Source organism: Mesorhizobium sp. M1088 (genome assembly GCF_040318575.1).
Taxonomy (GTDB): Bacteria; Pseudomonadota; Alphaproteobacteria; order Rhizobiales; family Rhizobiaceae; genus Mesorhizobium.
Genome location: NZ_JAMYMO010000033.1, coordinates 1 through 57671 on the forward strand (window position 1 = coordinate 1; position 57671 = coordinate 57671).

Annotated in this window: 50 protein-coding genes and 4 pseudogenes; 18 read left to right on the forward strand and 36 right to left on the reverse strand. The window is 60.7% G+C overall.

What is annotated here, in order from left to right; all coding sequences use genetic code 11:
* The 4 genes from NKH49_RS26445 to NKH49_RS26460 all read left to right on the forward strand — a co-directional run.
* Window positions 1–605, forward strand: a 605-nt coding sequence (locus NKH49_RS26445; protein WP_352928613.1) for a DUF2130 domain-containing protein, incomplete at its 5' end; no start/stop codon positions are given.
* 187 nt (window positions 606–792) lie between these two features.
* On the forward strand, window positions 793–1140 hold the full coding sequence (locus NKH49_RS26450; protein WP_352473191.1) for an ArsR/SmtB family transcription factor: 348 nt from the start codon (window positions 793–795) through the stop codon (window positions 1138–1140).
* Window position 1141: 1 nt separating this feature from the next.
* Window positions 1142–1648, forward strand: a complete 507-nt coding sequence (locus NKH49_RS26455) for an SRPBCC family protein (protein WP_352473189.1) — start codon at window positions 1142–1144, stop codon at window positions 1646–1648.
* Window positions 1649–1654: 6 nt separating this feature from the next.
* Entirely contained in the window at window positions 1655–2107 is a 453-nt protein-coding gene (locus NKH49_RS26460) for an MAPEG family protein (RefSeq protein ID WP_352473188.1), read from the forward strand.
* 863 nt (window positions 2108–2970) lie between these two features.
* Here the strand turns inward: NKH49_RS26460 and NKH49_RS26465 are convergent.
* The 7 genes from NKH49_RS26465 to NKH49_RS26495 form a co-directional block, all read right to left on the reverse strand.
* The gene (locus NKH49_RS26465) at window positions 2971–3849 is read right to left on the reverse strand and encodes an SMP-30/gluconolactonase/LRE family protein (RefSeq protein ID WP_352542530.1); all 879 of its coding nucleotides are present in this window, start codon (window positions 3847–3849) and stop codon (window positions 2971–2973) included.
* A 35-nt stretch (window positions 3850–3884) separates the two neighbouring features.
* Complete coding sequence (kce, locus tag NKH49_RS26470; RefSeq protein WP_352686489.1) at window positions 3885–4847, reverse strand: 3,5-dioxohexanoate:acetyl-CoA acetone transferase; 963 nt, start codon at window positions 4845–4847, stop codon at window positions 3885–3887.
* Complete coding sequence (locus NKH49_RS26475) at window positions 4844–5791, reverse strand: 3-hydroxyacyl-CoA dehydrogenase (protein ID WP_352928615.1); 948 nt, start codon at window positions 5789–5791, stop codon at window positions 4844–4846. Before NKH49_RS26475 ends, kce begins: the two co-directional genes overlap by 4 nt.
* A 10-nt stretch (window positions 5792–5801) precedes the next feature.
* Window positions 5802–6608, reverse strand: a complete 807-nt coding sequence (locus NKH49_RS26480) for an SDR family oxidoreductase (protein ID WP_352923060.1) — start codon at window positions 6606–6608, stop codon at window positions 5802–5804.
* A gap of 13 nt (window positions 6609–6621) precedes the next feature.
* The gene (locus NKH49_RS26485; protein ID WP_352928617.1) at window positions 6622–8694 is read right to left on the reverse strand and encodes an ABC transporter permease; all 2073 of its coding nucleotides are present in this window, start codon (window positions 8692–8694) and stop codon (window positions 6622–6624) included.
* Window positions 8691–10229: a sugar ABC transporter ATP-binding protein gene (locus tag NKH49_RS26490; protein ID WP_352928619.1), complete on the reverse strand. Its 1539-nt coding sequence runs from the start codon at window positions 10227–10229 to the stop codon at window positions 8691–8693. The genes NKH49_RS26485 and NKH49_RS26490 overlap by 4 nt, the downstream gene beginning before the upstream one ends.
* Window positions 10230–10300: 71 nt before the next feature.
* On the reverse strand, window positions 10301–11428 hold the full coding sequence (locus NKH49_RS26495) for a sugar ABC transporter substrate-binding protein (RefSeq protein ID WP_352473178.1): 1128 nt from the start codon (window positions 11426–11428) through the stop codon (window positions 10301–10303).
* A gap of 190 nt (window positions 11429–11618) precedes the next feature.
* Between NKH49_RS26495 and NKH49_RS26500 the strand changes: the two genes are divergently transcribed.
* Window positions 11619–12299: a GntR family transcriptional regulator gene (locus tag NKH49_RS26500; RefSeq protein WP_352473177.1), complete on the forward strand. Its 681-nt coding sequence runs from the start codon at window positions 11619–11621 to the stop codon at window positions 12297–12299.
* Window positions 12300–12340: 41 nt separating this feature from the next.
* Here the strand turns inward: NKH49_RS26500 and NKH49_RS26505 are convergent, their stop codons facing one another.
* The 4 genes and pseudogenes from NKH49_RS26505 to NKH49_RS26520 all read right to left on the reverse strand — a co-directional run.
* The gene (locus tag NKH49_RS26505; RefSeq protein ID WP_352928621.1) at window positions 12341–12757 is read right to left on the reverse strand and encodes a hypothetical protein; all 417 of its coding nucleotides are present in this window, start codon (window positions 12755–12757) and stop codon (window positions 12341–12343) included.
* On the reverse strand, window positions 12754–13416 hold the full coding sequence (locus tag NKH49_RS26510; protein ID WP_352928622.1) for a nucleotidyltransferase domain-containing protein: 663 nt from the start codon (window positions 13414–13416) through the stop codon (window positions 12754–12756). Before NKH49_RS26510 ends, NKH49_RS26505 begins: the two co-directional genes overlap by 4 nt.
* 215 nt (window positions 13417–13631) lie before the next feature.
* Window positions 13632–14212: pseudogene (locus NKH49_RS26515) on the reverse strand (transposase); the annotation flags it as partial.
* 57 nt (window positions 14213–14269) lie between these two features.
* Window positions 14270–14401: pseudogene (locus NKH49_RS26520) on the reverse strand (IS630 family transposase); the annotation flags it as partial.
* A gap of 706 nt (window positions 14402–15107) precedes the next feature.
* On the opposite strand from NKH49_RS26520, the gene NKH49_RS26525 reads away from it, so the two are divergent.
* The 3 genes from NKH49_RS26525 (at window position 15108) to NKH49_RS26535 (ending at window position 23237) form a co-directional block, all read left to right on the forward strand.
* A complete protein-coding gene (locus NKH49_RS26525) occupies window positions 15108–17261 on the forward strand; it encodes a hypothetical protein (RefSeq protein ID WP_352687083.1) in 2154 nt (717 codons plus the stop codon).
* 2344 nt (window positions 17262–19605) lie between these two features.
* Window positions 19606–21798, forward strand: coding sequence for a calcium-binding protein (locus NKH49_RS26530; protein ID WP_352928624.1), 2193 nt, complete (start codon window positions 19606–19608; stop codon window positions 21796–21798).
* A 551-nt stretch (window positions 21799–22349) separates the two neighbouring features.
* Window positions 22350–23237, forward strand: coding sequence for a LysR family transcriptional regulator (locus NKH49_RS26535; protein WP_352928626.1), 888 nt, complete (start codon window positions 22350–22352; stop codon window positions 23235–23237).
* Between the two features lie 91 nt (window positions 23238–23328).
* On the opposite strand, the gene NKH49_RS26540 is transcribed toward NKH49_RS26535, so the two are convergent.
* Together NKH49_RS26540 and NKH49_RS26545 are read right to left on the reverse strand one after the other, a co-directional pair.
* Complete coding sequence (locus tag NKH49_RS26540) at window positions 23329–23493, reverse strand: DUF2274 domain-containing protein (protein ID WP_502907944.1); 165 nt, start codon at window positions 23491–23493, stop codon at window positions 23329–23331.
* Window positions 23459–24166, reverse strand: coding sequence for a hypothetical protein (locus tag NKH49_RS26545; protein ID WP_352686934.1), 708 nt, complete (start codon window positions 24164–24166; stop codon window positions 23459–23461). Before NKH49_RS26545 ends, NKH49_RS26540 begins: the two co-directional genes overlap by 35 nt.
* Window positions 24167–24369: 203 nt before the next feature.
* Here NKH49_RS26545 and NKH49_RS26550 point away from each other — a divergent pair, with 203 nt between their 5' ends.
* Complete coding sequence (locus NKH49_RS26550; RefSeq protein ID WP_031195030.1) at window positions 24370–24618, forward strand: helix-turn-helix domain-containing protein; 249 nt, start codon at window positions 24370–24372, stop codon at window positions 24616–24618.
* Between the two features lie 317 nt (window positions 24619–24935).
* On the opposite strand, the pseudogene NKH49_RS26555 reads toward NKH49_RS26550, so the two are convergent.
* Window positions 24936–25830: pseudogene (locus NKH49_RS26555) on the reverse strand (sugar phosphate isomerase/epimerase family protein).
* 240 nt (window positions 25831–26070) lie between these two features.
* Between NKH49_RS26555 and NKH49_RS26560 the strand changes: the two are divergent.
* The 4 genes from NKH49_RS26560 (at window position 26071) to NKH49_RS26575 (ending at window position 31902) form a co-directional block, all read left to right on the forward strand.
* On the forward strand, window positions 26071–27258 hold the full coding sequence (locus tag NKH49_RS26560) for a magnesium transporter (protein ID WP_352474941.1): 1188 nt from the start codon (window positions 26071–26073) through the stop codon (window positions 27256–27258).
* 487 nt (window positions 27259–27745) lie between these two features.
* Window positions 27746–29020 (forward strand): tetratricopeptide repeat protein, encoded by a 1275-nt coding sequence (locus NKH49_RS26565; protein WP_352928629.1) that lies wholly within the window; start codon window positions 27746–27748, stop codon window positions 29018–29020.
* 11 nt (window positions 29021–29031) lie between these two features.
* Entirely contained in the window at window positions 29032–29841 is an 810-nt protein-coding gene (locus NKH49_RS26570; protein WP_352928631.1) for a FecR family protein, read from the forward strand.
* A gap of 15 nt (window positions 29842–29856) precedes the next feature.
* Window positions 29857–31902 (forward strand): CHASE2 domain-containing protein, encoded by a 2046-nt coding sequence (locus NKH49_RS26575; protein ID WP_352928633.1) that lies wholly within the window; start codon window positions 29857–29859, stop codon window positions 31900–31902.
* Window positions 31903–31994: 92 nt separating this feature from the next.
* On the opposite strand, the gene NKH49_RS26580 is transcribed toward NKH49_RS26575, so the two are convergent.
* The 3 genes from NKH49_RS26580 to NKH49_RS26590 are packed head-to-tail and all read right to left on the reverse strand — an operon-like array spanning window position 31995 to window position 34465.
* On the reverse strand, window positions 31995–32786 hold the full coding sequence (locus NKH49_RS26580) for a sugar isomerase domain-containing protein (RefSeq protein WP_352928635.1): 792 nt from the start codon (window positions 32784–32786) through the stop codon (window positions 31995–31997).
* Between the two features lie 36 nt (window positions 32787–32822).
* Window positions 32823–33593, reverse strand: coding sequence for a GntR family transcriptional regulator (locus NKH49_RS26585; RefSeq protein ID WP_352928637.1), 771 nt, complete (start codon window positions 33591–33593; stop codon window positions 32823–32825).
* Window positions 33590–34465, reverse strand: a complete 876-nt coding sequence (locus NKH49_RS26590; RefSeq protein WP_352928639.1) for an ROK family protein — start codon at window positions 34463–34465, stop codon at window positions 33590–33592. The genes NKH49_RS26585 and NKH49_RS26590 overlap by 4 nt, the downstream gene beginning before the upstream one ends.
* A gap of 484 nt (window positions 34466–34949) precedes the next feature.
* Between NKH49_RS26590 and NKH49_RS26595 the strand changes: the two genes are divergently transcribed.
* Genes NKH49_RS26595 through NKH49_RS26605 form a run of 3 tightly spaced genes read left to right on the forward strand, consistent with a single transcriptional unit; the run spans window position 34950 to window position 38045 of the window.
* Window positions 34950–36242 (forward strand): ABC transporter substrate-binding protein, encoded by a 1293-nt coding sequence (locus tag NKH49_RS26595; protein ID WP_352928640.1) that lies wholly within the window; start codon window positions 34950–34952, stop codon window positions 36240–36242.
* Window positions 36243–36285: 43 nt separating this feature from the next.
* Window positions 36286–37176, forward strand: coding sequence for a carbohydrate ABC transporter permease (locus tag NKH49_RS26600; RefSeq protein WP_352928642.1), 891 nt, complete (start codon window positions 36286–36288; stop codon window positions 37174–37176).
* Window positions 37173–38045: a carbohydrate ABC transporter permease gene (locus NKH49_RS26605; protein ID WP_352503540.1), complete on the forward strand. Its 873-nt coding sequence runs from the start codon at window positions 37173–37175 to the stop codon at window positions 38043–38045. The genes NKH49_RS26600 and NKH49_RS26605 overlap by 4 nt, the downstream gene beginning before the upstream one ends.
* A 459-nt stretch (window positions 38046–38504) precedes the next feature.
* On the opposite strand, the gene NKH49_RS26610 is transcribed toward NKH49_RS26605, so the two are convergent.
* On the reverse strand, window positions 38505–39407 hold the full coding sequence (locus tag NKH49_RS26610; RefSeq protein WP_352928660.1) for a LysR family transcriptional regulator: 903 nt from the start codon (window positions 39405–39407) through the stop codon (window positions 38505–38507).
* Between the two features lie 97 nt (window positions 39408–39504).
* Between NKH49_RS26610 and NKH49_RS26615 the strand changes: the two genes are divergently transcribed.
* Entirely contained in the window at window positions 39505–40353 is an 849-nt protein-coding gene (locus NKH49_RS26615; RefSeq protein WP_352928644.1) for an SDR family oxidoreductase, read from the forward strand.
* A gap of 59 nt (window positions 40354–40412) precedes the next feature.
* Window positions 40413–40835: a RidA family protein gene (locus NKH49_RS26620; RefSeq protein WP_352542720.1), complete on the forward strand. Its 423-nt coding sequence runs from the start codon at window positions 40413–40415 to the stop codon at window positions 40833–40835.
* Here NKH49_RS26620 and NKH49_RS34970 read toward each other — a convergent pair.
* The 18 genes and pseudogenes from NKH49_RS34970 to NKH49_RS26700 form a co-directional block, all read right to left on the reverse strand.
* The gene (locus NKH49_RS34970) at window positions 40783–41292 is read right to left on the reverse strand and encodes a 3-methyl-2-oxobutanoate hydroxymethyltransferase (RefSeq protein WP_502907945.1); all 510 of its coding nucleotides are present in this window, start codon (window positions 41290–41292) and stop codon (window positions 40783–40785) included. The genes NKH49_RS26620 and NKH49_RS34970 overlap by 53 nt on opposite strands.
* A gap of 238 nt (window positions 41293–41530) precedes the next feature.
* On the reverse strand, window positions 41531–41767 hold the full coding sequence (locus tag NKH49_RS34975) for an aspartate/glutamate racemase family protein (RefSeq protein WP_502907946.1): 237 nt from the start codon (window positions 41765–41767) through the stop codon (window positions 41531–41533).
* Window positions 41748–41873: a hypothetical protein gene (locus NKH49_RS34980; RefSeq protein ID WP_352871706.1), complete on the reverse strand. Its 126-nt coding sequence runs from the start codon at window positions 41871–41873 to the stop codon at window positions 41748–41750. Before NKH49_RS34980 ends, NKH49_RS34975 begins: the two co-directional genes overlap by 20 nt.
* Before the next feature lie 29 nt (window positions 41874–41902).
* Window positions 41903–43135 (reverse strand): MalY/PatB family protein, encoded by a 1233-nt coding sequence (locus NKH49_RS26630; protein WP_352542702.1) that lies wholly within the window; start codon window positions 43133–43135, stop codon window positions 41903–41905.
* 62 nt (window positions 43136–43197) lie between these two features.
* Window positions 43198–43926 (reverse strand): amino acid ABC transporter ATP-binding protein, encoded by a 729-nt coding sequence (locus NKH49_RS26635; protein WP_502904356.1) that lies wholly within the window; start codon window positions 43924–43926, stop codon window positions 43198–43200.
* A gap of 50 nt (window positions 43927–43976) precedes the next feature.
* The gene (locus NKH49_RS26640) at window positions 43977–45128 is read right to left on the reverse strand and encodes an amino acid ABC transporter permease (protein WP_352928647.1); all 1152 of its coding nucleotides are present in this window, start codon (window positions 45126–45128) and stop codon (window positions 43977–43979) included.
* Between the two features lie 3 nt (window positions 45129–45131).
* Window positions 45132–46319, reverse strand: coding sequence for an amino acid ABC transporter permease (locus NKH49_RS26645; RefSeq protein ID WP_352542699.1), 1188 nt, complete (start codon window positions 46317–46319; stop codon window positions 45132–45134).
* 70 nt (window positions 46320–46389) lie between these two features.
* Complete coding sequence (locus tag NKH49_RS26650) at window positions 46390–47403, reverse strand: amino acid ABC transporter substrate-binding protein (RefSeq protein ID WP_352503547.1); 1014 nt, start codon at window positions 47401–47403, stop codon at window positions 46390–46392.
* A 196-nt stretch (window positions 47404–47599) separates the two neighbouring features.
* On the reverse strand, window positions 47600–48562 hold the full coding sequence (locus tag NKH49_RS26655) for a LysR family transcriptional regulator (RefSeq protein WP_352503548.1): 963 nt from the start codon (window positions 48560–48562) through the stop codon (window positions 47600–47602).
* Between the two features lie 221 nt (window positions 48563–48783).
* The gene (gene msuE / locus NKH49_RS26660) at window positions 48784–49374 is read right to left on the reverse strand and encodes an FMN reductase (protein ID WP_352928650.1); all 591 of its coding nucleotides are present in this window, start codon (window positions 49372–49374) and stop codon (window positions 48784–48786) included.
* 61 nt (window positions 49375–49435) lie between these two features.
* Window positions 49436–50348 (reverse strand): annotated as a pseudogene (locus NKH49_RS26665) (aldo/keto reductase); the annotation flags it as partial.
* A 636-nt stretch (window positions 50349–50984) separates the two neighbouring features.
* Window positions 50985–51689: a GntR family transcriptional regulator gene (locus tag NKH49_RS26670; RefSeq protein WP_352474573.1), complete on the reverse strand. Its 705-nt coding sequence runs from the start codon at window positions 51687–51689 to the stop codon at window positions 50985–50987.
* Between the two features lie 102 nt (window positions 51690–51791).
* Window positions 51792–52532, reverse strand: coding sequence for an aspartate/glutamate racemase family protein (locus NKH49_RS26675; RefSeq protein WP_352503768.1), 741 nt, complete (start codon window positions 52530–52532; stop codon window positions 51792–51794).
* A gap of 8 nt (window positions 52533–52540) precedes the next feature.
* The gene (locus NKH49_RS26680; RefSeq protein ID WP_352503769.1) at window positions 52541–53263 is read right to left on the reverse strand and encodes an ABC transporter ATP-binding protein; all 723 of its coding nucleotides are present in this window, start codon (window positions 53261–53263) and stop codon (window positions 52541–52543) included.
* 2 nt (window positions 53264–53265) lie between these two features.
* The gene (locus tag NKH49_RS26685) at window positions 53266–54045 is read right to left on the reverse strand and encodes an ABC transporter ATP-binding protein (protein WP_352474568.1); all 780 of its coding nucleotides are present in this window, start codon (window positions 54043–54045) and stop codon (window positions 53266–53268) included.
* Window positions 54046–54049: 4 nt separating this feature from the next.
* Window positions 54050–55024, reverse strand: coding sequence for a branched-chain amino acid ABC transporter permease (locus NKH49_RS26690; RefSeq protein WP_352503770.1), 975 nt, complete (start codon window positions 55022–55024; stop codon window positions 54050–54052).
* A 5-nt stretch (window positions 55025–55029) separates the two neighbouring features.
* Window positions 55030–55896 carry a branched-chain amino acid ABC transporter permease gene (locus tag NKH49_RS26695; RefSeq protein ID WP_352452194.1) on the reverse strand — a complete coding sequence of 289 codons (867 nt, stop codon included), beginning with the start codon at window positions 55894–55896 and terminating at the stop codon, window positions 55030–55032.
* Window positions 55897–55974: 78 nt separating this feature from the next.
* Complete coding sequence (locus NKH49_RS26700; protein ID WP_352474565.1) at window positions 55975–57177, reverse strand: ABC transporter substrate-binding protein; 1203 nt, start codon at window positions 57175–57177, stop codon at window positions 55975–55977.
* Between the last annotated feature and the right edge of the window lie 494 nt (window positions 57178–57671).

Consider the following 57671-nt stretch of genomic DNA (forward strand, 5'->3'; position numbering starts at 1 on the left):
CGGTTGCCAAGGGTGAGTTCGGCGGAGATGTCCTGCACCGCGTCGTCGGACCGGCCGGCCAGCCATGCGGCGCCATTTTGTGGGAATCGAAACGCACCAAGAAATGGAGCCAGGGTTGGTTGGGGAAGCTCAGGGCTGATCAGCGGGCCGCAAAGGCGGACATTGCGCTTATGATCTCGGAAGCTCTGCCTGCCGGTGTGGAAACCTTCGATCTTCTGGACGGGGTCTATGTCGCCCATCCCAAATGCGCGATGCCGATCGCAATCATGCTGCGACAATCACTCATCGAGCTGGCGAACTCCCGCCTCGCCCAGGACGGCCAAGCCACCAAAATGGAGCAGGTCTATGGCTATCTGACCGGTCCGCGGTTCCGCCATCGCGTCGAGGCCATCGTCGAAAAGTTCTCTGATATGCAGGAGGACCTGGCCAAGGAACGCAAGGCCACAACACGCCTGTGGGCCAAGCGGGAGGCTCAAATACAAGGCGTAATCGAGTCGACCGCGGGGATGTACGGCGACTTGCAAGGCATCGCTGGAAAGGTGATGCAAGAAATTGACGGCTTGGAGGTCCTGGCCATTGAAACATCTCCGCCCGGTGCCGAATAGGCAATCGGTATGCAGCTCAACAGGAAAACGATTGGCAATCTGGAGCGGCTTCCCCAGACATACCCATCGGACTCCTCGGATAGGGTAAGCAAAAGAAGCCCGCCCACCCGAGGCAATCGTCGTGCCTAGCCGACGGCCTCTTATCTAAGGTCTTGACTCGTTAATCGCCATATGGCTATATAGTCATATGGCAATATATGGACCCACCGGCGACCGTCTGAGCAAGGCATTCTCGGCCCTCTCCGATCCCACGCGACGCGCGATCCTGGCCCGCCTTGCGACGGGCGAAGCCACGGTGTCGGAACTGCTGGCACCATTCGAACTCAGTCAACCCACGATCTCCAAGCATCTCAAGGTGCTGGAGGATGCGGGTTTCATCGAACGCGGACGTGATGCGCAGCGGCGACCGCGCAAGCTGGTGACAACGGCTCTCAAGGATATTGCCGACTGGGTAGAGCCGTTTCGCAGCCAATGGGAAGACAGGCTCGACAATCTGGATCGCCACCTCGAAAAAATGGGCAAAAAGGAGAAGTAGCATGCTGGCAGGGATCGCGAACACCGACCTGATACTCGACCGGGACAAGCACACGATCATTCTGACGCGCGTGCTTGCTGCGCCCTGTGAACAGGTCTTCGAGGCATGGACGCAGCCGGAGCATGTGGCATGCTGGTGGGATCCATCAGGCGAACCGCTCGCACAATGCGAGATCGACCTGCGTCCGGGAGGGGCCTTCAGGTTCGTCAACCGGCATCCCCCTGGCGCCAACCAGTTCGCTGGCGTCTATCGCGAGATCGCACCGCCGCGTCATCTCGTCTTCGAAGCAATGGGGGCGATCGGGCGTGTCATTCTCGACGAGACTGGCGGCAAGACGTTTCTGACGGTGAGGATCGAGTGCGGCTCGGCGGAACGGTTGGAGCAATATCTGAAAATGGGCATCGACACCGGAACGGCCAAGACATTGGACAACCTTGCCGCACATATTGGCGCGATGGCACAACGGACATCCAGCTCTCCGTCAACTGCTCCGAGCAGCGGCGAGTAACATTAGATGCAACAATCAATCTGGACAGCGGCAGATGCGGCTCTGGTGGCGTATGCCATCACCTGCGTCGTTCTATGCCTTAATCTTCTGATGCTCTGGGCTTCCAGCGGGGCGATCCGCGCGAAGGGTGGCGTGGCAATCAATCCGGAGGATGGGGCTCGCTATGGTGTACCCGTGTCAGAAATTGACCCGCCAACTGTCGCGCGGCTCCTGCGCGCACACCGCAATGCCGAGGCCACGATCTATCCATTTCTGCTGCTGGGCCTGCTCTTTGTTTTCACGGGAGGAAAGGCAGCAATTGCAATTCCCATTTTCGCAATTTTTGTAGTCGCCAGGATCGTACATTCGATAGTCTATCTGAAGGCCATGCAGCCTTGGCGCACGATCGCTTTTGCAGTCTCCCTGCTCGCAATCGTTGTCCTGATGGGCGCCGTAGTCCACGATTTGCTCTTTGCCTGAGGTAGAACCGTATGTCAGTACCGAAAGCTCCAATCCTGTCGTTCACGGACGTCGTCGCCATCGAGGCCTGCGTGTCGACTAGCGAAAGACTGACGAGGACGTCTGTTTGGGGTCGAACTTGCCTATTGGGAGAGCGGACATTCGCGGACCGCCACACTGCTATAGTCAATGCTATGGATCGACTCCAGCACCTGGTGCACGCGCGGCGGCCGTGATGATTTTGTCGGGATCGTCGGTCCAGACGAAGGGCTATGACTGCAGCTTGTGGTCGATGACGAAGCGGTTGATAGCGGAAACCAACCTGCCCTCAACACAGGACTGGTGATAGCCGGCGCACCGCCTGTCGTGCTGCCGCCATCGGTGCTCTTCGTTTTCTGAAGCGCTTTTTCGTGGACTCAATCGCAAGAGCATCGTCAGGGCGACCTGCGGTTTTCCACTATTATGATCGGCTCGTGCCCGAATTTTCTATCAACGTCGCCGCGACTCGAGTATTAGGTTCCGCTTATGGAGCGTCGACACGCCATCCGAAGGATCAGGGACGGACTTTGGGAAGTCTATGACATAGACAATGAAAAGGTTGTCTTGGTGGACAGCGTAGCTCTGACCAATTTGCGGGACGAAGAGGCACTCGATGCGTTGGAGTTGCTAATGGGTGGATTTCTTGTTGCGAGCAGGTTTCCAACGCTCGGTTGATGGTTTCTCCAGGGACACGTTCGCGCGCACGTCAGGCGAAGGCACCTCAAGCCTCTCATTGTGGGTTCCATCAGAACCGCAGGGCACGAGCTTCCAGCGCCAGTTGCCCTGCGGCGGGACGTTGGGGTGGCACCAAGCAGGCAGGAAGGACATCGCCATTACGCACCGATTTACGCGGCAAATCTTGGCTCGGGAACTCCCGTTACGCCGAGGCCGGTGATGGCAAAAAGGCTGCCGCGTAAAACTCCGTCGCCCGGAAAGCGCGGCAGCGGCGGCTTGGCCATCGAAGTGACGTACAGGGTGTCGAGCCTCGGCCCGCCGAACATGACGCTGGTGATCTTCTTGACGGGCATGTCGATGATGCGATCAACGCTGCCGTCGGGCGCGTAGCGGACCAGCCTGCCATCATAGACCAGCGCGTTCCACAGGAATCCTTCCGCATCGACAGTTGAGCCGTCAGCCGCCCCTCCCCGGCTGGTATCGACACGCGTGAAAGTGCGCCGGTTGGTGGCGGCACCGGTTGCGATGTCGTAGTCGTAGGCCCAGATCTCGCCGGTCCAGGTGTCGGCGAAATAGAAGGTGCGGTCGTCCGGGCTCCAGCACGGACCGTTCGAGCAGATGATGCCGGAATCTATTCTGGTAACGGAGAAATCCGGATCGAGCCGGTAGAGCCCGCCGGAGGGTCCTTCTTCCATCGTGTCCATTGAGCCGGCGAAGAAGCGGCCGCGCCGGTCGACCTTGCCGTCATTGAGCCGGTTCATCGGCCTGTCCGGCTCCGGATCGTGAATCGGCGTCACCTCGCCGGTGGCGAAATCAAGCAGATGGAAACCGCGCTGCAGCGATACCACAGCGCCGCCGCCGTCCTTGCGCAATGCCATCGAACCGATCTTCATCGGCACGTCCCAGCAACGGATCTCACTACCGTCGGCGGTTGCCCGAAACACACGCCCGTCGAAACTGTCGATCCAGTAGAGGCGCTCCTGTTCAACGTCCCACAGCGGTCCCTCGCCCAGCGTGGTCTTCACGTCCACCACGACTTCGATCTTCATGCCGTCCTCCTCTGTTCGAACCTTGCAGAAACCGGTCAAAACGCGACCTGATCGCCGCCCTTCAATGACAGGATTTCGCGGGCCTCGTCGGGCGTTGCCACTTCCATGCCGAGGCCTTCGACGATCTTGCGGGCAAGCACCACCTGCTCGGCATTCGACTTGGCAAGCCTGCCCCTACCGGCCCAAAGACTGTCTTCGAGCCCAACGCGAATGTTGCCGCCAAGCGCTGCCGATTGTGCCGCGATGCGCAACTGGCTGGCGCCCGCACCCAGCACCGACCAGCGGAACTGGTCGCCGAACAGGCGATCGGCGGTGCGCTTCATATGGGCGACGTCTTCCGGGTGCGTGCCGATGCCGCCGAGCAGGCCGAACACCGACTGCACGAAGAACGGCGGCTTCACCAGCCCGCGATCGGCGAAATGGGAGAGGTTATAGAGATGGGCGATGTCGTAGCACTCGAACTCGAAGCGGGTCCCATTGTCGTAGCAGGTTGCCAGTATGTATTCGATGTCCTTGAACGAGTTGCGGAAGACCAGATCACGCGTCGCTTCCAGATGCGGCTTTTCCCAATCGAACTTGAACGTCTCGTATTTGTCGGCGAGGTGATAGAGCCCGAAATTGATCGAGCCCATGTTGAGCGAGGCGACCTCCGGCTTGAACTGGGCGGCGGGGCGCACACGCTCCTCCACCTTCATGTAAGGACTGCCGCCGGTGGTGATGTTGATGGCGGCATTGGTGCCTTGCTTGACGCGCGGCAGGAAACGCGCGAACGCCTCTGGCGTCTGGTCGGGCTTGCCGGTCTCGGGGTCGCGGGCATGCAGATGCAGGATCGCCGCACCCGCCTCCGCCGCCGCGATCGCCTCGCGCGCGATCTGGTCCGGCGTGATCGGTAGATAAGGCGACATAGTCGGCGTGTGGATCGCCCCCGTCACCGCGCAGGTGATAATGACCTTGCCGCTGGGTTGCTGGGCGCCGGGCTTGCGGCTTGTTTGCGTCATTGTCCAAACTCCTGATCCGACTTTTTCTTGTGCGCCGCCAGCGCCATCAGCCGGCGGTCGCGCCAGACCTGCCGTTCGCCGAGTTCTTCCCGCGGCAGGCGCTTGCGACGCTCGGCCTCGACCGTTTCCATGACCTCGCCGGCCCAGTCGACGCGGCGCAGCATCTGCGGGAAGATGTTGGAATAGATCGCCTGATAGCGCTCGACATAGTCGCGCACACCACCCGGTGCATTGAGGTCGATCGTCTCGAACGGACCCATGAACGACCAGCGCAGCGCCAGCCCGTCGCGCAGGCCAGTGTCGACGTCCTCGACGCTGGCATAGCCGTCGGCGACGAGCCGAAACGCCTCCTCCAACAGCGCGCCTTGCAAGCGGTTCATGATGAAGCCGTCGAGCTCGCGCTTCATCACCAGTGGCGCATGGCCCGCCTCGACAAGAAACGCGCGGGTCCTTTCCACCGTTTCGGCGGAGGTCCATGGCGCCGGCACCACCTCCGCTGCCGGGATGAGATAGGGCGGATTGATCGGGTGCACGACGAGGCAGCGATGGCGCCCCTCAAGATGATCGGTGAATCTCGACGGCAACAGCGCCGAGGTGGAACTGGCGATCACCGCCTGCGGACCGGAAAGTGCGTCGATGCGGGAGAACACGTCACGCTTCACCTCGAGGTTTTCCGGCGTGTTCTCCTGGACATGGACGGCATCGGCCAGGGCCTCGCCAAGCTCCTCCACAATGGTGATGCGGCCAAGCACGGTATCGACCGCCTGTCCCCGCAGCAGATCGTTGGCGGCAAGGTCGCCGAGCACCCCAGCGATATAGTCGCGCGCACCGCTGGCCGCGGCCGGCGCCTGGTCCCACATGCGCACATCATGGCCGGCACGAGCGAAGCTTATCGCCCACGCTCGCCCGATGAAGCCGCTTCCGACAATTGCTACCTTCGCCATGATCTCCCCCTCAGAGTGTCTCGACGTTGCCGTCGACGCCGAGCGACTGGCCGGAAATGTTGATGCCCGCATCGGAAAGCAGGAAGGCCACCATCGCCGCGACATCGTATGGGCTGGTCATGCGGCGCAGCGAGATGTTCTGCAGATAGCGTTGTGTCATCTCCTCGTTTGAAACGCCGAGCTGCTTTGCCCGGTCGGCAATGACCTTGTCGATGCGCGGCCCTTCGATGATGCCGGGCAAGATGGCATTGACCCTGATCCCATGCGGTCCGAGTTCCTTGGCAAGGCTCTGGGTCAGGCCGACAACGCCGAACTTGGCAGCCGAGTACGGCGTGCGGAACGCGTAGCCATGGCGGCCGGCGGCCGAAGACATCGAGACGATCGAGCCGCCGCCCGCCGCCTTGATCAGCGGCACGGCACGGCGCGCGCACAGGAACTGGCCGGTCAGGCAGATATCTATGCAGCGCCGCCAGTCTGCCGGATCGATCTCATCGACCCCGCCGGTCGGCCCGGCAATGCCGGCATTGTTGATCAGGGCGTCGAGCCCGCCGAGCTTCTCCTTTATGGTCTCGAACAGTCGGTCGACATCGTCGTCGCGTGAAACGTCCGCTTTGACTGCGCCGGCGAGTGTGAGCCTCTCTGGAGCGGCGGCCAGCGCCTCGTCGGAAATGTCGCAGATCACGACACGCGCGCCGAGCCCCGACAGCGTCTCGGCAATAGCAAAGCCGATGCCGCCGGCACCCGCCGTGACCAGCACGCGTTGGCCTTTGAGCCCGGTCAGGAATTCGTCCGCCGATGCCGGTGCGCTGGAGCTCATTATTCCATTCCTTTCATTGAATTCGCCTTTCGCGCAGCGCCATGACCGCAGCGAGCACCACCAGCCCGAACAGGATCGCCCGCGTCGCGTAAGGCAGCGTCGTGCCGGCGAGCAGCATCTGCAACGCCGTCAAAAGCAGCACGCCCCCCAGCATGCCGAGATAGTGGCCGCGCCCGCCGGTGATCAGCGCACCGCCGACCACGACGACGGCGATCGAGGGCAGCAGATAATCGTCGCCCATGCCGAGGCTGGCCTGGCCGGAAAAGCCGGTCAGCATGATGCCGACGAGCCCTGCGCAGACCGCCGACAGCACATAGACGAGGATGAGCGTGCGCCCGACCGCGATGCCGGAGAGCTGGGCCGCGCGCAGGCTGTTGCCGATGCCATAAACCCGGCGGCCGAAAGGGGTGCGGCCAAGCAGCAGCACAGCAAACACGACGAAGGCGATCATGAACAGCACCACCGGCGTCACAACGAATACCTTCCCGGTCATGAACCAGCGCAGCATCGGCGAGGAGAAGCCGGCCGGCGTACCCTGCGAGTAAAGCAGCGCGACGCCTTGCAGAATGCCGTTGGTGGCCAGCGTCATCACGATCGGCGAAATGCCGAGGAAGACGATGCCGATGCCGTTGGCAAAACCGATCAGGCAAGCTGTGAGCAGCACCGCCGGCAGCGCATAGGCAAGTGCACCATCCGAGCCGTTGACCATGCCGGCAAGCAGGATGCCCGAGAGACCGATCGTCCACGGCACCGACAGGTCGAGCCCGCCGGTGAGGATTACGCTGCCTTGCCCAAGCGCCAGGACGGCGAGGAAGCTCGACAGCACGAAAAGCGAGTTCCAGTAGGTGACGTTGACGATGGCGCGTCCGAGCCAGATTTGGGTGATGATCACGACCACGGCCAGGCAGACATAGGCCGGCAGCGCATAACGCAGCGTCTCGGCGTTGCGTATATGGAAGGCCGGCTGCGGCGCCTGCTGATCGTCGGTGCTGCCACGCGCGATCCTCAGCCGCCGGTCGGTGCGATCGATCTGCGAGGGCAGCATTCCGGCGCGCCATGCGGCCAATCGCGCCCGCAGCGCACGCAGTTGGCGGGCGAGCACGGAGCCATGCGACAGCGAGCCGGCAAGCACGGCAAGGATCAGGATCGTGCCCTCGGCGATCGTCGAATAATAGGCCGAGACGTTGAGTACGAGCAGGATGTTGACGACCATCATCAGGATGTAGGCGCCGAAGACGGTGCCAACCGGCCCGCCTTGACCGCCGCCCAGCCTTGTACCGCCGACGACGACCGCCGCGAACATCGACAGCAACAACGGGTTACCGACGAGCGGATCGCCGCTGCCCGTCTGTGCGCTGATGAAGACGCCGGCGAGCCCGTAGCAGCCGCCGGCTATGACATAGACCAGGAAGCGCACGAGAACGACGCGCACGCCGACCGAAGCGGCCGCGTCCGGATCGCTGCCGACGGCATAAAGCGCGGTCCCGAAGCGTGTGCCTTTGAGCCAGAACCAGGCGAGCAGGACGACGCCGATGACCACCAGCGGCATCGGTATCCAACCGGCGATAGCATCACCGAGATAGAAGGCGCCAAGATCGGGCGAGACGAAGCCGCCCGGCTTGTCCATGACCAGCAGCGTTACTCCCTGCAGGATGAACATGGTCGACAGCGTGACGACGATAGGCTGCATGCGCAGGACGGCAATGAAGAAGCCGTTGAAGGCGCCGACCAGCATGCCGACCCCAATTCCGGCCAAGGTCCACAGCGCGACACTGGTGCCGGTCGCCATCGGATCCATACCTTTTGCCAGGACGACATTGACCAGCGAGATCACCGCGCCGGCGGACAGATCGAAACCGCCGGACAGGATGACCACCGTCTGGCCGATCGCCGCCAGCGCCGAGGTGGCGCCGCCGCTGGAGAGAAACGAAATGTCGAAATAGGTGAGCCGCCCGGCACTGACCAGATCGACGATAAGCAGGAGCACCGCAAAGACGATCGCCGCGATGATCGCGCCGCTGTGCCGCGCGAGAAGCCGCGTCAATGTCGCGGCCGGTGCCGCGGCGGGCAAACTCGTCACGCTCATTCCGCCGCCTCCCGGACCAACTCGCCTTGCCCCAGCGCCGGTCGCATGATCGCGCCTTCCGTGATGTGGTTGCCGGCAAGCTCCGCCACCAGGCGACCGTCATAGAGGACGAGCACTCGGTCGCATTGATGGACCAGCTCGGGAATTTCGGTTGAATGCAGAAGGATCGAGCCGCCGGCCGCCACATAGTCGCGCATCATCACATAGAGCTCGTGCTTGGTGCCGACGTCGATGCCGCGGGTTGGGTCGAAGAGCAGCAGGATGCGGCTCTCGGCGACCAGCCATTTGGCGATGGCGATCTTCTGCTGATTACCGCCCGAAAACGCCCCCGCCCTCGTCCACATGGCGCGGTGGTCGACCTCGACCGCCGAGAAGGCGGACTGGACGGCCCGCGCCTCCTCGTGCCTGCTGATCAGGCCAAATCGGGTAAAACGCGCGACGACCGGCAGCGATACGTTTTGCCGGCCCGAGAGCTTCAGGAACAGGCCTTCGGTCTTGCGGTCCTCCGGCACCAGCCCGATCGCCATGTTGGCCTTGAGCGCATCGGCGGGCGAGCCGAGCCAAACTTCGCGCCCGTCGACGAGTATATGGCCGCGCTCGATCTCGGCCATACCGAAGCAGGCGAGGAACAGGTCGAGCTGGCCCATGCCCTGAAGCCCGGCAATGCCGAGAATCTCGCCCTTGCGCAGGTCGAAACCGACGCCGTCGAGCTTCATGCCGGCCTTGAGATCGCGTACGCCGAGCACCGGCGGACCGAAGACCGCCTCGCTTTCGGGTTTCGGCGGAAAGGTCTGGGCGATGCTGCGACCGATGATCTTTTCGATCACTTCTCCATCCGGGACGTCGGCAACCGGCGCCGTCACGATGTGACGGCCGTTTCTGAGAATGGTCAGCGTGTCGCAGAAGGCCCGCACCTCTCGCATGCGGTGGGTGATGAACACGACCGTCGTGCCGGCGGCCTTAAGTCGCGCGATGATGCCGCCCAGCCATTCGACATCGCCGCCCGACAGCGTCGAGGTCGGTTCGTCGAGCAGGAGGATGCGCGGCTTGCGATAGAGCGCGCGCGCGATTTCGATCTTCTGGCGGACGGCGAGATCGAGGGTCGCGACCTCGGCATCAAGATCGACCGAAAAGCCGAGATCTGAAATGTGCTGGCGCACCGCCCTGCGCGCGCTCGCCCGCCTAATCAGGCCGCTCGGGCCGACAGGCGCGTAGGGCAGCAGCATGTTGTCGAGAACGCTGAGATCGCGCACCAGCGTCATTTCCTGGAAGGCTGTCTGCACGCCTTTGGCGTGCGCGGCGCGCGGCGAACCGAGTGGCGCCGGTTCACCAAGAACGGTGATTTGCCCTTCGTCGGGCCGCACCAGTCCCGACAGCAGCTTGACGAGCGTCGACTTGCCGGCACCGTTTTCGCCTAGCAGCGCGTGCACGCTGCCCGAAACGATCTCAAAGGAGACGCCATCGAGGGCGACCGTCGCGCCAAACGCCTTGCGGACGCCCTCTATGCCGACAGCTGTCGATTGCGCTGACATCATGATCCCAGTCCCGGCCTGCACGGGGTGCGTGGGAGTGCCTCCAAAGCACCCCACGCCCCATTCGGAGAGCCTTACTCCTCGGGCTGGCCGACAAGGGCGGCCGCGAGACCGATTTCAGGTGTCTGGTCGGAGAAGATCGAGGCGAACCAGCCGGGGTTGGAGACTAGCGACGGTTTGAAGGCGTTACAGCCAGCCTTCATCTCCGCCCAGGTGCCTTCGTCACAAAGCTTTATCGTGTCGTTGGTGACGACCGGCAGCGGCAGGATCGTCTTCTTGGCAACCTCCTTGCCGTCAAGCGCCTCGACCGCAAGCTTGAGGGCGAGCGCGCCGGAATAGGGCGGCGATGCATAGGAGATACGCGGCGCGCCGAGCGGCGCATAGGGAGAGGCTGCGCCCTCGACCTCCGTGCCCTCCGGCAGCATCTGGATGCGCCCGCCATTGGAGCCCTCGCCGGCGCAAGGCAGCAGTTCGCTGCTCTTCTTGCCGGCCTCGAGCTGCATGGAATTGGCGGTGAAGCAGCCGACCTGCATCCACAGCCCATTTATGTCGTCCCAGCTGCGCGTCGCCAATATCTTGGAAAGTTCGGTACGAGCCACCGCCTGGCTCCACATACCGACAGCCTCGCCCACGATCTTGATGTCGGGATGCTTGGCAAACACCTCCTTTGCGGCCTTGGTGCGCAGATCGTCGACCGAGGTGCCGGGAACGCCGGTCACTGCGATGATGTTGCCCTTGCCATTGAGCTTCTTGACCAGCCACTCCGCCGTCACGCGGCCAGCCTCTTCCTGATCGATATGGACGTTGTAGGCGCAGGGCTCTGTGATCTCGGCATCATAGGCAAACACCTTTACCCCCTTGTCGCAGGCGTTCTTCACCACCTGGTTGAGCGCTGTCGGCGAGATCGGGAAGATCACGATGGCTTCGGCACCTGCCTGCACCATCGCGTTGATCTGCTGGATCTGGCGCTGTGCGTTCGGCCCGGCCACCTGAACCTGGAGGTCGACCTTGTCGGCCATGCTCTTGTGCGACGCCATCGCCTTGACCATGTTGGCGGCCTCGGCCTGCCAATCATTGCCGATGAAGCTCATGCTGAGAAATATTTTGTGCTTTCCGGCCGCCTCGGCCGCCGACATCCCAAAGGCGCAAACAGCCATGCCGGCAAGCAGCGCGAGCCGCCGGGCTTTCGATCCGATACCCATTCGAAACTCCTCCCAGTTCAGACGACCAAATGCCTCCCAAGGGCACGAAACGTGCTCCTTGTCATTCGATGCAGCTGACCGTATCAAAGCCGGATACGCCGGCGCTTGACGCGGCAATCTGAACCTTGCATTCCGGGCACAGGCGCCGGGTAGGACAAGAGCGTCGCCGTTTGGGGAAAGGTAGGCACAGATGGCTGGGGCGGCATTCAGGAAGCCGGGCGTCGAGATCACGCCGCTGTCCAGGGAAACCCTGCAGGACAGGGTTTACCGGCACGTCACCGAGTTGATCCTCGACGGCAGTATCGTTCCAGGTGAAATGGTGACGGTGCAGAGCCTCGCCGACGCTTTCGGCGTCAGCCCCATGCCGGTTCGCGAGGCCCTGCGGCGTCTGAGCGCCGCCAACGCATTGATGGTGGTTTCGGGCCGTTCGATCGGGATACCGGCATTAAGCCGCGCGCGACTCATCGATCTCAGGAACGTGAGGTTTGAGATCGAGGCGATCGCCGCCGCATGGGCGGCCGAGCGAATGGACGATCCCAGCGTGGCGCTGCTGCGCCAGCATCTGGACGCACTCGAACAGGCCAATGCCGCCGGAGACGTCAAATCCTACCTCAGGGCCAACTACGCCTTTCATTTCTCCATCTATCGAGCCGCGGGTTCGGAAAACATGCTCAACATCATCGAGAACCTGTGGCTGCAGATCAGTCCCTATTTCAACATGCTGCACGATTCTGGAAATTATTCGACCGCCAACCAGCACCATCAGCAGATGTTTGCAGCGCTGCGAGATCGCAACGCGGAAGCTGTCCGGGCCGCGGTTCGCGCTGACATCGACGCGGCTTTCACAGTGCTGATCAAACTGCTGAAGTAACATTCAGGTCGCCATAAGCGACATGCCGCCTCCATTGCTAATCAGACTTCCAGTTCTTTTTCCGCCCACTCCGCGAACTTTTCCAACTTGTCGAGCAGGCTCTCGGCTTCGGCTAGTGATTTTGCCCTGATTCCGTATTGAGCTTCGTCCTTCTCATCGAGCATGCTCCGCAACCTGCTGGCCTGCGCTGCAGGAAGGCGATTTCCAAGCGCATCACGCATGGTTTTCACCACGGCCGCATGATCCGCGCGGTTGATCGTTCCTGCAAATCGGGCAGTGAGCGCATCGGCGTATGCTATTGCCGCATTCACGATCTGCGACATAGCCGGATTGCCGATGTCACCCGTTTCAGACATTGCCACCTCCAAACGGGCAGCCTTCAAATATGAGCGGGCGATGCGTAATCGCCCCTCGCCAAAGCCTGTCTCGACTGCTTTCGTCGCACCTCTTCTGGTCATGCCAACGCCTTCTGGCGAGTTTTTGTTGCGAGTTCGTCCGGGCGTGGACCCAAGACGAGCAGGGCATTTGCTTCGACGCCACCCCACCAAGGGTCTCCCGTGCTCGACAGCCTCGCCACATCCTGCGGAGTGAGTCCCACCACCGAGGGATTGAAGCCAAGCTCTTCACCGTGGGTCACCAGTGCCTCACGGATCTCTTGGAGCGCGCTTTCTAGCTTTTCGGATGGCGTAACCACTGCGATGTCGAGATCGCTGTCTGGACGGTCCTCGCCCCTCGCCACGCTGCCGTAAATCCAGGCCGCGAGTACGTTCGGCCGAACTGCGGAGACCGCCTCAGTGACTACAGCGCGAATGTTGGAATACCTAAGCGCCTCCTGCTCAAAGAGGGTTTCCAGTGATGTCGCCAGTGGATGGCGATCATTCAACCGATAAAGACGAGCCCTGCCCGTTCCCTCTGAAGATACGATGCCAATCCCCTCCAAGGTTGCGAGAGCAGACCACACGCTTGCCCTCGCAAGCCCGCTACGAGCCGCAAGCAACGGTGAAGAAAGCAAGCCGCCGTGCCGGGATAATTCCCGGAGCAATCTCACGCTTGCGTCGGTGCCGAGCATAATGGTGAGTGGATAGCGCAAAGCGCTTTGAGCGGTCGAGCGTGTCATGGCGCAAGTTCCTTCTGCTCTGGAGCCATAGCACGTCGCCTGCCGGGTATCAAATCTGATGTTTTGTTTTCTAAACAGATGTCCTGTTATCTGAGCCTTGGCGGCTGCTGCGCCGCTATCACGAACGCATCCGAGAGATGTTGATCGCCACGTTCATCCAGTCCATCGTAGGAGCAAGAGCAAGATGCCGCTCTATCTTATCCATTTCATTATCTTCTTTCTGCTTCAGTCCGTCCAATGCCCGGTCGGCGGCGAACGGCGAGCTTCTCCTCCCGATAGAGCCGGAACAGCTTCTTGTGGTTCACGACCAGGCCCTCCCGCCTCAGCATCACGAGAAGACGCCGGTAGCCGAACCGGCGACGCTGCTGCGCGATCGCCTTCATCCGCTCGCGAAGCTCGCGGTCGTCCGGCCCGCTGGTCTCGTAGCGAACCGTCATGCGGCAACAGCCGATGGGTTTACACGCCCGCCGTTCGCTCATCCCGAAGCCTTCCTTCAGGCAAGCGACAGCTTTCCGCTTGGCCGCGGGCGTCACCATTTCTTTCCCACAAGATCCTTCAACGCGGCATTGTCGAGCATGGCGTCGGCCAGAAGCCGCTTCAGCCGCGTGTTCTCGTCCTCCAGCGCCTTCAGTCGCCGAGCCTCGGAGACATCCATCCCGCCGAAGCGGGCCTTCCAGTTGTAAATCGAGGCGTCGCTGACCCCGTGCTTGCGGCACAGATCGGCAACCGATACCCCGGCCTCATGTTCCTTCAAAATTCCGATGATCTGCTCTTCAGAGAAGCGGCTACGTTTCATGTCCTGGTCCTCTCGATAGGCCAGAACGAACTTCAAACCGGATTAGATAAGAGGGGCAAGGTCATCGGCGCTCAACAACACGATCTCGGCGCGCCAAACGTGCTTCTGCGGGCTGTTACAGTCTTTGACCAAGGCAACCGAACGCCGATGGTCAGAAGGCGAGACGGTGGAGGAGATTCCTGTGCGCATGCGCCAGACTCGCACACGGGCAGGCAAAAGGGAATCCCGGTCCGGACTCTTATGATCAGGCAGGAACCAATAGTTTCTCAACCTGCACCGACACCGGCAAAACTCGAGCGGTGTCTAGCGGACTAAATCCTGGACGAAGGCTCATTCGGCATGCATTGCAGAACGCAGAGGTGCATTGAATGGATGTGTAGACAGGGCCGCTTTACGGCGGACGGCCATTCACGCGGAAGCAATTTCAAACTTTGACACTGCGGGGCTATGCCTGCTAGTTGCGTACCGTTTCGAAAAGGAGTCCGGTTAGATGGCCGGTTCGACGTCACCGGGCCGATCTATACTGACGGACTAGCGACGGCATTCCCATTCACATCTCAGGCCAAGACAATAACCGAGGTGTCGGTCGAGTCTATGGGGATGACGGAATCGCTACGGTTGTTAGCACGTCAGCCTACACTGTGACACTGAACGGCGACGGAACCGGAACGGTCACCTTTCCAACCGCACCAAGAGTCCGTCTGAGGCTGTTCATCCTTTCTGGTTGCGAGGCACCAAAAAGTCAATTTTGAATGCCATATCCGCTTTCCGAAGATACCAAATATTGAAGTGGTCAGTCCGTCGGCACTTTGGGACGTGTGGTTGAAAAATGATATCTCTCGATCGATCGGTTTCGCCAGGAAATGCAGGTTTTACGACCACTCGGAGGTCGTTTTTGTCTGGTTGCGCTGCAACCATAGTCGGCATCGGTCCGGCCACGAGCGCGTCTGAATTTCTGGACGGCCAGAATTTCGAGAGCGATCCCGGCGGTGATGCAATGTCTGTCGGATTGTTTACGACCATCTCAGATCTAACGATCCCAGCCGGCATAGACGCCATCACAACGAGCGGCTATTCGATGCTCGGCATGGGGGCCGCAAAGTATGTTTACGACCCAGTTGTAGACGCGGCTTACTCGGCAGCCAACCCTCGCACCTCAGCGCTGAGTCTTAACGGGCGAGGTTTCAAGTTGTGCGACGCTCGCGTAGAGATCGAGCAGTTCGGTGCCCTGGGCGATGGTTTCGCCAACGACGATGGCGCGTTTGCCGCCTTCAACGGGTGGGCGCTTGCACGGCCCACCGGAACTGCCGTGCATCTCCATCTCGGCCGCAGCAAAGTGTATGGTTTTACCAACCCGCGTTGGGTACAAAAAATCCCTTACCTGCGTGTCCATGGTCACGGGTCGCGGTTGCACAATCTCGGGCTTTCCCGTCAAAACTCCGTTTTCGGCCTTATTAGTGCTGACGTCACGTCTTACCACAGGGGCGGAATTAACCTCGACGTAGACCGCTATCGGATCGCGACTACGGCAATTGCTGACACTAGCGTAACCTGCCTCGCGCCCGCGGATGCTTCGAACTTCATTGCCGGTCGATATCTCCTTGTTGCCAGCTTCGATCAGCAGTTTGCGGGCTTCCCGTTTAACGCCCGCTATTTTGAATATGCTAAAATAGTTTCATCTGACCCGACGACCGGTAAGATCATTCTCGATCGCGAACTGAAGTACGCGCATAGCCAGAACTTCCCATATAAGGCTTCCTACGCCAATGGCGATGGACGGGCGTCAATCTACAGCATCGATCAAAACGGCAACGTTTTCGATATTGACCACGAATACGAAGACTTAACCTTTTCCTTCTCTAATCGTCAGACATATAATTGCATCACGATATCAGGGAGAAAGGTTGTTCTTCGCAATGTTACTTGCAACTGGATCTTGCGGACTCAGGGCGAATACTTAGAAACCAACAATTGCAAGATCACAGTCGATAGCGGCGAAGTCGACAAGCTGATCACGACCTGCTTATCGAATTGCGATGAATTCACGGGGCTCGTTGCAAGCGGAACTGGCGTTGAAAACATGATTTTCAACCGCCCTATCTTTCATAAAGGCTGGCGCCTTAATTCAAAAAACTTGACCATCATTAATCCGACCGATCGCGCATCGTCGGCCGTGAGGTCGTCCATCCAAACCGGCGTGGGTTTCTGCGAAAACCTGAACATCCTTGGCGGCACGATGACATATCCGCCGACCTATGCGCGCGGACTGACTCAGGAGGGCGGCGGATATTTGACATTGGGCAGCAGGGGGGTAGCTTGGGATGGCACCAAGAAAACTATAAGCGTAAATCTGGTCACTGCGCCAGCGGCGGCTCGAATCTTTGCGAGCATGTGCTTTCTTGGACAACTTATTCGCGTACGCCAGACAACTGGGTTTGGACTTAGGACTTTTAATTTCGGACGAGTAACGAGCATCGTTGGTGATGGAAACGGCATTTGCTCAATTATTGCTGTGAATTTTCGGAAGAATTTAATTGGATCTGAGCGTTTGATAATCGATTCAGAACCTTTCAAAACGTTTATGTCAACAAATATAGAGAGTTCTGGCAAAACAATTGTGCGCGACTATGTCGTCTGCCCGAAGCAGAGTTTTGAACTTCGAAGCTTACAGCTTTCGGGCGGTGCAACGATGACCCATGTTATGAGCGGAGTCATGACTGGACTTCGAGTAACGGTGGTGCGCGCTTACAGCGGCGGCACCGACGGCAACAATACATTAACGATCAAGCCGAACGGCAGCTCTGGCGCCTTTATGGTTGTAATTGATCTGAAGACCCCTGGCACACGCGAGACGACGGTAGCGTATAATTATGGGTTCACTGGCTCTAACGGGGAGTCCACCGGGGCTAACCTCTCGGATATTTACCCGGCAAGCTTCTTCTCCGACTTAGTCCTGCTAACTTCAACGCTTGCTGGCACAGCAGATCAAATGCCGATCATCGACGTTCAGCTCGCTTTGTTCGACCCAGCCAACCGTCCGAGCGGCTAGGGTACGCGCGACCTCGAACTGGCTATCCCTTTGCGGTTGCTGCGATCCGCGGAGATGGGAATCTCGCGGCACCTTGCGTCTTCGATGCTTCGATGGACCGGTGAACGGCCGATGCTTCCGCGCGTAGCAGCCGAGCAGCCACTCTTTGCCGGTGCTTTGTACACTATGTTTACGGCCGACGGCGTGCCGCCTTGAGAGGTGACATCTCGATGAGGCTGGGCTTGTGCCGCGATGGCCTACAGGCGATCTCCTAACAACCTACGAAGCGTCAAAACCCGCGATGAGCCGCGCCAATCAGTGAAGAATCCAACCTGCGCAAATCTCAGCCTACTCGCAATCTACGTGACCGGGCACCTACGTTCTGGACAAGCTGCCTCCCTGCGCGGGATGTGGCCAATTTAGTCAGCCGGCTGCAGTTTGGCGAGGCCACGTCCGTACGCGCCAAAAGGGATGGCAATCAAATCGTTCCGCAACCTCCTCTTGACGAGGATCAGGACGAGCGTCGGCCATAGCAGCGTGCTCGTTAGGTCAAGGAAGCTATCGCCCCAGTAGATGCGGTAATGGTTCTGGGCGGTGTGGAGCGAGATCAAGTCGACAGTTTCATTGGCCACTTCCAAAGCCAGTACAACCCACCAAGCTGTGATCGGCCGACGAAGCCCAAACGCAATAGGTAGGAATATCAGCAACCCCACATGAACATGAAGTGCGTCAGGCGAGAGCGGTGAATGCACCTCAATCCAGTGCTTGACTACTGCCCAGAAAATGTGAGCCTCTCGATCGGATCAAATTCAAGGGAGGAGGTCGATGTTGGGATGCTGGCGGCTCGGCCAATAGTTAGAATGGATGGACCTGTTGTCGACGACCGGAATGCGCGCTCACGCCCACGGAGGCACAATTTGCCACAGGTATTAGTCTTCGGGGGGCTGCCCGGAAACGTTGTTGGAACTGACACGGCGGACTCCAGACTGTTGCCGTGCAACAAGCGCTCGCGCAGCGGAGGAGTCAATTCACGATTTTCTGAAGTGTTAGCAAGACGAGGGCTAGTCTCAGTCAACTTCAGTGCACTTAGGTCAACTTTCAACGCAGCGCTATAGCCAACGCCACAATCCGACCCAAGACCTGGCCGCTCCGCGGCCGAGCAATTCAGCATAGGCGGGCCAGATCGCGACGAACGGCGGCCGGCGGTTCGACGTCTTGGCCGGCCGGTCATCGGGAATGGCTGAGAGTTTCGGCTTGGTCATGACGGATTCTTCGAGGCTGCATCCGGTCAGCACAGAAGGCTTCGGCGATGCCACAAGATCGCTAAGCGCCGCGCGAATTAGCGGCCAAGGAAATTCGGAGCATTCCTCCGAAGCCTCCCCTTGCATGACACGGTATCGAGCTTGCCTGCCACACCGGCGAGCGTAGTGGCGGGCGTGGTTGAGAAGGCTTCCAGCTGATCCGCCTCCCGGTCACAAGCCTCGCGCTCGGCCCTAAGCGCGGCGCTGTTATCTGTCTCCACGGCAGTTGCATCCCACCCAACGCGCCTGATGCGCCGCGAATGGGCTCCGGCCATCTCGCGGCATCTCAGGAAGCCTGCATTCCAGCCCGGCGAAGGGAGGCCAGAGCCTTGCCGTGTTGATTTTTCTACAGCGAAAGCACGCCGTATGCATCCAAACTTAACTCCTACTGGAGTCAGCCACGCGGAGTCTCTTGGGAGAACTCCAAACGCGACGTGTCGACGCTAGGTGCCCACCTAGGCCAATTCGCCATCGCTGGAGTGCTAAGCTGCCGGTCCGAGTTCGCGCCTCAGCTTGTCCCGCTTGTGCTACCAGGCATGACGATCAGCCCCTCCGCCACAACCTCTGACGCGACTTGCCTCCTTGCGACCGGCGGATAAGCCGATTCGGCCCCTCCGATGTCGGAAACCGGATCTGCCGACCGATATCCCGCGACGAGCGGGCAGACACCTGCGAATTGTCCACAACTAATTGGTTGCGGCAATGAGACTGTGGAGGGGCTTGGCTCTTAGATTAAACGTTTGACTGATCTCTCAACGGGCAGGCAAATGGCCAAGAGAAATTTAATTCACAATTCAATTCCGCTACACGCAGGCTACATTTTAGGGCATGAACTACCTATTTCCAATTAAATAAAGTAATTTGGATAGTTCTGCAGCATTAACATGAGCATATTCTCGATATCTATTGAAATATTCCCATTGGTCTTTCTCCTTCCGTGCAGCAATCCTATTGGCGATCAACCATTCTATCAGGGCGTGCAGGTATGTGATTTGGCGCTAATATACACCTTCTAGTAGGCAGACATCCGCGGGGCGCTATCGAATCAAAATGAGGGATTATGGATGGCAACTCTGCACTATGCATCGGGTGGTTCTGCCACCGAAATCGCAACCGCCGGCTTCAATCTAGCTGACGTTCAGTATGTTTCGCTGGTCGACGCATTGCCGGATGGCATGAAAGGCCTGGTCTATCTCAATGAGCATGAGGGCGTAACCGCATCCTTCATCGAGAAAATGACCCCCTTCCTCGGCAATCCGAATGTGTTTGGGTTCTATCTGGTTGACGAGCCCGATCCCACGGGCAGGTGGGGCACCTATGCAACCGCCGAGAACCTGAAGGCGGAATCCGACTGGATCCATGAGCATTTTCCAGGCGCCAAGACCTTCATCACCATGATGAACATGGGATCCCCGACCAATCCGGATTTTACCAACACCTACAATCCGGCCAACACGCATATCGACTATTTTGGAATAGACCCCTATCCGGTGCGCACGGGAACGGACACGGTCGACTACGACATGATCGACCGAGCCGTGGCTGCAGCGGTGAAATCCGGCATCCCGATCAGCAATATCGTTCCGGTCTATCAGGCCTTCGGTGGCGGCAATTGGGAGACTTCCGATGGCGGCAGACAGGTCATGCCCACCGCCGAACAGATGCAAATCATGATCGATCATTGGGCCAAGCTGGTTCCGTCACCTGCCTTCGACTACACCTACAAATGGGGAACGCAGAACGGCGACACCGCATTAGAGAGCTCTCCGGAACTACAAGCCGTTTTCCGGGAGCACAACCTCGCAACGACTGGGACCGAACCGCCTCCCGTCGACACAAGCGACACCTTGTATGGCACCAGCGGCGACGATGTGTTTCACGGCGCCGGCGGCCACACGATGATCGGCTATGGTGGCAATGACACCTATTATGTCGATGACATCCGCGACAAGGAGATCGAGGCTGCGGGCGGCGGTACCGATAGGGTGCTCTCCTCGATAACCCATGCCCTTTCGGCCGGCTCGCAGATCGAGATTCTGGCCACCAATAACCCGTCCGGCACGACGGCAATCAATCTCAACGGCAATGAATTCGCCCAGACTATCCAGGGCAATGCCGGCGCCAATGTCATCAACGGCCTCGGCGGCGCCGACAAGATGGTCGGCTATGGCGGTAATGACACCTATTACGTCGACAATGCCGGCGACAGGGTGGTCGAGGCGGTGGGCGATGGTACAGACAGGGTGTTCGCTGCTGTAAGCCATGCCCTTTTGGCCGGCTCGGAGATTGAGATTCTTGCCACCAATAACCCGTCCGGCACATCGGCAATCAACCTCATTGGCAATGCGTTTGCCCAGACCATCCAGGGCAACGCCGGCGCCAACGTCATCAACGGCCTCGGCGGCGCTGACACGATGAGCGGCTATGGTGGTAACGACGCCTACTTTGTCGACAATGCCGGTGACAAGGTCATTGAGGCGGTGGGCGGCGGTACCGACAAGGTGCTCGCCTCAGTAAGTCATGCGCTTGCGGCCGGCTCGGAGATCGAGCTTCTCGGTACAACGAACTCTTCAGGTACCACAGCCATCAACCTCACCGGCAACGAGTTCGCTCAAACCATCCTGGGCAATGCCGGCGCCAATGTCATCGACGGCGGCAGCGGTGGTGACATGATGGCAGGCTACCGCGGCAACGACACCTACTATGTCGATAACGCCGGCGATAGGGTGTACGAGGCGGTTGATGGTGGCACTGACAAAGTTCTCGCCTCGGTGAGCCATGTCCTTTTATCCGGGCAGGAGATCGAGCTTCTCGCCACCGTCAATCCGTCGGGCACAACGGCGATCAATCTCACTGGGAATGAGCTTAACCAAGCCATCCTGGGCAATGCCGGCGCCAATGTCATCAACGGCGGACGAGGTGCCGACATCTTGACCGGTAACGGAGGCAATGATGCCTTCGTGTTCAACAGCGCTCTTGGAGCCGGCAATATCGACAAGGTCACCGACTTCAACAAGCTCCAGGACAAGATCCAGCTCGACGACGCCGTTTTTGCCGGGCTTAAGTTGGGCGGCCTTTCATCCGATGCTTTCTTTGCTGGCACGGCTGCGCATGATAGCTCCGACCATATCATCTACAACAGTTCAACCGGAGCGCTCTCTTTCGACAGCGACGGCATCGGCGGCGCAGCTCAAATACAGTTCGCCACTCTCTCTCCAGGTCTGTCGCTTACGGCAGGTTCGTTCCTTGTGATCTGAACGACCCGGAACGGCGGACCTTCAATTCGAGACGGTCCGCCGCTTTGTCTTTGTTCAAGCACCGGAATTCCGAGATAGATGTTTTGGCCGGTGTTGTCCCTGGAGCTAGCGGGCGAGCCGTCCATTAGATGAGCGAAAAAACGAGTGGTCTCTTTCGAGTGAGTGTCCTTCGGGATCATCGCTGCGAGCGCCCTGCCATGGCTGATCGGCTCGTGCGAGCCCTCCCCTGTCAGCGGACCCACCGTACCGACGCAGCATGAATGACGGCGAGGCGCCGTGGCCGACCATGAGTGCCACTCAAGGTTAAATGTTCCCCTCAGGTGAAGGCGGCGCAAAGCATACACACACTCGAGTTCGTCTACTCCGATGCGCATTCGGGATCGCTCCCGGTGATCGCGAGAGATTGCTGCACGCCACCTGACGTCCGTGGTTTCTTTCATAAGAGGCGTCGGTGGCCTCATCAGTGTCAATACTGAGATTTGATGATAGCCCGCCGCGGCCAAAAGCGCTCAAACGTGTGCGATTTGTCGCCACCTAGACGTCGAGCAGAGATGCGGAGCTCCATTCAACTAGCGACTCTCAATTATGCGCTTGTAGTCGCCGAGGAGGGCAGCTTTCTGCGCGCGGCGCGGCGCGCCGGGATCCATCACACCGCGCTCAGCCGGCGCATACGCGATCTCGAATACGCGATGGGAACGAGAATATTTCATCGCCATGCCGGCGGCGTGGGCCCGACCCCGGCCGGCGAGCGTTTCCTTGGTCGTCTACGGTCCGTGCTGCTCGAACTGGACAATACTCTGACGCTGGCTAGGACCGGGTTCAAAGACCAACACCAAAGACTTTGCATCGGCGCCAACGGGCTCATCCTTGCCGGGCGAGCGCTGGATGCGGTCCTCGAGTTCGGGAAATGTCATTCAAATGTGACCGTGAGCTTGATCGAAGGATCTCACCCTGAATTCGGGGTTGCCTTGGGCGAGACGGACGTCGACGTCACCGTCACTTCCTCCTCCCGATCTACTGGCGGCGCATTCGAACTGAGATTGTGGAACGATACCTTAGCCGTCGTTGTTGCTTCCAATCATCCTCTCGCAAGCAATTCCGTGATCGAGTGGTCGGAGCTAGGCCAGGAGACGCTGCTAGTGCGCAGGGGCGAAGCATTTCTCCTAGCCGATGCTGTTGGAAGCAGTGTACAGCTTCCCGCAGTTGTTGAACATCACGTCAGTGCGGGCATCCTTCTGCGCCTTGTCGAAAATGGTCTTGGTGTCGCTCTGATCCACGGTGGAGATGCCAATATTATTCCTGAAGGTGCAGTCTGCCGTAAGCTGCGGATCGGGATCAAGCCAGTCCAGATCTACAATTTTGCCCGCTGGCGCCCGGATAACGCCAATCCTGCACTGCCGGTCTTCATCGAGTTCCTGCGTGATCGGTATTCGCCCTGACGGCCGTCCGACCGGCATAAACCCGGAACACTCGTCCCGGCTTCAGGGTTCGTCGGGTTCTGGCAAACGCTCTGTCTTGTCATAAACCGGGTCAGCATCGGTATATCAGCTTTGCCGGATCGGCGACTATCTGTCCGGTCTCGCGGCCGAGCAATTCAGCATAGGCGACGAGATCGCAATGAACGGCGCCGGGCAGTTCGACCGTGATCTTGACCGGACGGTCATCGGGAAGGGCGGAGAGTTTCAGCTTGGTCATGAGGGATCCTTCGGCGCCGCACTCGGTCAGCACCAATGCCTTCGGCGATGCGCGCCAGGTCACCGAGCGCTGAACGGATTTGCGGCCAAGGAAATTCGGAGCATTCCTCCCAGGCCTCGCCCTCACACAATACGGCATCGAGCTTGCATGCCACACCGGCGAGAGTCGTAGCGGGGGTCGTTGAGAAGGCTTCCAGAAGATCCTTCGTCCGCTCGCCAGCTTCGCGTTCGGCTCTGAGGGCAGCAATGTAACCGGTCTTCTCAGCAGCCGCATCCCAGCGTGCCTGATGCGCAGCAAACTCAGATTCGGCCCTCTCTCGGAGAGCGGCGGTATCCGGCCCGTTCCCGAGCACCTGATCGAGCGCCTCGATCGAGTAGACTGTTAGTTCCTCGCCATCGGGCAGGCGGACGTCCACACAAGGAAAGCCGACGCATTCGACAAGCTTGGTCTCCAGGCGCTGCTGCCTGCGGCAAAGCCGATTGGTTAACTTGTGGGCTGTCTGCCATTCCCGCCGAAGCGCCAGCGCGGGGTCAGAAGGCACATTGGTCGTTCGGACGTCGCCTGCGGACGCGTTACTTTCAAGCGTCCACGCGGTAGTAGCCACCACGGTTCCCGCAAGCACTCGCCTGCGGGTGACGAATGGCAGACTCGTGATATTGTCGGAATCAGCCATGATCCGAGCTCCTCAAAAGCTTAGGGTTGTGGTCAGGCCGGGTAAGGTGTTGCACCACCTTATTCGGCCGTTTCACACGCGCTCGTCCTGCCACCGGTCGAGTTGTCCAGGGCTGAGCGAGCGCATTATCCACTCTACAGTCTTAAACGAAACCGTCGGTATAGTCAAGACTTTTAGCATCAAATGATGCGTTAGGTATAACGATGATAACGAGTGAGCAGTTGCGAGCAGCCCGCGCACTTTTGCAATGGGATCAGAAAGCCCTCGCCGCAAAGTCGAAAGTGTCGGTCGCGACCATTAAGCGGCTTGAGCCACTCGCTGGCATGTTGAAGGCCAACCAGGTGACGATCGAAGCACTGAAGCGTGCGTTAGAGGCCGGTGGCGTGGAATTCATTCCCGAAAATGGCGGCGGGCCTGGCGTGCGGCTGGCACGCCCTCTAGAAAGTAAATAACTTGTTGCAAACGGACGGCAAAGGCTTCGTTCATCCACCTCCGGCATGTCTTCGATGGTGGTTGCGCATGTCCATCTGCCAGCTCAACTTACGATTTTCATTGTTACGGATCGATTGCCCTCACCCGGAATGCGAGAGCATCCCCGGCGAAGCTGAGAGCCGAGGTGGTGAGGAGGCAAGCGATTGCACAGAGCAAAAATCAGTCGACTGCCCGGCTGGCCATTGGCTGGTGATTGGGATGTTTCCGGCCCCTGCCCCGCTCGACGGCCGAGGAGCGGCCAAGCCAAGTGCTCGACCTTTACTCCGCCGCTCCGCGCTCAGCGCGATTGTTCAAGGCGGTGAGGGTTTTTGCCCGGCGCCAGGCAATCAGGCTGCTCGTTGCGACAGCGGGATCCGATTTCCATGATGAGGACGGTCCCCGGCAAGAAGGCCGGCTCACTGAAGATGTCATCCCATTCGATATCGCCCCAGCCGAGAAGCATGTGCAGGTCGCCTATACCCAGCGCTGCATCCTCCTGCGGGAGATAGGTCCTGTGGGAGCCCTGCGGGCGCCCGAAGGAGTCATGGACATGCAGGTGCCCTGCCACTGGTGCCATCGCCCGCAGTTGCTCGCGGAAGGTCAAGCCGCGATGGGTGGATCCAATATAAGTGTGGCTGAAATTGATGAGCGCCACCAGGTTGGGATGGCCGACCGCCTTCACCGTCTGCGCCACCTCGGCCGGGGTCTGCCGGCACTGACCGGTTCCATGGCGAAGAGGTTCTCGAAGGTGATGCGCACACCATAGGGCTTGCAGAACTCGGCAAGCTCGAACAACGCTTCGCGTTCGCGTTCCTCCGCACCGGCTCGTTCGAGAACCTGGTCGGCGCGAAAATGCCCACTATGCTCGACAAGCACGCGCGCATCGATCCGATCGCAGAGTTCGACCAGGGCCCTTGCAGCATCAATCTGGTAGCGGCTGACCGCAGGGTCCATGAGGTTCGATGAGACGACGCCGTGAACCGAACAGCGGAAATCGAATTGGCCGGTCAGCGCGACAAGCCTCTCGGCTCTTTCAGGGACGACACGGCCACCGCTATGAGGTCGAGGGTCGTCAATCCCAGTTCGACGGCTTCGACGCCCCTATCGGCAACGCTGCGGAGATCCGCTGCAAGACTCTCCAACCCGCCATTGGCAGAGATTGAATTGAAGCTGACTGCAACGACGTTGCCCATATGAAGGACGGCCCATAAGAGTCCAGCCGGGAATTCCGGGCCGGTCCGGATCACCCCAGGGTGAGATGGCGTCTGCGGCGTCACTGCTGACGTCAGTCGGCGTAAATCAACTCATAAGAGGCCAATAACTTCGAGAGCCATCAGACGGACTGCTGGGGCCGAAAGAAGCTGTTGTATTTCCGCACTGGTGCGATCCGATACTTTACATATTATGTGACTTTCAATTGGGGGCCGTAGCAAATGAAAGAAGAGAACGACGTTCAGAAGTTGGTGCGCACGCTGCGTGCTCGAGCCCCTGATGACGCAGCTGAATTGCTGGCCCGAGAATCTCCCGAGTTCATCCGCGACACACTAAAGCTGTTGCCGGACGGGCACGCCCGTAAGGTGGCCGAGCATTTGCCACCGCATATGCGGCCCATCAGGTCTCATGGCGGTGGCAAGGATTTCGCGGTCCCCGATTCGCTCGTCGAGCTGATGGACTCGATTCCCGCCAGCGTTCCTGTGGCGACGACGGTTGCCGCCGCAGTGGAGGCGGTCAGACGCGCCCAGGTGCCGACCGAGCTCACTTATCTCTACGTCACGGACGAGGGCAATAAGCTGGTTGGCCTGGTGGTCCTGCGCGATCTGATGCTGAGCGAAGCGGACGCGACGGTGGATCAGATCATGCTGCCCAGGCCGTTCGCCCTTAATGTCGGTCTGTCTTTGAGCGACGCCTGCAAGGCAGCAGTACGCCGTCAGTACCCTGTCTATCCGGTGGTGGACGCGGAGAACCGGCTGCTCGGGCAGGTTCGCGGCTGGCGCTTGTTCGAGCAGCAAATCATCGAGATTTCCGCTCAGTCTGGCCAGATGGTGGGTGTCCAGAAGGAGGAGCGTTCTTTTACGCCGCTGTTTTCAGCCTTCTTGAAGCGTCATCCGTGGCTGCAGCTGAACCTGCTGACGGCCTTCATGGCCGCTTTCGTGGTCAGTTCATTCACAGGCACGATCGAGAAGATCGTCGCCCTGGCGGCGTTCCTCCCGGTCTTGGCCGGGCAGAGCGGAAACACCGGCTGCCAGGCACTGGCTATGACGCTGCGTGGCCTTGCCCTGGGGGATGTGGACAAACGACCGAAGCTGCACCTGGTGATGCGGGAGGGCGCGCTCGGGATCGCCAACGGCGTGCTCGTCGGCCTTGTTGCGGCTGCGGCGATGTGGTTCTACGCCTCGCGGCAACCGGAGTCGGCGGCCCAGGCACCCATGCTGGCACTTGTGATCCTGCTTGCCATGTCCGGATCATGCCTCATGTCCGGAATCTCCGGCGTGCTGATCCCGCTGGGCCTGCGCCGGGTCGGCGCCGATCCGGCGGTCGCTTCGGCGATCTTCCTCACCACCGTAACCGATATTGTAGGCATGGGCCTGATGCTGGGACTGGCCACCATGCTCGTGCTGTAGCAAGACGCGTCCGGTGACGCGTCCCTGAGAGTCGGGGGCGATAAGCTGACCTCGTCGCGGTCAACGAAATAGCAAGAGCCATGCCGCATCGCGCATGCGTCGTGAGAAGCACCTTCCGGCAGCTCTCCGACCCCTTGCGCAACGCGACGGAAGACCTTTGGATGAGCCGTGAGTGACCTTGAAGCCTCATTCGGTGACCAGATACGCGCAGAATCGCGTGAACAATATTAATCTTGTCGGCTGTGCGATCCGCCACTGATGATGATTTTAGTTAGTTGCCACTGGTGCCGAATACTTCAATTATGTACAGCAACGCTGAGAAGATGTTTTGACAACCAGCGCAACCGAAATACGAATAAACCCGATAGTTTGTTGCGCCGCTGCAACAGCTGCTGAGACTCGCATGGTCTGGTGACAGTTCAGTCGCCTTTTTCTTGGAGCCGTGCTAAATCCTTCGCACTAGTCGGGTTTGGGGTGGGTTCTCGGCATGCAATCTTCGTTTCGAACGATCTTCGGCTTCGCCGCGGCGCTGCTTTGTACCGGCGTATTGCCGGCCGGCGCACAAGGTCTTTTTACGGCATATGACGATGCGTTTTCGGCCCGCATCGCCAGTCCGTCCGACAACGGAACGCTCGCCCAGTTCGTCACGGTTGCCGTCAACGCGGGACAATACGATCAGGCGATCTCCTCAATCGAGCAGTATCTGATCAAATATCCCCGCGATGCGCGCGCCCGGCTTGCGGCCAGCCGGTTGTACTATCACGTCGGCTCCTATGAATTGGCCCGGCGGCAGGTGCAGTACGGCATCGAAGTCGGTGGCCTGAGCGCAAGTGAGCAGCAGGAAGCCGTCCGCCTGCTCGCCCGCATCGAGCGCGCGTTGCGTGGCGTCACCTGGGAACTCGCCCTGACCGGCGGCGTGTTCAGCGCATTTACCGATTTTGAGCCCGGCGGGGCGCAGGACGACGACAGCTTCGTCTCGCCCTATGGGCGGGCGGAAGGCTTTGTCCGGTGGGACCTCGGCACGCCAAGCGCCGACGCTCTCGTCCTTTCAGGGTCGTTGACGGCGACACAGCGCTTTTTCACGGAAGACCTGTCGGTTCCGGGCAGCGAGAAGACTTTCATCCACGGCAACGCCGCGATCACCTGGGACAAGGGGCTACCCAACAGTGGGATCGATTCGCTGCGCCTGCTGCTTTCGGCGTTCACAGTTACGGATCGTTTCGACAGCGATATCCACGAGACCGGAATCGGCGTCAGTGGGCGCTTTCTTGTGCGCCCGACGGTCGAAACGACGCTTTTCGCAGGCGGCGGCTACATCGATCTAAGCGCCTCGCAAGGCATTTTCGCCGATAGCAGGGTTTTCTATGAGGCAGGCGGCAGCTACCGCTTCCGCAATGGCCAGGCGCTCGGACTGCGCTTTGTCGGCTCGAATGACTTCGGCTCCGGATCTGGCGAAATCGGCCACAGCTACACGGGCGAGGTCCGCTATGGCGGCCTGTTGATGAACGTACCGGATCTGTTCGCATGGTCGCACCAGATCGCCTTTTCGGCCGGCCACAGCAACACTCCCGATCTGTCCGTCGGCATCGGCACAAATATCAAGAGCGACTTCTGGCGCATTGCCTCGGAAAGCGATTTTCAGCTGACGGAGGCGCAGAAGATCAGCGTCGATCTCGCCTATCGCGAAACCAACTTCGACATCGCCAACCGCGACCGAAAATCGCTCGAAATGCTCATGAGCTATACGTTGACGCTCAATTGAAAGAGGCCGCGATGAGGACCCCGTACCGTCAGATCGCCATTTTTATCGCCTGCCTTGCCTTTGCGGCACCTTCCGCCGCTGAGACGGTCGGGTCGATGACGGCCTACCAGACCAACATCGTCCGCAACAACGGCGGGACAATGAACGTTGGGGCCGGCGTCGAACTCGGCGACCAGCTGCGCAGCAATCCCACCGGTCTTGGAATGCTGGTGTTCCGGGACGAATCGAGCGCCAAGATTGGTCCGAACACCAGCCTGACAATCGATGAATTCGTCTACAATCCGGGCTCCGGATCGGGAAAGATCGACATCGGGATGAACAGCGGCCTGGCCCGGTTCTATGGCGGCCAGGTTTCGAAAGGCGGCGTCATGCAGGTTGCGACGCCGCATATGGTGCTCGGAGCCAGAGGCGGCATCATCGAAGTGCTGGTGGCAGCCGGCCAGACCGTGGGCATTCTGCGCGCCGGCCGCATGACCTGCACGATCAATGGCAAACGGCTGGTCATCACAAACCCAGGCTACGCCTGCACATCGGAAGATGGCAAGCTGCTGACCGGCTACGGCGGAATCGACACCTTCCCGATATTGGACAGCATCGACCGGATTGCCGGCACCGGCCTGCCAGGCGAACCGGGTCCGGGACTGGACGTAAGCGCGCTTTGTGCGTCGGCACTCGGCGGCTCGCTCAAAATCTGCGACTCCACCGACGGCGCATTGCCAGGAGTGGTCATGGAGTTCCCCGACACCCCAACGCCACCGGTGGGCGGCGGCGTGAATAAGGGCGAATGCCAGGGTGAGGGTTGCTGCAACTACTGCGAATAGGGCTGGCCGCACGACATGAGCCTCTTGGTCGGTTGGCGCTGGGCTGATTGGCGGCAAGCTGGTAGGCGCAAAGTATCCGGCCTTGTGGTCGTGCTCCTGCTGCTCGCTTGCCATTTGGCTTTCGACGGGCCGCTGTCGCGCCTGCGTGAGCGGACGTACGACTTCTACCAGTTTCTCGCTCCGCGCCAGGCGACGAGCAATCCTGTCGTGATCGTCTCGATAGACGACGCCAGCCTCAAGGCACATGGGCGATGGCCCTGGAACCGGGGCGTCTTGGCCGATCTGCTCGATGGCATCACCAAATCCGGCGCCGCGGTCATCGGGCTTGCGCTGGTACTGCCAGAGGCCGACACCTCGCCTGAGGGCATCGCCGGTGACAAGCGCCTGGCAGCGGCGCTGGCCAACAATCGAACGGCGCTTGCTGTCAGCCTGGGCAATGAGGCGACGGTTTCAGAAGCAGGGCCCAAAGCCGGCTGGTCGATCGTCGGGCAGGTACCCGACACACTTCCCGGCTTCACCGGCCTGACCGGCTCGCTTGCCGAATTCTCCAACGCCGCCGCGGGCCTCGGCGTAATTCGCACCTTGCCCGATCCAGACGGCGTATTGCGCCATGTGCCGCTGCTGTGGCTTCGCAATACCGCTCAAGGCGTGCAGCTGTGGCCGTCCTTCGCGCTCGAGCTTCTGCGCCTTTACGCCGGGCAGGACGGCTACATAGCCCGGATGAATGCCGCCGGGTTCGACGCACTCAGGATGGCCGGCGCCATCGTGCCGCTCGAGCCGGAGGGGAGCATCCGGCTCTGGGAAACCGCCACGGATACGCCCCGTATATCTGCCAGCACTATCCTTTCGGGCGGCAGTGATCCGCGGCTGCGGGACGCCATCGCCATTGTCGATCTGTCGGCCGTGGGACTGACGCAGTACCTGCCCACCCCGACACGTCCAGCGCGACCAGGTGCGGACATCCACGCCGATGCAATAGCCCAGATGCTTGCCGGGCGCTACTTGGCAGAGCCAACGCGCGCGCGTACGGTGGAGCGGCTCTGGTTTGTCCTCAGTGCCGTCATCTTCATCGGACTTTCCGGAGTGCTCGCCGGGCGTGTCGTGCTTGGTGCCCTGGCTCTCGTGCTGCTTGCCGTCACGCCATTCGTGTTCGGCGCTCTCGAATACAGCCTGCAGGGTGCACTCTATGACCCGCTGCAGCCGGCGCTTGCGACGATCCTGGTAGCCGGCTTCGAAGGCTATGTTCTCTACAGGCGCAGCGAGCAGCGCCGCTCCACCCTGGCACGGCAGTTCGCCCAGTATCTGTCGCCTTCCGTGGTGCAGCGCCTCGCAAGCTCAGACACCGAAGCGATCCTGTCCGGCGAGAAGCGCGAGATCACGATCCTGCTCAGCGACATACGCGGCTTCACGACGATGAGCGAACAACTCGACACCCAGGAAATCGCAAAGGTGGTCAACCACTTCCTCGGCATTGCGACCGATGAGATCCTCAAGCGCGACGGCACCATCGACAAGTTCATGGGCGACGCGGTGCTGGCCTTCTGGAACGCGCCGCTTGATCAGCCGGACCATCGCGAGCGCGCGCTCGACGCGGGCCTTGCCCTGATCGAGCGGGTGAAGCGCGAAGACGCCGCCTTCAGCGCGGACGGCCACCCCTCCATCGCAATCGGCGTCGCCATCGAGACGGGCATTTGCTCGGTAGGCAATTTCGGCTCCGAACGGCGTTTCGATTACACCGCGATCGGCTCGCCGGTGAACCGCACGGCTAGGCTCGAGTCGACGACCAAGAAGCTGGGCATCCCCCTGGTGCTTGGTCCCGGCTTTGCGGCAGGAGCGCCGATGCCGGTCGTCCAGGCGGGCGCCTTTGAACTCCAGGGTTTCAAGGGCGAGGTGCCGGTTTTCACCGTTCCGGAGATGCAAGCTGCTCACCAAAGTATGAGCCGCGAAGTAGAGAGCCAACGTGGTGAGCAATCTGGCGCCCCTGCCGTGGTGGTTGGTTCGCCGCCATCCGTGCAAATGGCACCGCCTGATCTTGCACCCCGAACCCGAAGCACACGCTGACCGGATCCAGTGGATCGCGGCGGGCCGCCCGGCATCAGGACCTGACTAGCCCCTTCGGGAGGCCTCGCAATTTTGCCTAGCCTCCCCTTTTGTCATTCGCCGCGCATGGTCGCCTGGAACGTCGGCAGATGCTTCCTTTGTGCCTCGAGCATTTTCTCGCGATAGACGCCATAGATGACGTCGGTGTCGTGCAGTGTGACGCCGGCAATTGTCGGCGAGGCAAAAACCGGCAGTTCGATGCCGCGTTTCGAAAGCGCCTCGGCGGTGCGGGCGATCAGCTCATGCGCCAGGATCATGGCAAGCACGGTCGACGAACCGGAGACCGGCCGGCTCCAGCCCTCGACCGGCACGATGGCATCCTCGATCGGCGAGCAGGTGTCGATGACAAGGTCGGCGGCATCGGCAAGCCGTTTGCCGGAAGAGTGCGTCGCCGGCTTGTCGAGATTGTTCTTGCTGGTTATCGCAACGACGAAGATGCCGCGTTTTTTCGCATAAAGCGCGGTGTCGATGCCGGACGAATTGCGGCCGCTGTGGCCAAAGATGATGATCGAATCGCCTTTGTTCAGCGGCTGGTGGTCGAGGAATTTCTCGGCGTATTTCTCGGTCCGCTCCAGCCACAGAAGTTCGCGCACGCCGCCGGCGCCGAGCACGTTATGCCACATGACACGCGGGTCGGTCAGCGGATTGAAGCCGACATAGCTGCCGTAGCGCGGAAATACTTCCTGGACAGGCAACACCGAGTGGCCCGAGCCGTAAAGATGAACCAACCCGCCGCCCTCGAGCGTGTCGGCAAAGCGGCTGGCCGCTTCGCCAAAGGCTTCGGCATTGGCTGTCGAGGCCTGTTCGATGAGAGCGGCAAGGCGAGGTATGTAAAGATCGGACACGTCGGTACTCCTGTTATGTGTCGGCTTCGGTATGGCTCAGCTTCTTGCGGTTGGCGCCGCGCGACCGGCACGCAGCGTCGAGCGGATTTCGTAGCGGTCGCCCCGCATGACCGAGACGGTGAATTCGAACGGGCCGCGCTCGTCGGTGGTGATGCGCTCGACCACGAAAGCGGGGCTCCCCGCAGGCAGATCGAGCAACTCGGCATCCGCCGCCCCGACCGCGCCAACACGGTAGTTTTCGCGCGCCGCGACCGGCACGATGCCGTAATGGCGTTCCAACGCTTCGTAGAGCGAGCCCTGCAACAGGCCGGCATCGAGAAAGCCGGGCACGCGCGCGGCCGAGAGTTGCGCAGTCTGAATACCGATCGGTTCGTTGTTGCCAAGCCTGAGCCGCCGGATGCGCACCACCGGGTCGCCCTCTTCGATCTCCAGCGCTCCGGCCGCGGCGGCATTGGCGGTGGTCAGGCTGCAGTCGAGCAAGCGCGAGCCGGCGACCACGCCCATATTGCCCATTTCCTGGGTGAAGCTGGTGAGTTCGCGGGTGCCGGCGACCAGCGTGGTGGAGCGCACGAAGGTGCCACGGCCATGTTCGCGCCTGAGCAGCCCGTGCTCTTCCAGATTGCGCAGCGCGTGGCGCAGCGTGATGCGGCTCACCCCGAACAGGGCGCACAGTCTGTCTTCGGCCGGAATCTGGTCGCCGGTCGCCCAATCGCCACTCTTGACGATGGCGCGGATGGCCTCTTCCGCCTGATACCAGAGCGGCTCGGGTCTTCGGCGGTCCGGTTGCTGAAAGCTGACTTGGCTCATCTAATCTGCCTCCACTGTGCTCCGGCGAGACCGGCCAGCGAGGCGCCGACGAGACCGGCGCGGGAGCCAAATTCGCCGGACCGCAGCACGACATCGCGCAGATGCGGCGGCAGCTGACGCCGCAATGCCGCAAGCAGCGGCGGCCCTACCACGTCCAGCGCATCGGCAAGCCCGCCGGAAATCAGGACCGCCTGGGTGTCAAGCAGCGCGACCGCACCCGCCAAGGCAGTGCCCAGCCGGCGCGCCGGCAGCTCCAATGCGTCAAGGGCGGCCGTCTTGCCGCCCCGGGCCGCCTCGACCAGCCTGCCGCCATTGGCAAGCCCGATCTGGCGCGCCGCGGCGTCGAATGCCCGCCCGGAAGCGAAGCGCTCCAGCCAGCCGCTGCGGTCCTCGCCTTCATCCTCGATGTCGGCGCAGGCCCAGCCGAATGAGCAGGCGCCGCCACGTACGCCGGCGACGATGTGGTTATTGACCAGAACGGCGGAGCCGATACCGGTGCCGATCGCCAGCAGGATGGCATCGGACAGGCCTTTTGCGGCACCTTCGACCGCTTCGGCCAGCATGGCGACCTGCGCGTCATTGCCAACGGCAACGCGCAGACGAGGAAACAAGGCCGCGATGTCGATGCCGTCGAGATAGGGCAGGTTCGGAATCCAGCGGCAGACCGAGCCCTCGACAAGCCCCGGCACCGCTAAGCCAAGTGCCTCGACCAGACCGGCCTCGGCGCGCAACGCACCGATTCGGGCGACGAAGGCATCAAGACTTGCTGGTGCGGGCTCGCGGCTGAGCATCTCCAGCCAGCGAACATCGCCGGTATGGATAGCGGCGCGCAAGTTGGTGCCGCCAAGATCGATGGCCAGAACGCGTGTCATCGAGAGCGACTCCGACTGGCTGCCGCCCGGTCCTCGAAGCGCCAGGTCCACGACGCCACGGCGCCGTCGGCTCTGGTCGGCAGTGCAGTACAGACTCCGGTGCACGCGGCGCCAAAGCCGATCGGGCTGAGCGCAGCGTGTCGATGAACCATGCTCCGTCTCCCATTCGACATCGGCATCCTTTGCAAGCGGCGCCCGGCAGCCGAGAGGCTGCCTGTCTCCGCCGCGGCAACGAAAAGCGGCTCAGTGTCATTATAACGACATGACTTCGATCGCAAGAGGTTTTGGGGATAGCCAGCAGTGAGAAACAGCTCGAGCCATCGCACTTAAACTCCTGTTTATGATCTGTGATCTCCCTTCACAAAACCGGAGTAAGAAAACGCCGCAACGCCGGCAGGAGCTCTCCACGAAGATAGCGCTTGCATCGTTGCTTCGGGTTGTCATAACGTCACGGACATCGCTGTGTGGCTATGCGGAGGGTCGGATGTCTTTGGCTTGGATTTCGAAACTGGCACTTGCTGCAGGGTTGTTGGCCTCGCCCACCATTGGTTGGGCCCAATCGGTCAACATCTCCTATCTGACCCACTGGTCGCCCGAAACGGTCGCTTTGCTGGACGCCGCGGCCAAGGACTACGCCAAGAGCAATCCGGATGTGACCGTCACCGTGCGCGCCGTGCCCTTCGGCGATCTCCTGACGACATTGCGTTCCCAGGGCGGCAGCTCGGACGGGCCGACGATCGGCGGCATCTATGATTTGTGGCTGCCCGAACTGGCGCGAGACAAGCTGGTCGCGCCGGCCCCCGATGCAGTGGCCGGCGAGGTCAAGAGTGCGTGGCCGGCCGGTGTCGTCAGTGCGGCCTCTGTTGGCGTCACGCTTTACGGCATTCCAAACGAGATCGACGTCTACGCGCTGAACTACAACAAGGAGCTGTTCAAACGGGCAGGCATTACAGCCGCGCCGAAGACCTGGTCCGAATTGAAGGATGCGGCCCAGAAGCTGACCAGGAAAGATGCCGGCCAGCAAGGCTTCGGCATGATCAATTCCTGGGCGGCTGGCGTCGTCCATCCCTTCGCCTCGCTGCTGGTCTCCAATGGCGGCGAGCTGGTCAAGGACGGCAAACCGATGCTCGACAGTCCTCAAGCCGGTGAGACTTTCCAGCTTTACGAGGACCTGATCAAGTCCGGCGCCAGCGATCCGGCGATGGCCACGGCCGACGCGAACACAACCGGCCCCTTCCTCGACAATTTCGTCTCCGGCAAGACCGGCATGATCATCATGGCCAACTGGTGGGAAAGCGCATTGAAGAGCGGCATGGGCGACAAGTTCTCCAATATCGCCACCGCACCCATCCCGGTCGGTCCGAGCGGCGACAAGCCGCACTCGATCTCCTATTCATGGATGACCGTCGTCAACGCCAATGCCGGTCAGGCCGAGCAAAAAGCGGCATGGGATTTCCTGGTATGGCTGAACAGTCCGAAGTCCGGCAAGAACGGCGCATCGGCAATGTCGGATATTCTGATGTCGATGGGCATCCTGCCGACGCGGACCTCCGACATCGAAGCCCATAAGGACAAGCTCGGTTCCGAGTTCCTGTCCGGCTATGTCAGCGTGCTTGCTGACGCCAAGCCCTTCCCTGTCGTCCCGGGCGGCCAGGAGTTCAGCGAATCGCTGCAGCAGACGCTCGAGGCGTTGCAGTATGGGCAGCTCTCGGCCAAGGATGCGCAGGCGAACGCGCAGGCCGATGCCGTCTCGATCCTGGAGCGTGCCGCCAAATAGCGAAGGCGCTGTTTCGAGAGCCCGACGCTTTGGAAGCAGAGCGATGATCAAGAGCTATCGTGCCTCGGTGGGCATCATGCTGGCGCCCGCCGTGACACTGATTGGCGTTTTCATCCTGCTGCCGATGCTGCTCACCATCTGGCTGTCATTCCAGGACTGGTCGACGCAGACGCCTTTTTCCAATGCGAGCTTCATCGGCTTCGACAATTTTCGCGAAATATTCGGGCCGACCTCGGTCGGGCGGGATTTCAAGCGAGCGCTGCTCAACACCGCCATCTACACGGCATTGTCGGTGATGCTCATCCTGCCCCTTTCGGTAGTGTTCGGCTTGATGGTCCACCAGCGCGATGTCACAGGCGGTACGGCGCTGCGGACCGTGTTGTTTTCCACCTACATGGTGCCGATGATCGCCGTGACGCTGGTCTGGTCGAAGCTCTATTCGCCGAGCGAGGGGCCGCTCAACCAGGTGCTCGGTCTCGCCGGCATCGGCCCGCAACTCTGGTTGTCCTCGCCAAGATCGGCGTTGATCTCGATCGTCGTCCTCAATGTCTGGCAGCAGATCGGCTATTTTACGGTGCTGGCCGTTGCCGGGCTGACCCAGATCCCAGGCAGTCTTTACGAGGCGGCGACGCTTGACGGCGCCAACCGGCGCGAACAGTTCCGCTTCATCACCTTGCCGCTATTGAGCCGCACGCTCTTGTTCAGCGCCGTCATTGCCATCATCAACGCCGTGCAAGTGTTCGAGCCGGTGGCGCTGATCACCCAAGGCGGGCCGGTCGGCTCGACCAACGTGCTGACCTACCATATCCGCCGAGTCGGCATCGAGCGGGCACAAGGCGGGCTGGGCTCGGCCATGGCAGTGATGCTGATGCTGTCGCTGATCGTCATTGTGTGTGCGCTGTTTGCATTCGCCAACCGGAAGGATGACGAATGAGCGCGCCGGGCCGCTCAGCATCGAGCCGGTTGGCGCGCAAACGCCTGGCGGGCCGCAGAGCACTGCTCGCCACGCTGATGCTGCTGGTTGCCGTGGCCTCCGCCTTCCCGTTGTTGTGGATGGTGCTCTCCAGCCTGAAAACGCCGGCCGAAACCATGCAGGTGCCGCCGGTGTGGATACCGCGCACGCCGACCCTCGAAGCGTACGAGAAAGTGTCCGGCGTCATCAATGTCGGTCGCTCGATGTGGAATTCGCTCGTGATCGCCACGATCACCACCGCCGGCATTCTGGTCACCAGCATGATGGCTGGTTACGCCTTCGCCAAGCATCACTTTCCCGGCCGCTCACTGCTGTTTTCGGTGCTGATCGCCACCATGTTCCTGCCGCCGATCGTCACGCTGATCCCGCTTTACCGTCTCGTCGGATCAATCGGCCTGAACGCCAGCCTTGCCGGTATTATCGTGCCCAATCTCGCCAATGCGTTTGGCATTTTCCTGATGCGCCAGTTTATAGCCGGCGTGCCCGACGATCTGATCGACGCAGCGCGGATGGATGGGGCGTCGGAACTCCTGATCCTGTTCAAGATCGTCGCGCCGAGCGTGGCGCCGGCAATCGCGGCACTGGCGCTGTTTGCCTTCGTCTATCACTGGAATAGCTATCTCTGGCCGCTGACCGTTCTACAGGGCAATGCACACGAATATCCGATCGTCATCAGCCTTAGTCGCCTGCTCAGCTACAACAGAGGCGCTCTCAACACGGGACTGGTGATGGCTGGCGCGACGCTTGCCGTGCTCCCGCCACTGGTGCTCTTCGTCTTCCTGCAGCGCTTCTTTGTGGATTCGATCGTCGGCCCGGCGGTCAAGGGATAGCGTGGGCGGCACTGCCGGCATCCGTCTGGCTGTCATCGGGACGCGCTGGTGCGCTGAACGGAGCTAAGCAGATGACCGCGTTCTGAGAGCCATCAGTTCATCAGTACAACTGGCCGCGAATGCCTCCACCACGTTAGCTGCAACTAGTGAATCGCACGCTTGGTACCCGCCCCAGGCCGTTTTCACAGCTCCCAGAAAAGCGGCGCGGCCCTGCTCGTTTGCAGACGTTCGGAAGGTCACGGGAAGGTAGTGATTGGACCCTGCGTTTAACGGTGACCTGCCTCATCTCGGGAAACTAGCCCCGATCGAGGAATTTGCGCCCCCGCGAGAAGCTCTCGCTCGAATAGTTGCTCGAACTCATGCGACGCGAGCTGGGTCAGAGCAGGACCGCGATCTTCAGCTGTTCGCTTCGCCCCGCTGCGGCTATTCCGCGCGAGGGCGTCGGCTTCGTTGATCTGGTTAGGGTTCTTTCTTCCGCAGGTCCTTTACAACATCGAGAAAAGCCCGCAGGGCGGGCGGCACGGCTCGATGTCCGGGGTAGTAGACCGCAACTTCTTCCGGTGCTGGCGTCCACGCGGTCAGGACCTTGCGTAGCCGGCCATCGGACAACGCGGCTTCGGCGGCCCAATCCGCCACATAGGCGATGCCCAGACCCTCTATTGCGGCTTCGACCATCAGTTCCTCGTCATCAAGGACGATGGGGCCGTTTGCCCCGATCACCAGTTCCTGGCCTGCGCGTTCGAACTCCCATCGATAGAGCTTGCCGCTGGGCATACGGTGGCCGATGCAATGGTGGCGTTGCAATTCCTCGGGCGTTCCCGGCTCCCCGAAGCGATCGAGATAGGCGGGTGACGCGATACAGATGAACGTCAACGCGCGTGCAAACGGCACGGCGATCATGTCTTTGGGAATTGATGTGATGAGGCGCGCGCCGGCATCGAACCCGCTGGACACGATATCGATGAGCCGTCCCTCGCCGACGATGTCCACGGTCACGTCCGGATGGCGCTCCGCCATCTGCGGAAGAACCGCGCGGACGAGAAGCCCGGCCACCAATCGCGGTGCGTTGATGCGGACCGTTCCTGCGACATTGCCCCGGAACCCCGCGACGCTGTCGAGCGCCTCGTCCAGCGAGGCGAGCGCCGGCTGAAGACGGTCGAGCAACCGGAACCCGGCTTCTGTCGGCGAGACGCTGCGTGTGGTGCGGTTCAGAAGTCGCACGCCCATGCGTTCCTCGAGCGCACGCATCGCATGGCTCAATGTGGAAGGTGCCGTGCCGATCTCGTCCGCTGCGCGGCGGAAGCTACGGTATGTGGCAACGGCGACGAAGGCGGTGAGATCGTTGAGCGACGGGCGGGGCATTGATGGGGATTTTGCATTGTCCCATGCCGATTTCAACGGCTAATGCGCGCAATGCGATTGCCCTATCTCCTGCCTGGATCAATTGGAGAAATGAGAAATGGAAAAGGCCTGGCTCATAACGGGTGTGTCTTCTGGTCTAGGCCGGCTGCTGGCGGAGAAGACCCTGATCAGGGGAGACCGCGTCGTCGGTGCCAGTCGCAGCGAGGACGCACTTCCCGACCTGCGTGCAAGTTACCCCGAACGGCTCCGCATCGTCGCAATGGACCTCAAGGACCAGAGCTCGGTCCGCGCCGCGGTCGACCGGGCCTTCGCGGCATCCGCTCGGATCGACATCGTCGTCAGCAATGCTGGCTATGGCCTGCTCGGCGCGGCTGAAGAGGCTGGCGATGTGCAGGTTCGGGACATCATCGACACCAATCTCATCGGCTCGATCACGCTCATCCAGGCGGCGTTGCCGCATCTGCGCAGCCAGGGTGGTGGTCGGATTCTACAGGTATCGAGCGAGGGAGGCCAGATCGCCTATCCGGCTTTCAGCCTCTATCACGCGACCAAGTGGGGTATCGAGGGGTTCGTCGAATCCGTGGCGCAGGAGGCTGCTCCCTTCGGCATCGAATTCAGCCTTGTGGAACCCGGGCCGGCGCGGACCGGGTTCGGCGGCAATCTCGCGCGGACCAAGCCGCTTGCGGCCTATGAGGGAACCCCCGCCGATCAGGTCCGCGAGGCGCTCCATGGGTCTTGGGTAATCAAGGGCGACCCCGACCGCATGACGGACGCAATGATCAGGCTTGCCGATCAGGATGCTCCGCTCCCGAAACGGCTGGTGCTCGGTGCCGAGGCCTATGCCGGCATCCGCAAGGCACTCGGCGGACGCATCGAGGAGCTCGACCGGCAGAATGACATCGCGGTTGCGGCGGATTTCACAGACGAGGAGTTGGCGCGGCTGTGACCCCCGGCTCCGGCCCGCTGCTCGTGCCCACCTCTTATCAAGACAGAAAGGAACTTGAGATGCCTACACGTGACGCCGTCTACCCGGCCAACCGGCACGCGTTATACGATATCCACCGCTATTCCGCAGCCATTCGGTCCGGCGATCTTCTCTTCGTGTCGGGTCAGGTCGGGAGCCGTGAGGACGGCTCGCCCGAGCCCGTATTCGAGGATCAGGTTCGACGGGCCTTCGCCAATCTGCGCGCGGTCTTGGCGGCCGCCGGGTGCAGCTTCGACGACGTCGTCGACGTCACAACGTTCCACACCAACCCGGACGAACAGATCGAGACAGTTCTGGCCGTCCGAGCGGAAGAAATCGGTGCACCTCCCTACCCGAACTGGACCGCAGTGGGCGTCAATTGGCTTGCGCGCTTCGATTTCGAGATCAAGGTCATCGCCCGCATCCCTTCGACGACGAGCAGCCAGCCGGCGGACAAGCGCTGATCGCTCGCCCTGCAGTTCTGTATTGGCTATTTGGGGCCGAAGGCAGCCTGTCAGCTTTGTGTCCGGAGCGGAGATAGCTGACCTCCACCTGCGAGAACCGAGGTCGTGAACTGACCAAACAGATTAGGTTCGTTCGGTCAGCGTACCGCAAGGGAATCTCGCAGCCTGTTGTGTATCTTGGCTTTCTAAAGTTCGAGAGAGGTGCTGAAGGTCGAGAACTCTTCATCTGTGATCGGGACCACGTGCTGCGGCTCGGGTAAGCGCCCGTCTGCACGTCGGATACGAGCTCGCGATAGGCGGCAATACGCTCGCGTTGCAGCCGCTCATATTCGGCGGCGAAGTTGCGGTAGGTCTTGGCGTGGCGCGGCCTGTGGCCAGCGGTGTGGCCAAGCATGTCCTCGCTGAACAAATACTGCGCGTCGGCATTTGGGCCGGCGCTCGTGCCGAGCATGATCATCGGTGTATTCCGGGTGATCAGTTCGGCGACCGGTCGGAGACCACCTCCAGCTCGGCGCCAAAGCAGCCTATGCCTCCACCTTCGCGTATGAGCTCCGAAATTCGTTCGGAGGCACCACTTTCAGATCTCTCCAACTCGAGGACCGGGATGTCGGAGGCAAGAACGCGCCGGAAGCGACGGGAGAACCCGTAACGGCGAATGTTGTCTTCAATCAGTCGCGCGGAACGCGACAGAGTGGTCACGACACAGAAGCTGTGAGCGACAAGGCTGACGGATGAAGCGAAGCCTTGCCTATACCGATGACGGGCTTGGTAGCGATGGCCCTTTCCGCGTCGAGACCCGTTTCGTCTAAGCAGGCAATGATACGGGCGTCGACATTGTCCATTTCCGCCGCGACCACCTGCCTGAGCAGGCCCGCTACGGAGAGTGCACCGTCAAATGGCCCTTCGATCGCTTCAGGTCCAGCCGTTGGCATGCATGCCCACTATCTTCGTCCCCGGATCCGGCGCCGCCATGGCGGCTGCGACGATCCCGCTGGTCATCGAAGCGGTCGTGTTGGGATTGATGATGGCAATTCGCATTCGGGGCATCCTGGCTTGGTTCCGCTCAGTCACAAGGATGCCAGCGCGCTGGACATCCGCTCCAGCCCTCGGCGCAGCAGAGGACGCGGGCAGCCGACATTCAGGCGGATGAAACCTTCGCCGCCAGGCCCATAGACGCGGCCGTCATACAGATTGACCCCGGCCTGATCGACAAAGAACTTCTGAATTCCACCCACTCTACGATCGAGCGCGCACGCGTCCAACCACACCAGAAACGATGCGTCGGGCCGCATGGGCGTAATGCCTGGAAGGTATTCGCCGGCGAAGTCACAAACCAGATCAATGTTGCTGGCGATGTAGGATGTGAGTTGATCGAGCCAGGGCGCGCCGGTGCTGTAGGCAACCTCCAGGGCCAGGCGGCCGAAAAAGTTTGCATTTACCATGAATGAGGCCTGCATCGCGGCAAGAAGCTGCTCGCGGCGCTTTTTGCTCGCCACCGCAATGGTTGCCGAAGGCACCCCGGCGAGGTTGAAAGTCTTCGTCGGAGCGGTGCAGATGAACGACTTCTCCGCGGCATCGTCCGAGATGGAGGAGAAGACGATGTGCGGGTGGTCCGACAACCTTATGTCGCAGTGAATGTCGTCGGATATGACCAAAATCCCATGGCGCTCACAAATGTCGTTCAGCGCTGTCAATTCTTCGAGTGTCCAGGCCATTCCGGCAGGATTGTGAGGATTGCACAGCAGGAACACCTTGGCGCCGCCAGCCGCCAGTTTCTCGAAGTCTTCCAGATCGAGTTCATACCTGTCGTTTTGCAGCCTCAGCCGGTTCGTGAGCAGAATCCGGCCATTTCCCTGAACCACTTCGAAATAGGGCGAGTACACGGGTGACTGAACGATGACGCCGTCACCAGGCTTCGTGAAGGTTCGCAGTATCGCAGCGACCGACGGCATGATCGCCGGCGCGGGGAGCAGGGTCTCCAGCATCGGCGACCAGTTGTGCCGGCGTGTGAACCACGATTGCACGATCTCATAGTGGCGCGGATCGCGGCGTGTGTAGCCGTAAATGCCATGGTCCGCGGCCTCGCGCAGCCGCGCGATGACGGTTTCCGGGGCACGAAAATCCATATCCGCTGTCCATAGGGAGAGCAGGTCCTGGCCTTGCACCTGAGGAGAGAACTCGTCCCACTGGTTGGCCCATTTGACGGATCCGAATTGCTGGCGGTCGTGGATTTGGTCGAAATCTATTCCCACAATATTTTGTTGCCCAACCGCCGATGCGGGCGTGTCTGCACAAGCCATTTGATACTCACCTGGAAAATCTACTGCCACGGTTACGGGCCGCTTTGCGTCTGCGGACTTCCCTATTTGAGGATTTGCGCCAGAAACTGCCGCGCTCGTTCCGACCGGGAGTTGGTGAAGAACTGATGGGGCGTATTGATCTCGACGATCTCCCCGCGGTCCATGAACACCACGCGATCGGCCACCTCCCGCGCGAAGCCCATTTCATGCGTCACGCACAGCATCGTCATACCTTCACCGGCGAGCGACACCATCGTGTCGAGCACCTCCTTGACCATCTCCGGATCGAGGGCAGAGGTTGGCTCGTCGAAGAGCATGATCTTCGGGTTCATGCAGAGAGCCCGGGCAATTGCAGCACGTTGCTGCTGGCCACCCGACAGCTGACCCGGGTAGCTGTCCGCCTTTTCCGCAATTCTGACGCGCTCCAGATAATGGCGCGCCAATTCCTCAGCTGCCGTCCGCGGCATCTTCCTCACCCAAACAGGCGCAAGCGTGCAATTCTCAAGCACGGTGAGGTGGGGAAACAAATTGAAGTGCTGGAAAACCATCCCGACGTTGCTGCGAACTTCGTCGATCTTGCGCAGATCCCCGGTTACCGCTTTGCCGTCGACGATGATCTCGCCCGACTGATGCTCCTCGAGATGGTTGACGCACCGGATCATCGTCGATTTGCCCGACCCCGAGGGGCCGCAGATCACAATGCGCTGCCCCTGTGGCACCGACAGGTTGATGTTCCTGAGCGCATGGTATGAACCGAACCATTTGTTGACGTCACGCAGTTCAATGGCCATCGCCTTGTTGAAGGGCTGTCCCTTCGTCGATGCGTACATTGCTTGTGGCATCATCGTCGCGTCCTAAGATTTGTGGCGCGCGCCAATTGGCGCTCCATCGATTGCGAGTAACGGGACATGCCGAAGCAAAAGCCCCAGTAGACCAGTCCCGCAAAGAGGTAGCCGGTTGATGAGATCGTCGGGCCTGCCCAGTTCGGATCGACGCGCGCCGTTTCGATGGCTTTCAGGAAATCCGCGATGCCGACGATGGCGACCAGAGTCGTGTCTTTGAACAGACCGATGAAGGTGGAGACGATGCTCGGTATGACGATCGTCAACGCCTGGGGGAGGACGATCAGGCGCATTATGTCGAAGTAGCTGATCCCAAGCGCCTTCGCCGCCTCGTATTGGCCCTTCGGGATCGCCTGAAGGCCGGCCCTCACAACTTCGGCCATATAGGCGGACGAGAACAGCGCTATCGCCATAAGCGGGCGCAGGAGACGGTCAGGCGTCAGATAGTCCGGGACGAAGAGCGGCATCATGAAGTTCGCCATGAACAATACCGTGATAAACGGCACCCCCCGGACGACTTCGATGAATGTGACGCAAACCGCCTTGACGAAAGGGAGTTCGGACCTGCGTCCAAGCGCCAGGATAACCCCGATCGGAAGCGAGAAGACGATGCCCACAATCGACATCAGCAACGTGATCAGGAGACCGCCCCAGAGCGTCGTATCGATGACAGACAAATGGAGCCAGGCGACCCCGCGCACGAGAACGAACGCGGCAACGGGGTAGACAAGGAAGAATAGCAACGCCGCCACTTTGCGCCGCGGAGCCTTCGTCCACAGGAGCCAAACGATGAGGATGGCGCCGATAGCCTGTGCGAGATCAACGCGCCACCGCTCGGAAGCCGGGTACGCGCCGTATCGCAGGTAGTCGAACTTCTCGGCAATGAAAGGCCAGCAAGCTCCTTGGCTGTTCGTGCGGCAAGCCTCGCGACCGCCGCTCCAGACCGCGTCGAAGATCGCAAAGCTCAGAAAGTGACGCAGCAGCCACACGGCGAAGAGGAGAAAGCATATTGTCAGCGCGCCTGAAAACGGCGTCGAAAACAGATTCTTTTTCATCCAGGTCACTGGACTTGGCCAAACGTCAGCGGGGGGCGCCATCGCTGGTATGAGCGCGCTGCTGACAACTGGCGAATGCATGGACTGATCGCTCATGCGTCACCTCTCGACGATCGCAAAATGTCGGTTACACGCGTTCATGGCCAACGACGTGGCAAGGGAGATAACGAGATAGACGGACAAGGTGATCGCCATGACCTGGACGGCGGCGCCGGTCTGGTTGAGTACCGTCCCGGCAAAGATCTGAACGAGGTCGGGATAGCCAATGAACACCGCAAGCGACGAGTTCTTGATTAGATTGAGATACTGGCTTGTCAAAGGCGGGATGATAATACGCAGCGCCTGCGGAACAACGACAAGGCGAAGCGTCTTGCCCGGCGCCAGCCCCAGCGCATACGCAGCCTCGCTCTGGCCCTTTGGCACTGCCTGGATGCCACTCCGGACAATCTCGGCGATGTAGGATCCGGTGTAGACCGACAGACCGATCAGGAGAGCGGCAAACTCTGGATAGAGTTGATGTCCGCCTTGAAAGTTGAAACCCCGCAGCTGCGGCGCGACAAACGAGACCGGCTCGCCAGCCGCCAGGAACACGATCAGCGGAAATCCTATCAAGGTCGCCAGGCTGACCAAAAATACCGGCAGCTGCTTGCCAGTTCGTTTCTGGACACTCTTGGCGCGGAACCAGAATGCAATGCAGCAGAAAACGGCCGCTACCAATGCCAGGCCCACAAGCCCCGCCCCCGGATGCCACTGGATCTCCGGAATGATGAGGCCGCGATTGTTGAGGTAGATGCCGCCGGGGATGGCGATGGACGCCTTCGGGGAAGGCAACGGCTTGAGGACGGCGTTGTACCAGAACAGCAGCTGCAGCAATAACGGGACATTGCGCACAAGCTCGACATAGGCGGTCGCCACCTTCGAAACGATCCAGTTCGGCGAGAGGCGGGCAACGCCGATGACGAAGCCAAGCAAGGTGGCCAGCAAGATTGCGAGGAAGCTGACGTAGAGGGTATTGACCACTCCCACCCAGAAGGCCTGACCGTAGGTGGATAGTGCATCGTACGGTATCAGGGTTTGATTGATGTCGAAGCCGGCAGCCTCGCCCCAAAAATCGAATGAGAGCGGAATCCCCCGGACCCGCATATTCGATGCGGTCTGCATGCCGATGCCCAGAGCCAATGCCAACAGGCAACCTGCGAGCAAGAGCTGGTAGAAAACGCCGCGCACTTTCGTATCGTGCAGCGATAGGCTCCTGCGCGAGGGCGCTGGAAGCGACAAATCGGACATGGCGTGTTCCTATCGGGATCTGTGCAAGGCGCTGGCGGTAACGCGCAAGCGCCTTGCAACCATGCTTTGCCTAGCGAATCGGCGGAGCGTACTGAACGCCGCCTTTGTTCCAGAGCGCGTTCATGCCGCGCTCCATTTTCAGCGGGGAGTCCTTGCCGACATTCCGATCAAACACTTCGCCGTAGTTACCGACCTGTTTGATCACCTCGACCGGCCAGTCGTCGCCGAGCCCGATGTCCTTGCCGATGCTGCCTTCCACGCCAAGCAGACGGCGGATGCTGGGATTGTCCGACGACTTCATAGCATCAACGTTTTTGGAGGTGACCCCGTATTCTTCGGAGGCCACCATGACGTAAAGCGTCCACTTCGCCACATTGAACCACTGGTCGTCTCCCTGCCGCACTGCCGGGCCAAGCGGCTCCTTGGAGATCAGTTCGGGAAGAACGATGCTGTCGTCCGGCTTGGCCATGCGAAGCCGCGATGCGTTCAAGGTAGAGGTGTCCGCCGACAGGACGTCGCAACGCCCCTCCTCGTAAGCCTTCACGACAGCTTCCTCGTCGGCGAAACCAACCGTGGTGTACTTGATCGACTGCGAGCGAAAATAGTCGGCAAGGTTCAACTCCGTCGTGGTGCCTTGGGTGACGCAAATCGATGCGCCCTCGAGCCCCTTGGCTGATGTGATGTTGTCCGCCTTGCGCACCATAAATCCCTGACCGTCATAGAAGTACGTCCCCGCAAAAAGTATGCCGAGAGACGTATCGCGCGACGATGTCCATGTTGCGTTGTGTGCAAGAACGTCGATCTCCCCCGACTGCAAGGCGGTGAAGCGATCTTTCGGCGTCAATGGGATGAACTTAACCTTTTGCGCATCCCCGAGCACGGCAGCGGCCACGGCGCGACAATAGTCGACCACAAATCCGGTCCATTTGCCTTCGTTATCGGGAAGGCTGAAGCCAGCCGTGGCCGAATTTGTGCCACACGTCAGCACTCCATTCTTTTTGACATTGTCGAGGGTTGCGGACCATGCCGAGGAGGCAGTGCACGCGATAGCGAGGGCAAGAAAGCCCTTGAACATCGATCTCATTTCGGTATTCCCCTGTTTTTGTTGAAGGGAATGTGGCCTCAAGTATGACTATTCGTCAAATTGACTGTTCTCATTGCGAAAATGAGCGTCATTCATAATTGAGGAGGCGCTCGCTCTCGGGTGAAAGGGAGCTTGAGTGCTGATCGGGCTAGTTTGCTTGGGGCGGGCTAATCGAATGAGCGACGGCGCGCGCGACCTATGGTGCAGCCAACCCCGGTGCTCCGACGGTTGACCCTTGGTCTCTCTCGGTCCGCGACTCGTTGTAGATGCTCATGATTATTTCCCGGAGCCATTTGGTACCCGGGTCATTCGCCATCTGGCGGTGAACAATGAGCCAGGCATTCACATTCGATATGGCAAGGGGCGGCGGGACCAACGTCACCTCACTCCTCTCGTCCAGAATTTGCAGGATGGCATCGCCGCAATGGGTAATCAGTTCAGTGCCGCGAAGCGCCCAGGGCAGCACCAGATAGTTCGAGATGGTCGCAACGACATTGCGCCGGAGACCATGCTGCTTGAGGGCGGCATCCGCGAGGCCTTCTGCCAGACCATCTGCGGAAATCTGCAGGTGAGAACTGGCCAAATATGTTTCCAGTGTCATTGCGTTCCTGGCGATCTTGCTTCCACTCCACACCGCGCAAAACAATCGATCCTGGCCAAGCTCCACCTTCAAGAGACCTGGGTCGTCGCGTATTGCCGCTCCCGTCAGTGCACAGTCGACTTGTCTCAAATAGACCGATGAACCGATTTCGGGTCCGTTTGCGGGAATGACGTTCAGCGTCGCGCCAGGCGCTTGCCTCGAAAATTCCCGTATGAGCCCTGGGATGAATATCATGGCGTGATAGTCAGTGAGTCCCACGCGAAAGTTGCGTCGCGTCGTTGCTGGATTGAAGATCTGATGCCGGTCGATCGACGCGCGGATCGTAGCCAGCGCAGCAGAAATATCTGACAGCAACTCCACTGCCCGAGGGGTCGGTCGCATTTCGCCCCCGTCTCTCGTGAACAATTCGTCCTGCAATAAATACCGAAGTTTTGATAGGGAATGACTTACAGCTGATTGTGTTCTTCCCAATTCGGCAGCTGCGCGCGTTACGCTCCTTTCACGCATCATCACGTCGAACACTCTCAGCAAATTGAGATCGATATCATCGAAACTCATGAGACCTTCCCCGTTTTCATCATGCCTCGCCTGCATGCTAACATCGCTTCCAACGCGCGAACGATGCCATGGCGAACAAATGCGACCCTTCGACCTGCGGGGTCAACGTTCCCTGTTGGGAAATCAATATGTTAGCGGAGGGTTCGCCAACCCATTCCTTCGCATTCTCTCGTATGGTCTGGCTAACCTAAGGACCAGGGATGTCTACGACTCGCTGCCCCTTAGGCTGAGGCCAGACTGACCTGTTGGCGCTTCGGCTGCCGTGCCGAAACCAGGGTGGCGAACTGGTCCACCGCCTGCCCGGCCCGCGCCAGAACCAGCGAATCTACGAGCTTGCCGTCGGCAAAGTCGCTGTCACTGCCATAGACGGCGCTCGGCACCGTCAGGGCGGAGTAAAAGCCAAACAGCGGGCGAAGCTGATGTTCGACTACCAGCGCGTGGCGCTGGCCACCACCCGTCGCGCCGATCAGGACCGGCCGGTCGACGAGCGCCAGTGGATCGATGAGGTCGAACAGATGCTTGAACAGGCCAGCATAGGAGCCGTTGTAGACCGGCGTCGTGACGATCAGCGCGTCGGCCTGTTCGACCGCGTTTACCACATTCAACGCCTCCGGCGTCAATTCCCTTCGCGTAAACGCAGCACCCAGACCACGGCCGGCATCGACAAGATCGAGGAAATTTACTGTGACAGACAATCTTTCGCGCAGCGCCTCGCCGAGATGATGCGCCAGCGTCCGCGACTTCGACGGCCTGTGGGTGTTGCCCGAAAGCACGACGATGTTCTGGCGCAGCCGTTCGACGTGGAAATTCATGGGCTCTCTCATCTGTCCAAAGCAATTGGGGCCGCCGGCCCCGCCATTTCGTCGGCGACCGTCAGGCGGCGCGCAGAGGCCGTGTCAGCGGGATCGGCGCGGCCGGCTCCGAACGCGGCACGCGGCCTTCGACCGGATGGCTCGGATCATTGAACCCATGCGTTGAGGCATGGCCGGCGGTGACGAGGCGGTCGACAAAGGCCTCGTCCTCGGCGCTCAGCCTGAAGTCCAATACCTTCGCATAGCTGTCCCACTGTTCCTCGGTGCGCGGGCCGGCGATCGCCGCCGTGATCAGCCGGTTGTTCAACACCCAGGCCAGCGCGAAATCGGCGGCCGAGACGCCGCGTGACTTTGCGTGCGCCGCGATCTGCCTGGCGATCTCGATCGATTCCGGGCGCCACTCGGTCTCGGCGATGCGCTTGTCGCCACGGCCGGCCCTTGTCGGCGGCAGGCGCCTTTCGGCTCGTATTTGCCGGTCAGCACGCCGCGCGCCAGCGGGCTGTAGGAGACGACGCCAAGACCGTAGTAGGCGGCCGCCGGCAGCTGTTCGGCCTCGGCGGTGCGGTTGACGATGTTATAGAGCGGCTGGCTGGCCACCGGCCGGTCGATGCCGAGTTCATCGGCCAGATGCGCGACTTCGGCGATGCGCCAGCCACGAAAGTTGGAGACGCCGAAATAGCGCAGCTTGCCCTGGCGGATCAGGTCGGCGATCGCCCGCACCGGCTCTTCCAGCGGCGCATCGAAGACGGCGCGGTGGAAGTAGAACAGGTCGATATAGTCTGTTCCAAGGCGCCGCAGACTGTTCTCGACCGTCTGGATCACCCATTTGCGCGAATGGCCGCCGAGATTAGGCCCTTTGTCGTGCGAGTTGACGAATTTGGTCGTCACGACCCAATGATCGCGCCTCGCCTTGATGCCGCGACCGACTTGCCGTTGTGGTAGACGTCGGCGGTGTCAATGAAGTTGATGCCTTGCTAACGGCTTTGGCAGCGTCGCTCGACAGGGCTGGGACATCATGACGGAGTCGCGTTAGACATTCCAGCGAGACGAATATCGGTTTGAATCCTCGGGCTGCCGCCCAACAATGCTGAACCATATCGTGTCAAGGCTTGCAACGACCGAAGACGCAACTGGCGCATATTGCACTTGGCTGTCAAGGTCGGGAATAGGGTCAGAACCTGCCCGTGATCTTGCATTCAGGGAACGTCCGAGAAGGGTCGGATCGCGAAGTTCCCCGCCGCATTGGCGAACGTCCCGAGATGGCGCATGGTGCCGTTTCGGAACCGGGTGGACGGGGGGCAGGATCGCCAATCAACCTGGGATCATGTTGCAACCAAGTTCGAACGTCGCGTTACTGGCAAGTAGAAACGTCGCATTGGGACGTTTCAGAGGTAGGCGCCAGGTCAGAATTGCGGGTTGACGTGCATCCTGGCGTCGCCGTGAGCGCCCGATCGGGGGCGATCCAGTATGGCACTTCGGCTTTACCAGCTTTGAGAGCCACTTACGCGCGAGCTTCGTTGGCCGGTGTCGGTTGCGGGTGATCCGATATTCGTCCAGCATCGCGACGACATGTGCAATGCGAAGCTTGGCGAAGAGTTTGACAGCGCAGATCAGCGCAAGATGTCCGACAGGCTCTCGGGCTTCTTCTCGCCAAGCGACAGATCAAGGCCCGACAGAAGTTCGACGAGGTGGCTTTGCATCAGGTCGGACGCGTTTTGTGCGTCGTGCTTTTCGATGGCGTCGACGAGGGCGTGATGGGCGTGGCTTTCGCAGGTGGTGTCGCGGCGGCGCCAGTAGAGCGCGATGATCAGCGACGACCGCGACAGCAGGTCTTTGACGAAACCGGTCAGGATAGAATGGCCGGCGATTTGGGCGATGCCGACATGGAATTTTGCCGACAGCATGATGGCGTCGCTGTCGCGGCCGGCATGCAGGGCCTCGTGCTCTTTTTCGAGATGAAGCCGCAGTTGCGCGATCTCGGCCGGCTTTGCCACTTCGGCGGCAAGCGCGGCGACTTTGGGCTCGATCAGCGCCCGCGCTTCGAACACCTCGCGCGCTTCCTGCTTGGTCGGCTGGGCGACGAACGCGCCGCGGTTCGGCTCGAGCCGAGCCAAGCGGTCATGCGACAGCGCCTGCAGCGCCGCGCGTATCACCGCGCGGCTCACCGAATAGATCGAGGCGAGTTCGTCCTCGGGTAGTTTTGTGCCCGGTGCGAGGCGGTGGCTGACGATGGCGTCGCGCAGGCCGGCATAGACCGGAAACCAGCGCATCGTCGGCTTGTCGCCATCCCGTGGCTTTGGCCCAAGCAGGTCCATCGTCTCATTGTCCCGGCGGCCGGATCGCTTAGCGGCGCGAACACCGCGTTTCCGGCCGGACATCGAACATCCTGTGTGGGAATGTCAACAATTTTGCACGCATCAGGATACACGGCCGGAGGGCGAAAAGGACGCAAAGATTCCGGCGAAGGATTTTTCGAGTGGAACCTGGTAGCCGCCGCGCTTTGAGGTCGACAGGCCAAGGCCGACGAGGCTCTCACAGAGTTTTACTGCGCAGGCGACGCCGTCGAGCACGGGAAGCCTATGTTCGCGGCTGAGCGCGGCGGCGAGGTCGGCCATGCCGGCGCATCCCAGCACAATCGCTTCGGCCCGGTCGTCGCGGATGGCGCGCTCGATCTCCTCCGAAATTCGTTGGCGGGCGTTGGAGCCGGGCACTTCGAGCTCCAGAACGGGAACGTCGCTGGCCCGCACCCTGGCGCAGCGGCTGGCGAGGCCGTAGCGCACCAGATTGTGCTCGATCGCCGGCACCGAACGCGACAGCGTCGTCACCACGCTGAACTTGCCGGCAATCAGGCTCGCCATGTGAAACGCCGCTTCGCCGATACCGACCACCGGCATCTCGCCGACGCAGCGTACTGCGTCGAGGCCGGTGTCGTCGAAGCAGGCGATGACGCAGGCGCTCGCCGCCGGATGTTTTTGGATCTCGCCGATCATTCCCGGGATGGCGAAGACCTCGTCGAAATAGCCTTCGACGCTCGGCGGCCCGTCCTTCGGATTGACGGCGATGATCCTGGTGCCGGCCGAAGCCGCGCGGCGCGCCGCCTCGCCGATCTTTTCGGTCATGGACGCGGTGGTGTTGGGATTGACGACGAGTACGTCCATTTGCGCTTTCATATTTCGCCGCCGAGATAGAGTTTCTTGACCCGGTCGTCGCCAAGCAGCTCAGCCGAATGTCCGGCCAGCGCGATCTTTCCGGTCGTCAGTGCGTAGGCACGCTGCGAGATGCGCAGCGCCATGCGCGAATTCTGCTCGACCAGCAGAACGCTGACCTTTTCGTCGCGGTTGATCGCGACGATCGAGCGGGCGATGTCCTGAACGAGCTTCGGCGCGACGCCGAGCGAGGGTTCATCGAGCAGCAGAAGCTTCGGTTTGGCCATCAGCGCCCGCCCGATCACCAGCATCTGCTGTTCGCCGCCGCTCATCGTACCCGCCGTCTGGGAATAGCGTTCCTTCAGGCGCGGGAAGCGCCCGAGCACCATGTCCAGCGTCCTTGCGATTTCGGCCTTGTCGGTTCGGGTGAAGGCGCCCATCATCAGATTGTCGCGCACCGTCATGTAGGAAAAGACGCGCCGACCCTCAGGTACCATGGCGATGCCCATCCTGACCAGCTCGTCCGGGCGCGTTCCGTCGATGCGGTGGCCCTGGAAATGAATCTCGCCGCTGCGGACCTTCTTCAGGCCGGTGATGGCGCGCAGGATCGAAGATTTGCCCGCGCCGTTCGCGCCGATCAGCGCTACCGTCTCGCCCTCGTTGACGCTCAGCGACACACCCTTCAGTGCATAGACATGGTCGTAGTAGAGTTCGACGTCCGAGACTTTCAGCAGTTCGCTCATGGCTAAAATCCGATCGTCTCATCTTCGGCGCCGAGATAGGCCTCGATGACCTTTTCGTTCTCCTGGATTTCCTTCGGCGTTCCCTCGGCGATTTTCACACCGAAGTTCAGGACGACGATGCGGTCGGAAATGTTCATGACGGCGGGCATATCGTGCTCGACCAGCAGGACCGTCACGCCGCGCTTTCGCACGCCGCGCACCATCTCCACCGCGCGCACGGTTTCGTCATGGTTCATGCCGGCGAAGGGCTCGTCGAGCAGAAGCACGGTCGGGTTCGTGGCGAGCCCGATGGCAATCCCGAGCGCGCGCAGATGGCCGTGCGGCAGCGTGCTGGCGATCTCATGCCGTTGCGCGCCGAGACCCAGGAAGTCGATGATCTCGTCGGCCGAGCGGCCGAATTCATCCTCGTCGCGCCGTGCGGTATTCGTGCCGAGATAGAAGCCGGCAAGGCTGGCATTGGAACGCAGGTGATGCGCGATTATGACATTGTCGCGCACCGTCATGCCCTTGAAGATCGTCGTCTCCTGGAACGTGCGCACCACGCCCTTCCGGGCGACGATATGCGGCGCCAGGCCTGAAATCCGCTCTCCCCGGAACAGCACTTCGCCCGAGGTCGGATTGAGGAAAGAGGAAATCAGCTTGAACAGCGTCGACTTGCCGGCGCCGTTGGGGCCGATGACGGAAAGGATCTCGCGTTCGCGGACCGCGAAGGAAACATTGTTGACCGCGACCAGCCCGCCGAAGCGTTTGGTCACTGCCTTGATCTGGAGAAGCTCAGTCATGGTCCTAGCCCTGCTTCTTGCCGAACAGCCTGAGGCTGAGCAGGCCGTTGGGAAGGAACAGCATCAGCGCGATCAGCACCGAAGAGAAGATCAGCAACTGGAACTCGCCGGTCTCGAACAGGAAATCCCAGCCGAAATAGAGCACGAAGGTGCCGATCATCGGCCCGAAGACGTGGCCGAGCCCGCCGAGGAAGCAGTTCAGCATGAAGTTCACCGAGTCGGTGACGGTGAAGCTCGACGGATAGATCGATTGCGAGATGGCGACGAACATCGCACCGCCGAGACCGCCGAGGAATGAGGAGATGGCATAGGCGATGACGCGCAAATAGGCGATGTTGACGCCGATCGAGGAGGCCAGTTCCTCGTTCTGCTGCAACGACTGGCAGAGTTTGCCGATGCGCGAATGGACAAGGCGGTAAAGCCCGGCAAAGCACAGCACCATCAGCGCAACCGAGACGAGATAGAAGGCGGGACGCGGATTGGCGAGCGTCGCGAAATCCGGAAGGATGCTCAGCCCGAAGATCGAGATGCCGCCGGGGAGCGGAATGCTGACCATGCCCTTGGCTCCGTTGGTGATCGGCAGTGCCAGCGCGAGCAGCCGCGCCACTTCGGTCAAAACGAGCGTGACCATGGCGAAATAGACGCCGCGAAGCCTGAGGATGGGCAGCCCGATCAGCACGCTTGCAGCGGCGCAGAACAGCCCAGCCAGCGGCAGTGTCAGCCAGAACGACACACCATGCTGGACGACAAGGATGGCCGAAACATAGCCGCCCATAAGCGCGAAGGCGCCCTGGCCGATATTGATGCGGCCGATGTAGAAAGTCACCCACACCCCGGCGCTGGCGATGCTGAGCAGCGCGACCGAAGTCAGCGTGTAGTAGAGGTCGAGCCGACCGGTCGCCTCGATCAGCCAGGGCACGCCGATGAGTACGACCAGCAGGAAGACAGCGACGCCGAGGATGTTGCGTGTACGCTTCATGTCGATCACCCCCACGGCTTGCCCATGAGCCCGTTCGGGCGGATGCTCAGGAACACCATCAGCGCGGCGAAGATGACGAGATAAGTGACGTCGCCATATTGGCGTAGCACCGTCAGGCCGACCGATTCCATCATGCCGAGGATGAAGCCGCCGGCGATCGCTCCGCTGACCACGCCGGCCCCGCCGATCATCACCATCAAGAACGCCTTGATCGAGATCGGGCCGCCGATGCCCGAATTGACGCCGGTGATGGCGACCAGCAGCCCGCCGACTATGCCGGCAAGCATGGCGCCGAGCGCAAAGCCGATCATCGAATAGCGGTCGACCTCGACGCCCATAAGCTGCGCCGCGACCCGGTCCTGCGCCAGCGCCCGCATGGCGCGTCCCGGTTTGCTGTACTGCATGAAAAGCACGAAGGAGGCGATGAACAGTATGGCGAGTGCGCCGACCAGCAGCCGGTCGTAAGGCATTATGAGGCTGTCGGAGACGAAGACGCCGTTGACGATCTTCGGCACGCCGCGCTGCTTTTCACCGAACAGGAGGAGGATCACGGCGTCGAGGAAGAATGCGACCGCCGCCGCGAGAAGCATCGTACTTTCCTCCCGCACGCTTCGCTTGATCACCGTTCTGAAAAGGAATTTCTCGACCAGCGCTCCAATAACCAGCAGCGTGATCCCGGACGCAACGAGCGCGACGACGAAAGGCATGCCGAGCTGGCCATAGACGGTGTAGGTGATGAAGCCGCCGAGAACGTACATCTGCCCATGGGCAAAGTTAAGCACGTTCATCAGCGCGAAGATCAGGGTCAGACCGAGCGCGATCAAGGCGTATTGCGCGCCAAGATAGAGCCCGTTGGCGATGACTTGTTCCATCAGGATGGTTCCCCGGCCATTCAGAGGCTCAAGACGAATGCACGAGCCTCTGCGGCAATCCGCTTCAGTGCAGTTGCGTCAATCGACTTGAGCGACGAAGAGCGTCTCGAACTTGCCGTCGCGGTATTCCGTGACCACCATCGGGACCGAAAGCTGGCGCTTCTGGCCAAACGACGTCATTCCGACATAGGTCAGCTTGGCATCGCCCTTCAGATAGGGATTGGGCGCCGAGAAAGTGTCGATCGTCTTCTTGAACTCCTCGACATTGTCGATCGCGGCCGGGTTCGCCTTCAGCGTCTCGATGATGTATTCGAGCGCGTAGACCTTGGTGTTGGATTCGTCATTGTATTCACCGAACATTTTCGTATAGCGGTCGACGAACTCCTTCATCATGTCGGACGCGATTTCGGGCGTCGATGCGCCGCCGACTGAGATGAAGCCGTTGGCCAACTCACCCGCGCCCTCTTCCAGCACCTTGGCATCCTGCGCCGTTTCGGTGGAGATCAGACCTTCGTAGCCGAGCTCGCGCGCGGCGCGGATCAGCAGCGGCGCATTGCCGGGCGCGACACCCGAAAGCACCAGCAGGTCCGGTTTTTGCAGAACGATCGGCGTCAGTACCGGTGTGAAATCGCGGGTATCGTTTTGGTAGACGTCCGTGGCAGCCACAACCTCAAGTCCGAGCGCCTTTGCCGCGGCAACACCGCCATCCCGCTGGCTCAGCGGATCGGATTCGTTGGCGGCGACAAAGGCAACTTTTCTCACGCCCCTGTTTTCCATGAGATATTTGTAGATCGCCGGAGCTGACTGGTAGTTGGCGATCATGCCGAGCACAGCGTTGGACGCCGGTGGGGTGTAGAGTTCCTTCGGGAATGCGTAGGGAAAATAGATGATGCCCTTGGATTCTGCCACGGGACGCACCGCCGCCGCGCCATCGTCAACATTCGGACCGACGACATAGTGGATGCCCTCCTGGGCCATCTTCTCCATGCCGGCGATCGCCCGCTTGGGGTCCTTCTGATCGTCGAAGGTGACGATTTTGATGTCATAGGTCTCGTCACCAATCTTCACACCGCCGGTTTCGTTGATCCAGGCGGCGCGCGTCTGCATCGAGCGGACGTTGGATGTGCCCCACGCAGCGGCCGCGCCACTCGTCACGCCGACAAAGCCGATCTTGAGTTCCTTGTTGGCGGCGTGCACCGTGATTGTGCCGCCGGCCATGATTGCCAGCGCAGAGACGGTGCCGAGCGCGGCGAATGTGATTATTGAACGTCTATTGATCATTGTTCTTTCCCCTTTGGAGGCCGCGCATTGTTGCGACAGAACTCGACCGATACGCGGAGTTTTGTGAGTGAGGGCTCAAATCTATTATCTGTCAACAAAACTTTTACAGATTGTTGACAATCTTGTGCGGTCGTAGATGAAGGACGCGGTCCGCAGCATCGCGGCCCTTCCAGAATCACGCTCCGTTCGCTCTGGCTAATATAAGCTTTGTGCCTAGTATTGACTGGGTGCGTAAAATTGTAGTACCGGCGCCGGCCGTCCCGAGTTCATTCCGCCGATGATGCCCACCCGGTCGCCAACGAGAGCAGCTCTCGGGCTCCCGCGACGAACTTCGCAAATGGTGCAGACGGCGCGTGCCGAAAATGCTGGAGCAAGACCGGCTCAGCTCTCGGGTAGTTGGCGCCCGCCCTGATCCTGCCGCATTGAACGCGGAAGGCCAGCTAATGGCTTTTGCCTAGCCCTCCCGCGGCAGTGGACTCTGTTCCGATGTGCCG

Bases quoted from the DNA above. Each gene is read 5' to 3' on its own strand.
- NKH49_RS26550 (WP_031195030.1), top strand. From the start codon at position 24,370: ATGATAACGAGTGAGCAGTTGCGAGCAGCCCGCGCACTTTTGCAATGG.
- NKH49_RS26460 (WP_352473188.1), top strand. From the start codon at position 1,655: ATGCAACAATCAATCTGGACAGCGGCAGATGCGGCTCTGGTGGCGTAT.
- NKH49_RS26640 (WP_352928647.1), bottom strand. From the start codon at position 45,128: ATGAGCGATCAGTCCATGCATTCGCCAGTTGTCAGCAGCGCGCTCATA.
- NKH49_RS26605 (WP_352503540.1), top strand. From the start codon at position 37,173: ATGAGCGCGCCGGGCCGCTCAGCATCGAGCCGGTTGGCGCGCAAACGC.
- NKH49_RS26650 (WP_352503547.1), bottom strand. From the start codon at position 47,403: ATGAGATCGATGTTCAAGGGCTTTCTTGCCCTCGCTATCGCGTGCACT.
- NKH49_RS26450 (WP_352473191.1), top strand. From the start codon at position 793: ATGGCAATATATGGACCCACCGGCGACCGTCTGAGCAAGGCATTCTCG.
- NKH49_RS26595 (WP_352928640.1), top strand. From the start codon at position 34,950: ATGTCTTTGGCTTGGATTTCGAAACTGGCACTTGCTGCAGGGTTGTTG.
- NKH49_RS26530 (WP_352928624.1), top strand. From the start codon at position 19,606: ATGGCAACTCTGCACTATGCATCGGGTGGTTCTGCCACCGAAATCGCA.
- NKH49_RS26545 (WP_352686934.1), bottom strand. From the start codon at position 24,166: ATGGCTGATTCCGACAATATCACGAGTCTGCCATTCGTCACCCGCAGG.
- NKH49_RS26615 (WP_352928644.1), top strand. From the start codon at position 39,505: ATGGAAAAGGCCTGGCTCATAACGGGTGTGTCTTCTGGTCTAGGCCGG.
- NKH49_RS26630 (WP_352542702.1), bottom strand. From the start codon at position 43,135: ATGGCTTGTGCAGACACGCCCGCATCGGCGGTTGGGCAACAAAATATT.
- NKH49_RS26685 (WP_352474568.1), bottom strand. From the start codon at position 54,045: ATGACTGAGCTTCTCCAGATCAAGGCAGTGACCAAACGCTTCGGCGGG.
- NKH49_RS26695 (WP_352452194.1), bottom strand. From the start codon at position 55,896: ATGGAACAAGTCATCGCCAACGGGCTCTATCTTGGCGCGCAATACGCC.
- NKH49_RS26620 (WP_352542720.1), top strand. From the start codon at position 40,413: ATGCCTACACGTGACGCCGTCTACCCGGCCAACCGGCACGCGTTATAC.
- NKH49_RS26465 (WP_352542530.1), bottom strand. From the start codon at position 3,849: ATGAAGATCGAAGTCGTGGTGGACGTGAAGACCACGCTGGGCGAGGGA.
- NKH49_RS26590 (WP_352928639.1), bottom strand. From the start codon at position 34,465: ATGACACGCGTTCTGGCCATCGATCTTGGCGGCACCAACTTGCGCGCC.
- NKH49_RS26505 (WP_352928621.1), bottom strand. From the start codon at position 12,757: ATGACCAGAAGAGGTGCGACGAAAGCAGTCGAGACAGGCTTTGGCGAG.
- NKH49_RS26670 (WP_352474573.1), bottom strand. From the start codon at position 51,689: ATGGACCTGCTTGGGCCAAAGCCACGGGATGGCGACAAGCCGACGATG.
- NKH49_RS26495 (WP_352473178.1), bottom strand. From the start codon at position 11,428: ATGGGTATCGGATCGAAAGCCCGGCGGCTCGCGCTGCTTGCCGGCATG.
- NKH49_RS26680 (WP_352503769.1), bottom strand. From the start codon at position 53,263: ATGAGCGAACTGCTGAAAGTCTCGGACGTCGAACTCTACTACGACCAT.
- NKH49_RS34975 (WP_502907946.1), bottom strand. From the start codon at position 41,767: ATGCCAACGGCTGGACCTGAAGCGATCGAAGGGCCATTTGACGGTGCA.
- NKH49_RS26485 (WP_352928617.1), bottom strand. From the start codon at position 8,694: ATGAGCGTGACGAGTTTGCCCGCCGCGGCACCGGCCGCGACATTGACG.
- NKH49_RS26455 (WP_352473189.1), top strand. From the start codon at position 1,142: ATGCTGGCAGGGATCGCGAACACCGACCTGATACTCGACCGGGACAAG.
- NKH49_RS26655 (WP_352503548.1), bottom strand. From the start codon at position 48,562: ATGAGTTTCGATGATATCGATCTCAATTTGCTGAGAGTGTTCGACGTG.
- NKH49_RS34970 (WP_502907945.1), bottom strand. From the start codon at position 41,292: ATGATCATGCTCGGCACGAGCGCCGGCCCAAATGCCGACGCGCAGTAT.
- NKH49_RS26540 (WP_502907944.1), bottom strand. From the start codon at position 23,493: ATGACCAAGCTGAAACTCTCCGCCCTTCCCGATGACCGTCCGGTCAAG.
- NKH49_RS26610 (WP_352928660.1), bottom strand. From the start codon at position 39,407: ATGCCCCGCCCGTCGCTCAACGATCTCACCGCCTTCGTCGCCGTTGCC.
- NKH49_RS26585 (WP_352928637.1), bottom strand. From the start codon at position 33,593: ATGAGCCAAGTCAGCTTTCAGCAACCGGACCGCCGAAGACCCGAGCCG.
- NKH49_RS26635 (WP_502904356.1), bottom strand. From the start codon at position 43,926: ATGGCCATTGAACTGCGTGACGTCAACAAATGGTTCGGTTCATACCAT.
- NKH49_RS26535 (WP_352928626.1), top strand. From the start codon at position 22,350: ATGCGGAGCTCCATTCAACTAGCGACTCTCAATTATGCGCTTGTAGTC.
- NKH49_RS26480 (WP_352923060.1), bottom strand. From the start codon at position 6,608: ATGAGCTCCAGCGCACCGGCATCGGCGGACGAATTCCTGACCGGGCTC.
- NKH49_RS26700 (WP_352474565.1), bottom strand. From the start codon at position 57,177: ATGATCAATAGACGTTCAATAATCACATTCGCCGCGCTCGGCACCGTC.
- NKH49_RS26490 (WP_352928619.1), bottom strand. From the start codon at position 10,229: ATGATGTCAGCGCAATCGACAGCTGTCGGCATAGAGGGCGTCCGCAAG.
- NKH49_RS26570 (WP_352928631.1), top strand. From the start codon at position 29,032: ATGAGGACCCCGTACCGTCAGATCGCCATTTTTATCGCCTGCCTTGCC.
- msuE (WP_352928650.1), bottom strand. From the start codon at position 49,374: ATGAATTTCCACGTCGAACGGCTGCGCCAGAACATCGTCGTGCTTTCG.
- NKH49_RS26600 (WP_352928642.1), top strand. From the start codon at position 36,286: ATGATCAAGAGCTATCGTGCCTCGGTGGGCATCATGCTGGCGCCCGCC.
- NKH49_RS26500 (WP_352473177.1), top strand. From the start codon at position 11,619: ATGGCTGGGGCGGCATTCAGGAAGCCGGGCGTCGAGATCACGCCGCTG.
- NKH49_RS26675 (WP_352503768.1), bottom strand. From the start codon at position 52,532: ATGGACGTACTCGTCGTCAATCCCAACACCACCGCGTCCATGACCGAA.
- kce (WP_352686489.1), bottom strand. From the start codon at position 4,847: ATGACGCAAACAAGCCGCAAGCCCGGCGCCCAGCAACCCAGCGGCAAG.
- NKH49_RS26565 (WP_352928629.1), top strand. From the start codon at position 27,746: ATGCAATCTTCGTTTCGAACGATCTTCGGCTTCGCCGCGGCGCTGCTT.
- NKH49_RS26510 (WP_352928622.1), bottom strand. From the start codon at position 13,416: ATGACACGCTCGACCGCTCAAAGCGCTTTGCGCTATCCACTCACCATT.
- NKH49_RS26475 (WP_352928615.1), bottom strand. From the start codon at position 5,791: ATGGCGAAGGTAGCAATTGTCGGAAGCGGCTTCATCGGGCGAGCGTGG.
- NKH49_RS26645 (WP_352542699.1), bottom strand. From the start codon at position 46,319: ATGTCCGATTTGTCGCTTCCAGCGCCCTCGCGCAGGAGCCTATCGCTG.
- NKH49_RS26690 (WP_352503770.1), bottom strand. From the start codon at position 55,024: ATGAAGCGTACACGCAACATCCTCGGCGTCGCTGTCTTCCTGCTGGTC.
- NKH49_RS26560 (WP_352474941.1), top strand. From the start codon at position 26,071: ATGAAAGAAGAGAACGACGTTCAGAAGTTGGTGCGCACGCTGCGTGCT.
- NKH49_RS34980 (WP_352871706.1), bottom strand. From the start codon at position 41,873: ATGCGAATTGCCATCATCAATCCCAACACGACCGCTTCGATGACCAGC.
- NKH49_RS26575 (WP_352928633.1), top strand. From the start codon at position 29,857: ATGAGCCTCTTGGTCGGTTGGCGCTGGGCTGATTGGCGGCAAGCTGGT.